The sequence below is a fragment of the Moraxella catarrhalis genome, assembly GCF_001656295.1.
GTDB lineage: Bacteria > Pseudomonadota > Gammaproteobacteria > Pseudomonadales > Moraxellaceae > Moraxella > Moraxella veridica.
Genome location: NZ_LXHE01000026.1, coordinates 1 through 56,423, shown reverse-complemented (window position 1 = coordinate 56,423; position 56,423 = coordinate 1). Strand labels below are relative to the sequence as shown.

The 56,423-nt window shown below is 43.1% G+C and carries 46 protein-coding genes and 2 pseudogenes; 30 read left to right on the top strand and 18 right to left on the bottom strand.

The genetic code is table 11. The features are described 5' to 3' along the window. Positions 1-116: 116 nt before the first annotated feature. From AO382_RS10260 to AO382_RS10245, 5 genes are all read right to left on the bottom strand, one after another. The gene (locus AO382_RS10260; RefSeq protein WP_309544258.1) at positions 117-557 is read right to left on the bottom strand and encodes a site-specific DNA-methyltransferase; all 441 of its coding nucleotides are present in this window, start codon (positions 555-557) and stop codon (positions 117-119) included. A 2-nt stretch (positions 558-559) separates the two neighbouring features. Next, positions 560-730: a DpnD/PcfM family protein gene (locus tag AO382_RS10570; protein ID WP_003660722.1), complete on the bottom strand. Its 171-nt coding sequence runs from the start codon at positions 728-730 to the stop codon at positions 560-562. Next, a complete protein-coding gene (locus AO382_RS10255) occupies positions 717-1,496 on the bottom strand; it encodes a DpnI domain-containing protein (protein WP_003660724.1) in 780 nt (259 codons plus the stop codon). Before AO382_RS10255 ends, AO382_RS10570 begins: the two co-directional genes overlap by 14 nt. Positions 1,497-1,657: 161 nt before the next feature. Then, entirely contained in the window at positions 1,658-1,876 is a 219-nt protein-coding gene (locus tag AO382_RS10250; RefSeq protein ID WP_064620924.1) for a DNA adenine methylase, read from the bottom strand. Positions 1,877-1,947: 71 nt separating this feature from the next. Continuing rightward, a complete protein-coding gene (locus tag AO382_RS10245) occupies positions 1,948-4,785 on the bottom strand; it encodes a valine--tRNA ligase (RefSeq protein WP_064620921.1) in 2,838 nt (945 codons plus the stop codon). A gap of 418 nt (positions 4,786-5,203) precedes the next feature. On the opposite strand from AO382_RS10245, the gene AO382_RS10235 reads away from it, so the two are divergent. The 4 genes from AO382_RS10235 to AO382_RS10220 all read left to right on the top strand — a co-directional run bounded on the left by AO382_RS10235 (position 5,204) and on the right by AO382_RS10220 (position 9,683). Further along, positions 5,204-5,818 (top strand): IS607 family transposase, encoded by a 615-nt coding sequence (locus AO382_RS10235; RefSeq protein ID WP_064620915.1) that lies wholly within the window; start codon positions 5,204-5,206, stop codon positions 5,816-5,818. After that, complete coding sequence (locus tag AO382_RS10230; RefSeq protein WP_258865199.1) at positions 5,815-6,267, top strand: helix-turn-helix domain-containing protein; 453 nt, start codon at positions 5,815-5,817, stop codon at positions 6,265-6,267. Before AO382_RS10235 ends, AO382_RS10230 begins: the two co-directional genes overlap by 4 nt. A 183-nt stretch (positions 6,268-6,450) precedes the next feature. Next, positions 6,451-7,665 carry an RNA-guided endonuclease TnpB family protein gene (locus AO382_RS10225; RefSeq protein ID WP_064620912.1) on the top strand — a complete coding sequence of 405 codons (1,215 nt, stop codon included), beginning with the start codon at positions 6,451-6,453 and terminating at the stop codon, positions 7,663-7,665. Positions 7,666-8,225: 560 nt separating this feature from the next. Further along, positions 8,226-9,683: a DASS family sodium-coupled anion symporter gene (locus AO382_RS10220; protein WP_201030235.1), complete on the top strand. Its 1,458-nt coding sequence runs from the start codon at positions 8,226-8,228 to the stop codon at positions 9,681-9,683. Between the two features lie 83 nt (positions 9,684-9,766). Here the strand turns inward: AO382_RS10220 and AO382_RS10215 are convergent, their stop codons facing one another. Both AO382_RS10215 and AO382_RS10210 read right to left on the bottom strand, forming a co-directional pair. Next, positions 9,767-10,615 (bottom strand): hypothetical protein, encoded by an 849-nt coding sequence (locus AO382_RS10215; RefSeq protein ID WP_064620908.1) that lies wholly within the window; start codon positions 10,613-10,615, stop codon positions 9,767-9,769. A 15-nt stretch (positions 10,616-10,630) separates the two neighbouring features. Then, the gene (locus AO382_RS10210) at positions 10,631-12,478 is read right to left on the bottom strand and encodes a DUF4105 domain-containing protein (protein ID WP_064620905.1); all 1,848 of its coding nucleotides are present in this window, start codon (positions 12,476-12,478) and stop codon (positions 10,631-10,633) included. A gap of 134 nt (positions 12,479-12,612) precedes the next feature. Between AO382_RS10210 and ampD the strand changes: the two genes are divergently transcribed. The 6 genes from ampD (at position 12,613) to AO382_RS10180 (ending at position 17,540) form a co-directional block, all read left to right on the top strand. Further along, a complete protein-coding gene (ampD, locus tag AO382_RS10205; protein WP_064620929.1) occupies positions 12,613-13,200 on the top strand; it encodes a 1,6-anhydro-N-acetylmuramyl-L-alanine amidase AmpD in 588 nt (195 codons plus the stop codon). A 176-nt stretch (positions 13,201-13,376) separates the two neighbouring features. Beyond that, entirely contained in the window at positions 13,377-14,927 is a 1,551-nt protein-coding gene (gene murJ, locus AO382_RS10200; protein WP_064620902.1) for a murein biosynthesis integral membrane protein MurJ, read from the top strand. A gap of 176 nt (positions 14,928-15,103) precedes the next feature. Further along, positions 15,104-15,619, top strand: coding sequence for a hypothetical protein (locus AO382_RS10195; protein WP_064620899.1), 516 nt, complete (start codon positions 15,104-15,106; stop codon positions 15,617-15,619). Between the two features lie 289 nt (positions 15,620-15,908). After that, positions 15,909-16,232 (top strand): ferredoxin FdxA, encoded by a 324-nt coding sequence (gene fdxA, locus AO382_RS10190; RefSeq protein ID WP_064611408.1) that lies wholly within the window; start codon positions 15,909-15,911, stop codon positions 16,230-16,232. 177 nt (positions 16,233-16,409) lie between these two features. Further along, the gene (locus AO382_RS10185; RefSeq protein WP_064620896.1) at positions 16,410-16,862 is read left to right on the top strand and encodes a CopD family protein; all 453 of its coding nucleotides are present in this window, start codon (positions 16,410-16,412) and stop codon (positions 16,860-16,862) included. Positions 16,863-17,015: 153 nt separating this feature from the next. Further along, a complete protein-coding gene (locus AO382_RS10180) occupies positions 17,016-17,540 on the top strand; it encodes a protein disulfide oxidoreductase (protein ID WP_064620893.1) in 525 nt (174 codons plus the stop codon). 70 nt (positions 17,541-17,610) lie between these two features. On the opposite strand, the pseudogene AO382_RS10175 reads toward AO382_RS10180, so the two are convergent. From AO382_RS10175 to AO382_RS10160, 4 genes and pseudogenes are all read right to left on the bottom strand, one after another. Beyond that, positions 17,611-18,926: pseudogene (locus AO382_RS10175) on the bottom strand (MFS transporter). Between the two features lie 63 nt (positions 18,927-18,989). Next, positions 18,990-19,811 carry a thioesterase family protein gene (locus AO382_RS10170; RefSeq protein WP_064620890.1) on the bottom strand — a complete coding sequence of 274 codons (822 nt, stop codon included), beginning with the start codon at positions 19,809-19,811 and terminating at the stop codon, positions 18,990-18,992. A 78-nt stretch (positions 19,812-19,889) separates the two neighbouring features. Then, entirely contained in the window at positions 19,890-21,590 is a 1,701-nt protein-coding gene (locus AO382_RS10165; protein ID WP_064620887.1) for an AMP-binding protein, read from the bottom strand. 76 nt (positions 21,591-21,666) lie between these two features. Further along, on the bottom strand, positions 21,667-22,317 hold the full coding sequence (locus tag AO382_RS10160) for a TetR/AcrR family transcriptional regulator (protein WP_064620884.1): 651 nt from the start codon (positions 22,315-22,317) through the stop codon (positions 21,667-21,669). A 294-nt stretch (positions 22,318-22,611) separates the two neighbouring features. Here AO382_RS10160 and AO382_RS10155 point away from each other — a divergent pair, with 294 nt between their 5' ends. The 5 genes from AO382_RS10155 to AO382_RS10135 all read left to right on the top strand — a co-directional run bounded on the left by AO382_RS10155 (position 22,612) and on the right by AO382_RS10135 (position 29,280). Then, positions 22,612-23,784, top strand: a complete 1,173-nt coding sequence (locus AO382_RS10155; RefSeq protein WP_064620927.1) for an isovaleryl-CoA dehydrogenase — start codon at positions 22,612-22,614, stop codon at positions 23,782-23,784. A 150-nt stretch (positions 23,785-23,934) separates the two neighbouring features. After that, positions 23,935-25,536, top strand: coding sequence for a carboxyl transferase domain-containing protein (locus tag AO382_RS10150; protein WP_064620881.1), 1,602 nt, complete (start codon positions 23,935-23,937; stop codon positions 25,534-25,536). Positions 25,537-25,563: 27 nt separating this feature from the next. Continuing rightward, entirely contained in the window at positions 25,564-26,352 is a 789-nt protein-coding gene (locus tag AO382_RS10145) for an enoyl-CoA hydratase/isomerase family protein (RefSeq protein WP_064620878.1), read from the top strand. Positions 26,353-26,387: 35 nt separating this feature from the next. Continuing rightward, positions 26,388-28,364: an acetyl/propionyl/methylcrotonyl-CoA carboxylase subunit alpha gene (locus tag AO382_RS10140; RefSeq protein ID WP_064620875.1), complete on the top strand. Its 1,977-nt coding sequence runs from the start codon at positions 26,388-26,390 to the stop codon at positions 28,362-28,364. Between the two features lie 13 nt (positions 28,365-28,377). Beyond that, entirely contained in the window at positions 28,378-29,280 is a 903-nt protein-coding gene (locus AO382_RS10135) for a hydroxymethylglutaryl-CoA lyase (RefSeq protein WP_064620872.1), read from the top strand. A 51-nt stretch (positions 29,281-29,331) separates the two neighbouring features. Here the strand turns inward: AO382_RS10135 and AO382_RS10130 are convergent, their stop codons facing one another. Both AO382_RS10130 and AO382_RS10125 read right to left on the bottom strand, forming a co-directional pair. After that, positions 29,332-30,834 (bottom strand): alanine/glycine:cation symporter family protein, encoded by a 1,503-nt coding sequence (locus AO382_RS10130; RefSeq protein WP_064620867.1) that lies wholly within the window; start codon positions 30,832-30,834, stop codon positions 29,332-29,334. A gap of 130 nt (positions 30,835-30,964) precedes the next feature. Beyond that, positions 30,965-32,266: a solute carrier family 23 protein gene (locus tag AO382_RS10125; RefSeq protein ID WP_064620864.1), complete on the bottom strand. Its 1,302-nt coding sequence runs from the start codon at positions 32,264-32,266 to the stop codon at positions 30,965-30,967. 659 nt (positions 32,267-32,925) lie between these two features. Here AO382_RS10125 and AO382_RS10120 point away from each other — a divergent pair. From AO382_RS10120 to AO382_RS10080, 9 genes and pseudogenes are all read left to right on the top strand, one after another. Beyond that, positions 32,926-33,933, top strand: a complete 1,008-nt coding sequence (locus tag AO382_RS10120) for an aKG-HExxH-type peptide beta-hydroxylase (RefSeq protein ID WP_064607639.1) — start codon at positions 32,926-32,928, stop codon at positions 33,931-33,933. After that, complete coding sequence (locus AO382_RS10115) at positions 33,917-34,318, top strand: carboxymuconolactone decarboxylase family protein (protein ID WP_003660749.1); 402 nt, start codon at positions 33,917-33,919, stop codon at positions 34,316-34,318. Before AO382_RS10120 ends, AO382_RS10115 begins: the two co-directional genes overlap by 17 nt. Next, positions 34,308-35,537 (top strand): MFS transporter, encoded by a 1,230-nt coding sequence (locus AO382_RS10110; RefSeq protein ID WP_003672149.1) that lies wholly within the window; start codon positions 34,308-34,310, stop codon positions 35,535-35,537. The genes AO382_RS10115 and AO382_RS10110 overlap by 11 nt, the downstream gene beginning before the upstream one ends. A gap of 90 nt (positions 35,538-35,627) precedes the next feature. Next, on the top strand, positions 35,628-38,930 hold the full coding sequence (gene ileS, locus AO382_RS10105; RefSeq protein WP_064620861.1) for an isoleucine--tRNA ligase, N-acetyltransferase domain-containing: 3,303 nt from the start codon (positions 35,628-35,630) through the stop codon (positions 38,928-38,930). Beyond that, complete coding sequence (gene lspA / locus AO382_RS10100; protein ID WP_064620858.1) at positions 38,923-39,444, top strand: signal peptidase II; 522 nt, start codon at positions 38,923-38,925, stop codon at positions 39,442-39,444. Before ileS ends, lspA begins: the two co-directional genes overlap by 8 nt. Before the next feature lie 210 nt (positions 39,445-39,654). Further along, a pseudogene (locus tag AO382_RS10095) lies at positions 39,655-40,148 on the top strand (FKBP-type peptidyl-prolyl cis-trans isomerase). Between the two features lie 68 nt (positions 40,149-40,216). Then, on the top strand, positions 40,217-41,452 hold the full coding sequence (metX, locus tag AO382_RS10090) for a homoserine O-succinyltransferase MetX (RefSeq protein ID WP_064620855.1): 1,236 nt from the start codon (positions 40,217-40,219) through the stop codon (positions 41,450-41,452). A 55-nt stretch (positions 41,453-41,507) separates the two neighbouring features. Beyond that, positions 41,508-42,125 (top strand): methionine biosynthesis protein MetW, encoded by a 618-nt coding sequence (gene metW / locus AO382_RS10085; protein ID WP_064620852.1) that lies wholly within the window; start codon positions 41,508-41,510, stop codon positions 42,123-42,125. Between the two features lie 260 nt (positions 42,126-42,385). Then, positions 42,386-42,955 carry a tetratricopeptide repeat protein gene (locus AO382_RS10080; RefSeq protein ID WP_064620849.1) on the top strand — a complete coding sequence of 190 codons (570 nt, stop codon included), beginning with the start codon at positions 42,386-42,388 and terminating at the stop codon, positions 42,953-42,955. Between the two features lie 134 nt (positions 42,956-43,089). On the opposite strand, the gene AO382_RS10075 is transcribed toward AO382_RS10080, so the two are convergent. Then, positions 43,090-45,324, bottom strand: coding sequence for a TonB-dependent siderophore receptor (locus AO382_RS10075; protein WP_064620845.1), 2,235 nt, complete (start codon positions 45,322-45,324; stop codon positions 43,090-43,092). A 396-nt stretch (positions 45,325-45,720) separates the two neighbouring features. Further along, positions 45,721-47,193 carry an IMP dehydrogenase gene (gene guaB / locus AO382_RS10070; protein ID WP_064620842.1) on the bottom strand — a complete coding sequence of 491 codons (1,473 nt, stop codon included), beginning with the start codon at positions 47,191-47,193 and terminating at the stop codon, positions 45,721-45,723. A 465-nt stretch (positions 47,194-47,658) separates the two neighbouring features. Here guaB and AO382_RS10065 point away from each other — a divergent pair, with 465 nt between their 5' ends. The 5 genes from AO382_RS10065 (at position 47,659) to AO382_RS10045 (ending at position 52,351) form a co-directional block, all read left to right on the top strand. Continuing rightward, complete coding sequence (locus AO382_RS10065; protein WP_064620839.1) at positions 47,659-48,480, top strand: DsbC family protein; 822 nt, start codon at positions 47,659-47,661, stop codon at positions 48,478-48,480. A 413-nt stretch (positions 48,481-48,893) separates the two neighbouring features. After that, positions 48,894-50,195, top strand: coding sequence for a homoserine dehydrogenase (locus AO382_RS10060; protein ID WP_064620836.1), 1,302 nt, complete (start codon positions 48,894-48,896; stop codon positions 50,193-50,195). Between the two features lie 160 nt (positions 50,196-50,355). Then, positions 50,356-51,042: a ribosome biogenesis GTP-binding protein YihA/YsxC gene (gene yihA / locus AO382_RS10055; protein WP_081261415.1), complete on the top strand. Its 687-nt coding sequence runs from the start codon at positions 50,356-50,358 to the stop codon at positions 51,040-51,042. Further along, positions 51,039-51,884, top strand: coding sequence for a 16S rRNA (cytidine(1402)-2'-O)-methyltransferase (gene rsmI / locus AO382_RS10050; RefSeq protein WP_064620834.1), 846 nt, complete (start codon positions 51,039-51,041; stop codon positions 51,882-51,884). The genes yihA and rsmI overlap by 4 nt, the downstream gene beginning before the upstream one ends. Positions 51,885-51,904: 20 nt before the next feature. After that, positions 51,905-52,351: a GatB/YqeY domain-containing protein gene (locus AO382_RS10045; protein WP_064620831.1), complete on the top strand. Its 447-nt coding sequence runs from the start codon at positions 51,905-51,907 to the stop codon at positions 52,349-52,351. Between the two features lie 40 nt (positions 52,352-52,391). Here AO382_RS10045 and AO382_RS10040 read toward each other — a convergent pair whose 3' ends face one another. From AO382_RS10040 to yegQ, 3 genes are read right to left on the bottom strand one after another with little or no spacing between them, the layout of a single operon-like run. Then, on the bottom strand, positions 52,392-52,649 hold the full coding sequence (locus AO382_RS10040) for a YfhL family 4Fe-4S dicluster ferredoxin (RefSeq protein ID WP_064620828.1): 258 nt from the start codon (positions 52,647-52,649) through the stop codon (positions 52,392-52,394). A 4-nt stretch (positions 52,650-52,653) separates the two neighbouring features. Further along, a complete protein-coding gene (locus AO382_RS10035) occupies positions 52,654-53,394 on the bottom strand; it encodes an NYN domain-containing protein (RefSeq protein ID WP_064620825.1) in 741 nt (246 codons plus the stop codon). A gap of 9 nt (positions 53,395-53,403) precedes the next feature. Further along, positions 53,404-54,825 carry a tRNA 5-hydroxyuridine modification protein YegQ gene (yegQ, locus tag AO382_RS10030; RefSeq protein WP_064620822.1) on the bottom strand — a complete coding sequence of 474 codons (1,422 nt, stop codon included), beginning with the start codon at positions 54,823-54,825 and terminating at the stop codon, positions 53,404-53,406. 202 nt (positions 54,826-55,027) lie between these two features. Here yegQ and AO382_RS10025 point away from each other — a divergent pair, with 202 nt between their 5' ends. Then, positions 55,028-56,422, top strand: coding sequence for an FAD-binding oxidoreductase (locus AO382_RS10025; protein ID WP_064620819.1), 1,395 nt, complete (start codon positions 55,028-55,030; stop codon positions 56,420-56,422). The last annotated feature ends 1 nt before the right edge of the window (position 56,423 follow it).

Below are 56,423 nucleotides of genomic sequence, written 5' to 3'. Positions count from 1 at the left end.
GGGGATTGTTGGGGGTTAATCCGCCAAATTATTGACATACATAATGCAAAAAATACTTGTATTAACGTACACTACAATTCTCCTTGATTGCCATTTCTATGGCTTTTCTTCTATGGTTAAATCACACTGATTTGTTCACGAATTTTTTGTTTAAATTCGTATTTTGATTCAAGTGTCATTGTTTGATAACGCCTTTTTGATAGTTTCAAAAATTCCAATTCTTGTTCAATGCCGACATATTTCCTATCAAGCAATATTGACGCAATACCTGTTGTACCAGAACCTGAGAATGGATCTAAAATCAAATCGCCTTTTTGGGTAGATGATAATATAATACGAGATAAAAGCCCAAGTGGTTTTTGAGTAGGGTGTTTGCCCTGTGTCTTTTCCCAGCTACCCACCGCAGGCAATCGCCATATGTCTTTTTGTTGTTTGTCGCCATTTAGTTTTTTCATCAAATCATAGTTAAAATAATGTGGTATCTTAGAATGTTTTCTTGCCCAAATTATCCATTCACTTGAATAAGTAAAATAACGGCAAGAGAAATACGAAGTAATTTTTAATCAGAAACATCATCAAATTCCACCAAAACAAAATCACCCCAATCCAGTACAATATCTTCATTTTGATAGGATTCTTGTACGATACGAATGGCTTCATCAATGTTACTTGCTTGAATCTCAATAATTTTTGATAAAGTCTCTTGAAGTTGTATTTTATAGGTTTGCATATTTTACCTTTTTATATCGACCACGGGCAACGAATTCAATCAATCCTTTATCTCTTAAAATTTGCAACTGCTGTCTAATTTTATCTTTAATAAAGTTATTGTTTGGGTATTTTATTTTTAATATCTCTTCAAAATCATAAATATCTTTTAGGTTAAAAGTATCTTTTGAAATACTATCTATACACATCATTATGTCCAATATCCAACCTCTTGACTCTATATTCTTAGTGCGAATAAATAAGGTATTATTAAAATGTTCTTGCACCAAATTTTGATTAATTATTTGAGAATTTTTGACCAAAAAAATTTTACCAAAATCAACAACATTGGATATATCAATATTGCATCCAACCCAGCCTGCACGCCTTGCATTGGGCGATAAAGGCTTTCTTTTGATAATAATACTTGGAGTAAAAAATTGTTTTGGTATAATCAAAAAATCATTAACTCGCCACTGTTTATCATAAGTTAAGAAGAAAAAGTTTGGGCTGTTATTAGCGTTGATACGCTCTATCATCGTTGCATAAGCACCGTCTGTTATCACATTGGGCAAACGACCATTTTTACTTTTTAACTCAAATTCTTCGAGGCAATTTTGACAGTAAAAATCAGCAACAGGTCGATTGTTTTCAAATTCAGATAATGGCAGATTTCCGCATTTGGGACAATATGAGTTATTCAACACCCAATTTTCAGTTAAAACTCTTGCAATTTGAGCCTTACTACTGTATTCATTTGCTAAGTTTTTATCAAAATATAAATTCATCGTCTTTTACATGCCCTATACTCTCTTTATCTTTTTATAGCATCTACCCATATCCAATCTAATTGAATGTCATTTAACAAACATCACAATCCACTAAATTAAAATGACAGCCAAATAAAAATAATAAACCCAATACTTTGTTTATCTTTTAAAGATTAGAGCTAATGTGGGTAAACATTGATTAAATCAGCATTGTAATCATTGATAATGAGTTGTTTAAGGCATGGCAAATCGGACAATGCCCACAAGGACACTGCCCCACCACCAACAAAAGGTTCTACCAAACAAAAATCTTGTGAATGGGCATAATCAGGCAAGCGTTTTTTAATTTCACCAAGCAAAGAATTCTTACCGCCCGCCCATTTTATAAAAGGTTTCATTTATTTCTTCATCATTAATTGGTATATTAGGCAAATAGATTATAAAAATAATCTATTTGCTGTTATTAGAATTACAGGCTTTGCAACGCCCCCACCTGCTTATCCACCTCTTTAATCTGCCCTTCTAGCTCCGCTAGTTTAGCTCGCTCGGCTTCTACCACTGCCGCAGGCGCTTTGGCGATAAAGTTGTCATTGGACAGTTTTTTGTTAATGGCATCTGCTTGGGTTTGCAGTTTATCACGCACTTTATTTAGGCGGTTTAGTTCAGCGGTCGGGTCAATCAAGCCTTTCATAGGGACAAGCACTTTCATTTGTCCAACCATGCCAGATGATGATAATGGCACCTCTTCGCCAGTTTTGACAATCGTTAGGCTGTCTACTTTGGCAAGGGTTTTAAATTGATTGTCAATGCGTGCAAGGCTTGCTTTTTGTTCATCGCTTGCCCCTTGAATTAGCACAGGCAGACGCACGGCATTGCCCAGTTTCATCTCGCCACGAATGTTTCGCACCGCACCGATAAGGCTTTGTAGCCATGCCATGTCGCTTTCGGCTTGTTCGTTGATTTTGCTGTCATCGCACTTGGGGTAGGTGCTTAGCATGATACTCTCGCCACCCTTACCCAGTAGTGGCGTGATGGTCTGCCACAGCTCTTCGGTGATAAAAGGCATGATAGGATGAGCAAGGCGTAGAGCGACTTCTAGCACAGACAGTAGCACACGGCGGATTTCTGACTTTTGTTCACCACTGACAGTAGGGTCGTTTAAGACAGGCTTGGTCAGCTCCAAATACCAGTCGCAATACTCATTCCAAATAAAGTCATAAATCGCCTGTGCCGCCAAATCCAAGCGATAGGTCTCAAACGCCAGTGCCACTGCTTTTTCACACTTTTGTAAGCGGCTGACAATCCACTGCTCAGGCAAGCCCCATAAGTCTGGGCGAGGTTCTGTGCCAATCGCTTGCTCTTGGCAATTCATGAGCACAAAGCGGGTGGCGTTATAGATTTTATTACAAAAATTGCGATAGCCTTCCACACGTTTTAAATCAAAGTTGATGTCTCGCCCTGTGCTGGCTAGGCTGGCAAAAGCAAATCTCAGGGCATCTGTGCCAAAGGCAGCGATACCGTCAGCAAACTCTTTGCGAGTGGCTTTTTCAATTTTGGGGGCGTCTTTGGGGTTCATGAGTCCCGTGGTGCGTTTGGCGACCAGACTTTCTAAATCAATGCCGTCAATCAAATCCAGTGGGTCAAGCACATTACCCTTAGATTTGCTCATTTTTTGCCCTTCGCCGTCACGCACAAGCCCATGCACATAAACAGTTTTAAAGGGCACTTGTGGCTTGCCGTCTTTGTCTTTGACAAAATGCAGCGTCATCATAATCATTCGAGCTACCCAAAAGAAAATGATGTCAAAGCCAGTAACCAAGACGCTTGTTGGGTGGAATTTTTGTAAGATGTCATTGTCAAAATCTTTGTCGGTACCTGTCCAGCCAAGCGTACTAAATGTCCATAACGCCGAGCTAAACCACGTATCTAGCACATCATCATCTTGGCGTAAGGGGGTATCGCCCAAGTTGTATTTGGCACGCACTTCGGCTTCATCACGCCCCACGTAGATGCCACCTTTATCATCATACCACGCAGGAATGCGATGACCCCACCACAGCTGACGGCTGATACACCAGTCTTGAATATCACGCATCCATGCCATGTACATATTGGTGTACTGTTCTGGCACAAATTTGATGTCGCCGTTTTGCACCGCTTCAATCGCTGGTTTGGCAAGGGTTTCAATCGCCACATACCATTGGTCGGTCAAAAGTGGTTCAATGACTGTACCAGAGCGGTCGCCATAGGGGCGTTTTAATTCGTGGGGTTCTACTTTTTCTAAAAAGCCGTGCGTTTCTAGGTCGGCAATGATTTTTTTACGAGCGTCAAAGCGGTCAAGCCCTTGATAAGCAGGCGGACAATTTTCGTTCATCGTGCCGTCAAGGTTCATTAGGTTAATAATCTCAATGTTTTGGCGTTCGCCGACTTCGTAGTCATTAAAATCGTGGGCAGGGGTAATTTTTACGCACCCTGTACCAAATTCAGGGTCAGGATAAGGGTCAGCCAGCACAGGAATGACACGGTCGGTCAATGGCACGTGAACCATTTTACCCAAAATGTGCGTATATCGGCTATCATCAGGGTGTACTGCCAAACAGCCGTCTGCCAAAATGGTCTCTGGGCGAGTGGTGGCAATGTGCATATACTTGCCGTCAAGGCTTGCTCCATTGGCGTCCGTTTGCCCAGCGGCAAAAGGATAGCGAACGTGATACATAAAGCCTTTTTCATCACGATTTTCCACTTCCAAATCACTAATGGCGGTTTTTAATTTACAGTCCCAATTGACAAGGCGTTTGCCACGATAAATCAAGCCCTCATCATAAAGCCGCACAAACACTTCTTTGACCGCTTGCGACAGACCGTCGTCCATGGTAAAGCGTTCACGAGACCAGTCCACGGATGACCCCAAACGGCGAATTTGGCGAGTAATGTTGTTACCTGACTGCTCTTTCCACGCCCAAATCTTGTCAATGAACTTCTTGCGCCCCAAATCATGACGGCTGATACCTTGTAACCCAAGCTGACGCTCCACCACCATTTGTGTGGCGATGCCAGCGTGATCGGTGCCAGGCTGCCAAAGCGTGTTGTAGCCTTTCATGCGATGATAGCGAGTTAAGGCGTCCATGACGGCATTGTTAAAGCCATGTCCCATGTGCAAAGAGCCTGTGACATTTGGCGGCGGCAAAACGATAGAAAAGGATTTTTCATTATCAAAGGCGGGCTTAAAATAGCCATGATTTTCCCAAGTCTCGTACCATTTTTGTTCTAAGGCGGAGGGGTCGTAAGTAGTAGGTAAGTTGGTCATAAAGTGCCTTTATAGATTTGATTTAATAAAAAAGATAAACTCCTAATTTTACCTTAAAATAGGGGATTATGAAAGGAGTTATCAATAAAGTTGCTAGAATTGACTTCTGTTGGCTATCTGCTTACACAGCAGCTCTTAAACGATAGCCAACAAGTCATGCTAATCCATTCAAATGGCTGCCTAGCCGAGCTCTTGCAGGCTTATGGACTTAGACTGGTATGTCAAGGATTATCTAAACAGAAAATAAAAAAATCCCAACGTCAATATCGCCGCTATAAGCCATTTGAACGCCACACTAAACAGCCAAGCCCCACCCACAGCCAGCCAACTGTTTTCGCCACGTCTGATGATTTAACACCTTGGTCAGGGCTTTGAACTGTTTCTTGAAATCTAACTAAATCTATCTTATAACATCCAAATGAATAGATTAATTAGTATCAACGAAGCTTCCAAACAACTTGGCGTGTCCATCTCAACATTACGCAGATGGGACGAAAGTGGTGTGCTTGTTGCCCAAAGAACACCTAAAGGACACAGACGTTACGATATTAGTAAAATCAACCCAAACCTACTGCATGGCATAGGCAACAAAGACCGAAAAACCATTGCCTATGCACGAGTATCAAGCCACGACCAAAAGGACGATTTAGAGCGTCAAATCCAAGTTTTAGAACTCTACTGTGCCAAACAAGGCTGGACTTATGAGATCGTGGGTGATTTAGGTTCTGGCATGAACTACCATAAAAAAGGACTTAAACAACTGCTTGACGGCATATTAAACAATAAAATTGGCAGATTGGTTTTAACCCATAAAGACCGCCTATTACGCTTTGGTGCAGAACTTGTCTTTGCTATCTGTGAAGCAAGAAACGTTGAAGTTATCATCATCAACCAAGGCGAAAACCCATCCTTTGAAGAAGAGCTTGCTCAAGATGTGCTAGAAATCATTACGGTATTTTCAGCAAGACTATATGGCTCACAAAGTAAAAAAAATAAAAAACTGCTTGAAGCCGTTAAGGCAGCATTGGAATGACGGTTATTCGTGGACACATCATCCGACTTGACCCAACCAATAAACAAGCCACACATTTTAGCAAGGCCTGCGGTGTCGCACGTCTAGCCTATAATTGGGCGTTGGCAGAATGGAAAAAGCAATATGAACAAGACAAAAACTACCGTGATGAATGTCAAGCAAACGGCATAACCATTGACGAAAACCGACTTAACAAACCATCACAAGGTAAACTAAGAAAACAACTTAACGCCATAAAACGTGAAAAATACCCATTCATGCTAGAAGTTACCAAATGCTCCCCACAACTTGCTATTATGCAACTAGGCGATGCCTTTAAACGCTTTTTTAAAGGCGAAAGCAAATACCCCCAATTTCGCAAAAAAGGCGTAAATGACCGTTTTAGCCTATCCAACGACCAATTTAAACTTAAAAGTAAAAATAACAAACCACACATTCAAATCCCCTGATCGGCAAGTTTTTTTCATACTCACTAGCGTTTCACGTCTTCCATACTTCCAAACTTTCATCCCCCCCTCACAAGGATACCCCTTGCTTTAGCTGGGGGGGGGAATTGTGGTCATTCTGTTTTTTAATTGTTTACTCACTAATTATTTGCTATAATACACTTAGTGAAATAAAGGTGATATTGTATGCAAACTTCTGTCGTTACCGCCAAAATCAAGCTGTTGCCATCTGATGAACAGATGGTCGCATTGGCACAGGTGCGTACATTATACACCAAAGCTTGTAATTGGTTATCTGCTAAAGTTTATGAAACAAAGGAACTTGGTCAGCTTGCCTTGCATAATGCTTATTATCAACAAATGCGTACCAAGCTTGGCATTAAAGCCCAAATGACACAATCGGTTATTAAGACCGTTATCGCCCGCTACAAATCCGCCAAATCAAACAATCATCCTTGGTCATTGATTGAGTTTCGTGCCGAAGAATGTGATTTGGTATATAACCGGGATTACTCGTACAACCGCAAGAAAAGAACCTTTAGCATCGGCACAGTTGCAGGTAGAACCCATATTAAGCATACCACAGGTAAAAATGAGTTCTTGGACAACCTAAAAGACAAGGACAATCCATCAGGTTATGTCATGGGTACAGCCAAACTTTGGCTTGACCGTAAAGGTCAGTGGTTTATCTTGGTGCCAATGACTAAGGAGCTACCTGAGTTTGACATCACCCAAGATGCCACCAATGTCATTGGTGTGGATTTAGGATTAAACTTTATTGCCACCACCTATGACAGCAAAGGCAACACCAAATTCCATTCAGGACGGGTTGTTAAACACCGCCGAGCAGAATGTAAAGCTACTCGTAAAGAGTTGCAGCGTAAACAAACCCCATCTGCCCGTAGCCGTCTAAAAAGCTACGGCAGTCGAGAAAACCGTTATGTGACTAATGTTAACCATCAAATCACTAAGGCACTCGTAACAAGCCACCCAAAAGGCACAGTATTTGTTTTAGAAGACCTAACTGGCATCCGACAGGTGACTGAAAAGGTGAAACTAGAACACCGTTATGTACAGGTATCTTGGGCTTTTTATCAATTCAGGCAAATGCTTGAATATAAAGCCAAACAGCATGGCCACTCTGTGCTTATCGTTGATGCCGCCTATACATCACAAACCTGTCCTAAGTGTGGCAATGTACATAAATCCAACCGTCACAAGAAAGAACACCGCTTTGAGTGTCGTGCTTGTCATTATAGGTCCAATGATGACCGTGTTGGTGCTATGAACTTACACCGCAAGGGTATTGAGAAAATCAGCGAACTCTCAATCCTAAGCAGTACTCAACAGGCATGTCCTATTGAGCAGGGGCAAGGTCAACTGTCCCAAAGCCTTATCTAAGGCGGATATTACCACACTGATTGCCCCTTGCTAAAGAAACAGCAATACCAAGCAATCAGCATAAAGGTAGGAGCTTGCCAAAGTGCAGCCATGTGGCATAAAAGCGTTCGGACTATTGGTGAGTGATAAGCTTAATTAAGCAAGCCTGCGCCTTTAGGCGTGGGTTGTTGACATACGATCAAATTTTTGCCAAACAAGCTTAAAATCCTTGCCGCTTCTATGTTGATTCAATATTTACTGGGTTATAATTGGTTGATAAATTGTCTATGCTCATGGGATAACCCTCTGATGATTTATAATAAAAAATGACATTTAATCAACTATTTTACCGTAAATTCGCCAGTTTGTGGGGATTTTCATGGGAGAATTTATCAGATGGATGGTATTTATTTACCCAATGGTTTAACTGATATCATTTTAATTTATGACTTTTTATTAAACTATTATTATCGTATAATAAAATTAAAATAATTTTAAATTACTCAAAAATAATTAAAACACCTGTACTGTGGTTTTATATTCACTTCTACAAATAAATAGGTATAAAAATGTCTGTGAAAATCGGCTTTAAACCCATGCCATTAATCATCGCCATTGCCCTTTCGGTGACGATTCTTTTAATTCCGACGCCTGAGGGTGTGACTGACCAAGCTTGGAATTTGCTTGCGTTATTTGTTGGCGTGATTGCTGCAATTATTGGTAAAGCAATGCCCATTGGTGCCTTATCAATCTTGGCAATCACTTTGGTCGCTGTTACAGGTATTACAGTGGCTGATGGCGGCAGTGCTAATGATGCCATGAAAGATGCATTATCAAGCTTTGCCAATCCACTGATTTGGCTGATTGGGGTATCTATCATGATTTCTCGTGGTTTGCTTAAGACGGGCTTGGGTGCGCGTATTGGTTATGTATTCATTGCCATCTTTGGTAAAAAAACCTTGGGTATTGGCTATAGCTTGGCTTTTAGTGAGCTCATCTTAGCGCCTGTGACGCCCAGTAATACCGCTCGTGGTGGTGCAATCATGCATCCGATTATGCGAGCAATTGCCGACAGTTTTGACTCATCACCAAGTAAAAACACTCAAGATACGATCGGTAAATACCTTGCTTTGGTTAATTATCACAGTAACCCCATCAGCTCAGCAATGTTCATCACCGCAACAGCACCGAACCCATTGGTGGTGAATCTCATCGCCGAAACTTTGGGCAGTGAGTTTCGCTTAAGCTGGAGCCAATGGGCTTGGGCAATGTTAATTCCAGGTTTGGTGGCATTTGCCTTGATGCCTTTGGTGCTGTACTTTGTCTCTCCACCCAAAATTAAAAATACACCCAATGCGGTAACATTTGCCAAAGAAAAACTGTCTGACATGGGTGCAATGAGCCGAGATGAAATCATCATGTTGGCGATTTTTGCCGTTTTATTACTATGTTGGGCAGGCGTGCCAAATTTATTATTTAATTTCCCCATTAATGCGACCGCTACCGCCTTTATTGGTTTAAGCTTGCTACTCTTGACAGGCGTGCTGACTTGGGAGGATGTGACTGCCGAAAAAGGTGCTTGGGATACGATCGTTTGGTTTGCAGCTTTGATTATGATGGCGACATTTTTAAATAAGCTTGGATTGATTACATGGTTTTCATCCAGCCTTGAAACACACATCGCAAGTTTGGGTTTGGGTGGCTTATCGGCAGGTCTTTTATTGCTTATCACATATATGTATTCACACTATATGTTTGCCAGTACGACAGCATACATCACCGCAATGTTTGGTGCATTTTTATCGGCAGGTGTCGCCTTGGGTGCGCCACCAATGCTATTTGCCTTGCTGATGGCGGCGGCATCAAGCATCATGATGACTTTGACGCACTATGCCACAGGCACCTCTCCTGTGATTTTTGGATCAGGTTATACCACTTTGCCAGAATGGTGGAAAGCTGGCTTTGTGATGAGTGTGGTTAATATCATCGTGTTTACCCTGATCGGCGGTCTGTGGTGGAAAGTGTTAGGTTATTGGTAAATCCAAATAAAAAGCGGATATTAATCCGCTTTTTTATGGGAAATGAATGGCGTTTTAGATACCAAAATGGTATAAATAATCGACTAAGATCTGATCAAGTGTGCAATCACAGCATCGTATCCTATCTGATAATTAGGATAGCTTAGCCAGTTGGTATTAATATTTGCAATAATCCGTTTGCCACTTGGCGGATCAAAGATAGGTGTGACAGATGGGTAATTCATACTTTTTGCGATATGTTCAAGCACCTCAAAACTTGTCACAGGTGTATTATCTGTCGCAAGGTACAACGACTTGGGGCAATCACTCACCAAAATTTGATACAAGCAGTTTACCAAATCGCTATCCATGATGCGGTTGGTATAATGATGGCGTGGAATGCCAACCAAATGGGCTTGGCGTGCCTGCTCAATGAGTCTTATGCTATTTTTATGATAAATGCCACCAGCACGCACAATAATGGCACGCTTGCCAAAGGTTTGCCAAAGCAAATCTTCGGCATCTTTTAATATCTGAGCGGTATCAGTGATAGGCAGTGCAGGCGTGGTCTCATCAATCCACTCGCCTTGGTTTTGACCATAAACCGATGTTGATGACACAAATAACACCTGCTTAAGCTTTTGCTGCCACCCACATGACTGATTTGCCAAATCTACAATATGCTGACACACTGCCAAATAGCTTTTTTGATAATCCAAAGCCGACGCTCGCCCCATGTTTGATGGCGTGATAATGATGGCAAGATGCGTGGTATCTTTGACATCATCCAAGGTCAAAGTCTTGGCGTCTTTTTGTAAAAAATGAATATCTTCAGCCAAAGTGCCATATTCATGCAAGCGTCTAGCCACGGTTTTGACAGTATGAGATTTTGCCAATCTGATTGCCAAAGGCTTGCCGATATTGCCTTGACCAATCACTAAATAATTTGCCATTTTAAAATGCCTTTGTTAAAAATACCTTTGTACCGACAACATCGCTTGAGTTATATAATCACTGTTTAGTTTTTCACGCTGAGCAGTCAGACGCACGGCATGATAAGGTGCAATATCTGCTTGTATTCCAACACTCAAGGCAGGCTGTAGATAGCCTGAGCGCATGCCTGGTGCGTCATCAGAATGATAATAATAAGGCAATGATACCTCCACCAAGCCGCGCAGCCGGTCTGTGGCATAATGTACACAGCCCAAATCAGCGCCAAGCCCAATGCGATAGCCTTGATTGATCCGCCCTGCTTGGACACCCCCTCCTGCCAATGCATAGCAGGTGGTGTCAGCGATCTCGCCGCTGCCTGGACGCGGCTGACCAAAATTCCAAGCTTTGCCTTTTTTAATTTGTACATCAAATACCAAGTGATCGTTATTAGCCTCATTTGACGCATCAATGACCTGCGTCAAGCCCACGCGAAGTGCTGATGCTTGACCCACGCCTTTTTTGGCAGTGGCGTTATTTTTGGCGGTATTTGCCGGATTAAGGCTTCGGGTTGAAAAGATGGTAAAATCTTTGATCTTAACCTTTTGATCATCAGCGATTACCTCAAGTGACATCGCCTGCAAATCAAGCAAAGGACGCACTCCGTGTGGATTATCCAGCCAGTCTTGATACGCAGTGTTTAATTGAATGCCATAAACCGCGCGATCATCCAGCCGAGTATCCATCCCAGCACCGACACCGATACGATGCACTGGCATTGAGTGGACAGGATTATTACGGCTAGGGACGATATGATCAATATCAAAATCTTCGCCATTATTAAGCTTAGCTTGCCTAATGGTTGAGTTTGAGGGGATAAATTTTTGGTCTGTCACCATGCCTGCCTGACTTAAAATCGCTGCAATGCGTGAGGGAATGACAACATTACCGATATCAGCTTGTACATGCCCTTTAGGACGAACCACATCAATCAATCTGACAATTTCGGTCGCACAATTATCATGCGTAAAAAAATACGGACGCTTCATCTCTTTAACCTCCCAAATATGACGGACAATCTGCGTCACTTCTTTGGGTGTTAAATTCAGACTAAATTGCCACAAATCTCGTTCGTCTTTGACCAAATAATCATCTGCCTTTTTTTGATAAGGCATAATTTCCATCACACCCAGATAACCTCCGATGATGGATTTGGCTGTTGAGACGAGGACGCCATCAGCTTTGTTGGGCTGTACAGTGTAATTAATCGCCGTGGCGGCTTTATCTTCATCTTGTCCATCATCGACACGCATCAGTACATGGGCAAAAGCAGAAGCAATGTTATTGGGGTGCTCTTCAGCAAAAATCAGCGACAAACGCTTAGCATTGAGTGTACCTGCAAAGGCATGAAAATCGCTGCACTGCCTATCATCAATACCGCTATCAATATCTTGAGCTGCCAAAACTTGGGTTAAAAAGTGCGTCCGTGCAACAAAGCGGCATATCGCATCACTATCACCTCTTTGCATGGCGGATAATGTGGCGATAAGTTCAGCATGGGCATCATGACGCCCATTTTGTGCCAAAAAAAATTTAGGATTATCAATACTGCTGTTATCATGCTCAACAGGCGTATCTTGAAATAATAACAGCCGCCGCCAGCCCACCGATTGACTGATACTTTGTAAGGCTTTATCACTTAGTCCATAAGGATTCATCATCTGATCGGCTTTTGTATCAACAAAGCCATCTTGTCTGCTAACAGCGTTTGGCTTGATTTGAGCGGCATCAGTGATGGTATTGGCAGCATAAGATGGCAAACTCATCACAAATGGCAGTATAAAGATGCCCGAAGATATGGCACTCAATTTGGTGGTATGCTTCATACTATCTTCCAAAATCTCAATAATACGGCTTATTGTAGCACAGCTTAATCCCAGCAATTGACTGTTTTTGAACTGTTTTTGACATGATTAATTATGCTAAAATAATTTTATCATCAGTCAAATCGGTCTATCTTATGTGTTCAGCTTTTGTGATACAACATGGAATTTTACAGGGTGCGACATTCATCCAATCTGAAAATTTTAATGCTCGTCCTGCTGACAAAACAGGTCTCATAACAGGCATTGTTATTCACAATATCAGTCTACCCCCTTCACAGTTTGGGCAAGTCAATGCCGACGGCGTGCATCATGTCAAGGCTTTTTTTCAAAATCAGCTCAACCCCAATGATCACGCATACTTTCAAGACATTCATACACTCAAAGTCTCTGCACATTTATTCATCGAACGCAATGGCAGCGTCACACAGTTTGTCAATTTTAATGATCGTGCGTGGCATGCGGGACAATCTACCTATTTGGGTCGTCAAAACTGCAACGACTTTACCATTGGCATTGAACTTGAAGGGGCTGATGATATACCCTTTGAAGCTGCCCAGTATCAAGTTCTTGGTCAAATCATTGTTGCTATTTATGATGCTTATCCTGCCACACGCCGCCATTTAATGGGGCATAGCGACATTGCTCCCCACCGAAAAACTGATCCAGGTAAGTATTTTGACTGGCAAACGCTGCGTGCTTTGGTCGCTCAAATGATGATTTAAGCGGCTTGTCAATTCAGCCAAGGCTCTTTGAATTCATTAAATCAATCAAGTCATGATCGCTTGACATCTTAGCTTACAAAATTTTTATCGCTTTTATGGACAAAGTATCCAAGAAAACTGAGCAAATTAGTTAAAAACCAAGTAGAATAACACATTTTTGATAAGTTTATATTAAGATGGCAAAATCTCGGCTCTTTCGCTCCACCGTCATTGTCAGTTCCATGACCATGCTTTCTCGTATTTTAGGTTTAATCAGAGACATGGTTTTGATGAGTGTTTTTGGTGCTGGTGGGTTGATGGATGCCTTTTTGGTTGCCTTTAAAATCCCCAATTTTTTACGCCGTCTGTTTGCCGAAGGGGCATTTTCCCAAGCCTTTGTTCCTGTGTTAACAGAGTACAAAGAAGCACGCACCTTAACTGAGGTGCAACTGCTGATTGCTCGTGTCTCTGGCGTATTATCCTTGGTGCTGCTTGTCTTGACGGTGGCGGTCATCTTTTTAGCACCTCAAGTGGTGTATTTATTCGCACCAGGTTTTGCCGATGATCCCCAAAAGTTTGGTACTGCCACTGAGCTGCTACGCTTGACTTTTCCTTATTTATTATTCATCTCCATGACCGCATTTTTTGGTAGCATTCTACAAAGTTATGGCAGATTTGCAGCACCCGCCTTTGCCCCTGTATTACTAAATCTTTGTATGATTGGCGGTGCATTAATATTAGCACCGATGCTTGATAAGCCAATCATGGCATTGGGTTATGCCGTCGCAATTTCAGGCATTTTGCAGCTACTCATACAGTTGCCGCAGCTTTGGCAACAAAAACTACTTATCCCACCCAGTATCAGCTTTAAAGATGAAGGCGTTAGGCGTATTTTAAAGCTAATGCTGCCTGCTATTTTTGGGGTATCCGTCACCCAGATTAACTTATTATTAAGCACCGTATTTGCCTCATTAATGATTGCAGGTTCAGTATCATGGATGTATGCCGCCGAACGCTTAAGTGAATTGCCATTAGGACTCATTGGTGTGGCAATTGGTACGGTAATTTTACCAAGCCTATCATCAAGTCGTGCCAAGTCAGATGATGAAAGTTTTCGCCAAACGCTAGATTGGGCAGCTCGCTTAATTCTTGTCATTGGTATACCAGCCAGCCTTGCGATATTTGTTTTATCAGATATCTTAATGGATGCTTTGTTTGTGCGTGGTCAATTCACCCACCAAGATGCCTTGATGAGTGGTATTGCTCTAAAGTCTTTATCAGGTGGAATCTTAGGATTTATGCTCATTAAAATTTTTGCCCCTGCATTTTTTGCAAATCAGGACACCAAAACACCTGTTAAAATTGGCATCATTTCAGTATTTGCTAATATGATTTTTAGCGTCGTATTTATTGGGCTATTTTATTTAATGAAACTGCCTTTACATGGTGGATTAGCCTTGGCAACCACAGCAGCAAGTTTTGTTAACGCAGGTCTACTTTATGCCGTTTTACATCGCCGTGGTATCTATCGTTTTGGCACTCACTGGAAAAAGATGATACGACAATTTGTGATTGCCAATCTTGCCATGGTGATTAGCTTATCTGTCATTTTGCCCTTATATCCAATTGATGCTAATCACTGGCTAAAAATTGCCATCTTGCTGGGCATATGCGGTTTTGGGGCAATCATTTATGGTATCGCACTACTCATCACTGGCTTTCGCCCAAGCCAGCTCAAGCATGGCTGACCTATAATGATACATGATACCCTACCGTACCATTGACATAAGCAATACAAAGCATACAAAAAAAATTACTTGTAACTTTTTAGAATTATCGTAAAATGTAACTATTAAGATGACACATATATAAAATAGCCATTACAGCTACCGCATTCACATTCAATTACTCAAGGAAAATAACCATGTCAACGCCTGTTAGTCAGCCTGTCGCTTCTCAAATTGACCCTACCTTAGATTTAGAAAAAATCCGTTCTGAGTGCCAATCTTTGGCCAAATCTCGAGCCAAAGTCTCAGCAGGTGCTGCCGTCATTCCCTTGCCATTTTTAGATGTTGCCGTTGATGTGGCAATGCTAACTAAGCTATTACCTGAAATCACCGAACGCTTTGGTCTAAAAGATAAAGCCAATTTAGATACCTCAACCGAAGAAGCACGCAAGCAGAATATCAAAGATCGCATTGTCTCTGTTGGTGGCTTGATTGCTGCTCGTGGCGTCGTTAATAAGACCATTCAAGGCTTTGGCGGACGCTTTATTGGTAAGCAAGTCAGTAAGTTTATCCCGTTGGGCGGCTCGATGGTTGCAGCGACTTTGGGCTATATGATTTTTAAGAAAATTGCTTTTGATCATATCGAAGAATGCTATAAAATTGCCAAGCAATCTCAACGCCAAGAGGCAAGCTCACAGGATTTTAACGCTTAATTGATATATCCAAGATATTCATTTTAGTTTATCTAAATGATTATGATTCGTATCATCAAAGCTCTAAGCGATATTTATTTGCAATCGCTTAGAGCTTTTGCTTATTTTGGAAATCTTTTTTCACTTTTGGCATAATAAATACCAGACTTTTATTTGAGAAAATCTGATAAACAGGCTAAAATAGTCTTGATTTGGACAGCTGTCCATTTTGTGCTTTTTTTGTCATTCTTTAATTTTTTATTCCTACGGGCAGCAATTCACCGCCCCAGCCAATCGCTAAGGTAAGAACATGACTTTTGTTGTAACTGATAACTGCATCCTCTGTAAATATACCGACTGTGTTGAAGTTTGTCCTGTTGATTGCTTTTATGAAGGTCCTAATTTTTTGGTCATCAACCCTGATGAATGTATTGATTGTGCTTTGTGTGAACCTGAATGCCCTGCCAATGCCATTTTCTCTGAAGATGAAGTTCCAAGCGGTCAAGAAGAATTTTTAAAAATTAATGAAGAGTTATCCGCTGTTTGGCCAAACATCACTGAGAAAAAAGACGCCCTACCTGACTACGAAAAATGGGATGGCGTTAAGGGTAAGATTCAGTATTTAGAACGCTAAATCTACAATACCATCATTTAAAAATAATTCATAAAAAAGATGGCTTGTAAAAAAATATGACTGGTATCTCGTGTTAATACCGCACTTTATCATCATAAAATTTATGCTCATAAGACGCACAGTATCAGTATTTGTACTCATAAGCAATGATTTAATCAAATTTTATCAAGGCGATTTATGAACTTTTGGTTATTATTTTGGCATATTTTGGGTGCCTGTATTTGGGTTGGTGGTCATTTATATCTGTGTCTGTGCATATTACCCAAGGCTGTGCGTCATCAGGACAGCCAACCCATCTTAAACTTTGAAAATAGTTTTGAAAAATTGGGCATGACTGCTTTGGTTGTGCAGGTCTTGACAGGCTTTTATATGGCACACAAATATTTGCCCAGCTTTAGTATGCTCACTGATTATCATAACCAAATTTCAGTACTGATTAGCATGAAAATCACATGGCTAATATTCACCATACTGACGGCTTTGTCCGCTCAACTTATCGTCATTCCAAGATTAAAAAAAGACTTGGGTAATGCTAAGTTACGCCATATATTTGCTGGACATATTATCTTGGTAACCGTATTGGGGGTGGCATTTATGACAACTGGGGTATTATTTCGGACAGGGTTTTAATATCAGCCGATGATTGTTAAGAATAGAGCTGATGGTGCTGCAGATAACTCGTTATCATACCAAATTCTCATTTTAGTCGCTTGTTAAATCAGTTAGCACAATCGTTAATCAATGCTTTAAAATAAGTCAGGCTTATCACGATAAAATATTATGATGAATATGCGTTTACCAACCTTGCCCATGATATTAAAATCATCATTAGCGATATTTAAATATCTGGTATTATTTCTCATCATTTATCTGTTGATTAACTGGTTGCGTCAGCCTATCATGCCCGTTAAACCCAATTTACAATTAAAAGATTATCAAGGCACTGCCATTGATATTGCTGCCATCAGCCAAGAATCACCTGTCTTGATATATTTTTGGGGAAGCTGGTGTCATGTGTGTACCATCACCTCACCTAAAGTCAATCAACTACACCAAGATGGTTATTCTGTCGTCAGTATCGCTGTCAAATCAGGAGATGACGCACAACTTGGTCAATATTTACAAAGACATCAATATCATTTTACGACTATTAATGATACCGATGGACAAATATTCGCCAACTGGCAAGGACAAGTGACGCCATCGTTTGTTATTTTATATCAAGGAAAGCCTGTACAGCGATTTACAGGCATCGCACCGCTTTGGTCGCTGAAGCTAAGAATGCTTTGGGATCGTGTTCAACAATAAAATCTCCAAAAGAAGTAAAAAACAAAAACACCCCAAAATCGGTCTTTGGAGTGTTTTTTGAATGATCTGATTAAGCGCGTTTTAGGACTGCCATCGCCAAGGTAGCGATCAAAGCAGGAATACCGATTGCCAATAGCATACCTGTGGGAATCGGACCGACAATGGCACCGATGCGGCTCACCGCTGAGGCACACCCAATCCCTGTCGTGCGAATATTAAGCGGATAAAACTGCGCCAAGTAGCTATATAACAAAATGGAAGTGCCAATCGTCGTCGCGCCTGCCACAGCCACCAGCGAGTATAGAATGATCGGAGGTGAGTTGGTCGCCAGCGCAGAGATAGAAAGCGTAGCCAAGGCACACATGGTCACGATGACAGGTTTTAAGTGGAATTTATCAGCCAAAATACCACCGCCAATCGCGCCGATCATCGCGCCGACATTTAAAGCAAACAAGAACAAAATACTTGCGCCCAATGAATAACCTGCCGATAGCATCAGTTTTGGTAGCCAGCTTGACAAAGTATAAGTCATGAGCAAGCACATAAAAAATGCAATCCAAAACATGAATGTCCCAAACGCACGACCTTCAGTGAATAGCATTTTGAATGATGACTGACTGCCCGACCCTTTGGTGACAGGCGCAGCTTCATTTAGAACAAGCTGAGTGTTATCCGTAATCGGTACATTGGGCGCCAGCTTTTTCACGATATGGCGTGCTCTGCCCATTTGGTTATCTTTTACCAAGTAAGTTAGTGACTCTGGTAAATATCTCCAAATGATCGGAAAGCCCACCAGCGGAATACCTGCCAGATAGAACATGATCTCCCAGCCATAGTCCTTGACCAAAAAAGAGCCTAATAATGCCGAGATGATACCGCCAACAGCATAGCCACTAAACATGATCGAAACCATGGTGGCACGCGATTTTTTGGGAGCATACTCTGAGGTCAAGGCGACTAAGTTTGGCATCACACCGCCAATGCCCAAGCCTGCCAAAAATCTTAAAATCGCAAACTCAGTTGGCGACGGTGCAAATGCACCCAAAAAGTAAATCCACTAAAAAATGCCGTACAGATCATGATGACTTTTTACGTCCGATGCGGTCAGCTAAAGTACCAAAGAACATCGCACCAAACATCATTCCTGCCAATGCTGAACTTGCCAGCATACCTGCTTCAGTGGGAGTGAGCGACCACTGCTCCATCAATAATGGCAACGCCACCCCATAGATCACCAAATCATAGCCATCAAAAAATAATGACCAATAAACACCAAAACAGCACTTGCCAATGAAATGGCTTAAACGTTGCGTTATCAATTACGTCATTGACATTAACCGTGTCTGCGTGATCGACCTCTTGCGCCTGATAACTGATATTCGTCATACACATCTCTCCTTGTCCATGTGACGATTTTCCATAAATAAATGCGTCAGGCAATTTGGCGATTTATTTTACCAATTGCCGAACCGTTAATATTTGTTCGCTGTGACCAAACACCCCTTTTTCGTCATGCAATACACTACTGGTAAGACCCACGCCATCTTCACTGATCTGCTGCGTGCTCTGAAGCCCAAGCCATCTCCCCTCAGGGGCTCTGAGCAAATGAATCTGCAAATCCACATTGGGAAATGCCCACTCAATGCTATCAGGCTGATAAATCTTGGGCGCAATGCCGTTGGCGGTGTCAACCAGACCCATCAGGTGGGCAAAATCTGAAGTTGGCAGTACTTGACCTTGATCACTCACCAGCTCCACATCAGTATTAATCCACACGATCCCTTGACCACTGCGATTATTGGGATCGGCTTTGGTATAGATCGTATTGATATATCCCCCGCCCCAGCGGCGCATACCGTCCCAATCAGGCAGCTCATCAGGCTTTAAGATATCAGCATCTTCAAGCCCTGCAACCGCCTTGGTATCATGAGTCTGTAAGCGCCATGCTCGAGCAACGATACAGACTTTGTCTGGTGTATGCAAGGTCGATTCGATCAATTCAATGGTACGACCAGAGCGAACGACTTTGGTGGTGATGGTAAATTCACCAAAATGGATGATGCCAAAAATATCAAGGCTGATACGCACAATGCGCATGTCCTGCCTAGGCATGAACGCTTCAAGCTCGGTCGTCAAAAGCCCTGTAGCAGGCGCCATATGCTGCTCATTTGGGTTCCAAGCGCCTTGGGCATGGATATGGCAATCATAATGCACCACCACTTTATCATCGGTGATTTGGCGGGATTTTAGGGTGTAATAACTTTCGGTCACAATATCTTCCTATTGAGTGATAAAATACTCAGCCATCAAAGCAGCGCCTTGATATGGCTGAGTTTGACTTAATATGAATTATTCGTAATCAGAATCTGTGCACAGATTCAACACTTCACACATCTGCTCTCTGAGTTTGAATTTTTGGATTTTGCCAGAGGCAGTCATCGGAAACTCAGTGACAAATTGCACATAACGCGGAATTTTGTTGTGCGAAATTTTATCTTTACAAAATGCGCGAATCGTGTCGCTGTCGCAGGTGGCGTGTTCATTTAGGATAATACAAGCGCACAGCTCTTCGCCATATTTAGGGTCTGGCACGCCCACCACCTGCACTTCGCCAACCGCAGAATGCTTGTATAAAAAGTCTTCAATCTCTTTGGGGAATAAATTTTCACCGCCGCGGATCACGATGTCTTTGATGCGACCTTTGATTTGTACATAGCCATCGTCATCGACTTTACCGATATCGCCTGTATGCATCCAGCCATGATTATCAATGACTTCGCGCGTTTTTTCGGATTCATCCCAGTAGCCTACCATCACTGAATAGCCGCGCACACAAATCTCGCCCAACGCACCCACAGGGACGATACTGCCATTTTCATCAACAATCTTAATCTCAACATGCGGATGGATGTGACCCACAGTACTGACGCGCTTATCAATCGGATCGTCCACTCGGCTTTGTAGGCTGACAGGCGATGTCTCGGTCATGCCATAGCAAATGGTAATCTCGCTCATGTACATACGCTCCATGACGCGGGTCATGATTTCTTTTGGGCACGGTGAGCCTGCCATGATGCCTGTACGCAAGGTCGATAAATCAAACTGATCAAAATTTTCTTGCTCAAGCATATTAATAAAGATGGTCGGTACGCCATACGCCGCTGTACAGCCTTCATTTTCAATAGCTTTTAAGGTGTCTTGAGGGTTGAAGACCGAGCTTGGATATACCATGGTCGCCCCATGCGAAACCGCCGCCAAATTCCCCATCACCATACCAAAGCAGTGAAACAGTGGTACGGCGATACAGATTTTATCATCTTCGGTCATGCGGATGCCTTCGCCCACAAAATAGCCATTATTCAGGATATTATGATGGGTGAGCATGGTACCTTTGGGATTACCTGTAGTGCCTGAGGTGAACTGAATGTTGATGACTTCGTCAAACTGCAGTGAGTTGGTCAGCATATGCAGCTCATTGATCTGTTCACGCGTCGGCGTATCTAGCAAATCATAAAATGAATAGCAGCTTGGTAGAGGATTTTCTGACAGCTTAATGATTGTCTTAAGCTTAGGTAGGCGTGCACATTCCAAAGACTTATTGGTCTGCTCATAGATTTCAGGTGCAATCTCGCCAAGCAGTTTTTCATAATCTGTGGTCTTAAAGGCATCTGCGATGATCAAACCTTCACAGCCGACCTTGTTAAGCACATATTCGATCAGCTCGGTAGATTTGTAAGAAGGGTTTAAATTCACCAAAATAATGCCGGTTTTAAAGGCGGCGAACTGTGCCACCGTCCACTCCCAGCAGTTCGGCGACCAGATGCCCAAACGCTCGCCTTTTTTAAGCCCAAGCTCAAGCAATTGACACGCCAGCGCATCAACTTTTTCTTGCAGCTCATGATAAGACAGGCGCTTGTTTTGATGGCAGCTGACCAGCGCTTCTTTGTAAGCATAGCGCTGGCAAGCCTCATCAAAAACCGCACCGATGGTCTGACCGATCAGCGGCTGGCTACTGGTGCCTGACAAATAGCTGGATTTAAATCTTTGCATGAATCACACTCCTTTGACTCTATTCACCGATTTTGATCGGCTCAGCACTTCCTTGATACTGCTAAAAAAGTCGGTTTTAGGTGACCAAAACCTTCGCTGAACTCAAACAAAAATCAGCAACTTCTTGGCTAAAATACGCTCGATACCCTTCTGGATTTTGAGTAATATTAGGGGTATCAAGCGAGCTATTTTGATTGGCGTTTAATGGCTCAATCACTGAATACGTCATCGCGCCAACAATACACAGCGCCCCAATTTTAATGTCATTGACCATAAACACGCCTGCGCACTTGCCTTCGTGTAAAATGCGCTCAATCGGTTTTGCGATATTGGCTTTAACAACCATGCGAGCTTGGATAAATTCGGCATCATCCACAGGCTCAAGCATCAACGAATACGCCATGTGCGGATCATTGAGCGCACGCTTGACAAACACGCGCACTGCATTATGTAGCTTATCTGCCACCGCTAAATCGCTGTCGGCGATGTCATTTAAAATCTGAACCTCTATGCTGGCAACTTCATTAAGCACATTAATCATCAGCTGGCTTTTGTTCTTAAAATAGCGATAAAGCAAACCATTGGAGACGCCAGCAGTCTCTGCAATGGTCGTAATTTGGGCATTTTTAAAGCCACCTTCGCCGATCAGTTGTTTGGCCGCCCCAAAAATGGCTTTTTTATTTTGCTCGATGCGGTGCTGCATCAGCTCAGATCTTTTGTAGGTCATGATTCATTGTACCACTTTAAAATGACTTGTAAACCATTTTTTGAATTTTTATTCACTTTTTTCAAAAAAGGGTGTATGATACTCACAAGCCACCCAAAAATGGGTCGCTTGGATGGGTATATTATCGCATAAATCGCAAGTTATGTATGCCAAACATACTAATATAATGCGCCATCTTTATGCACCGCCCAAAATTTATCACTGATGGGGCATGTATCAGATCATCAAGCCAATGAAATTGAATTGATTGTATGTGCCAAGCATGATCTACAAACGTTTGAAAAAGGAATTACGATGAGCTACAAAACCTTAGATTTTGGATTGGATGATACTTTGGTCGCACTTCAAGATGCGGTGCGTGCATTTTGTCAAAAAGAGATCGCCCCCCTTGCCGAAGAAATTGACAAAGAAAACCACTTCCCTGCCCACCTTTGGAAAAAACTTGGCGACATGGGCTTGCTTGGCATGACTGTTTCTGAAGAATACGGCGGCGTGAATATGGGTTACTTGGCACATATGATCGTCATGCAAGAGATCTCTCGTGCTTCGGCGGCGGTCGGTCTGTCTTATGGCGCGCACTCTAATTTATGCGTTAACCAAATTTTCCGTAATGGTAATGATGAGCAGCGTCAAAAATATCTACCAAAACTGATCAGCGGCGACTATGTGGGTGCGCTTGCCATGAGCGAACCAAATGCCGGCTCAGATGTGGTGAGCATGAAGCTAAAAGCCGAAGACAAAGGCGATCATTATGTGCTTAATGGCTCAAAAATGTGGATCACCAACGGTGGTGATGCTGATGTCTTGGTAGTCTACGCCAAAACTGATATCAATGCAGGTCCTAAGGGTATCACCGCATTTTTGATCGAAAAAGACATGGCAGGATTTAGCCACGGCACGCACTTAGATAAGCTTGGTATGCGCGGCTCAAACACTTATCCGATTTTCTTTGATAATGTTCAAGTGCCCAAAGAAAATGTCTTAGGCGGCGTCGGTAATGGTGTCAAAGTACTGATGAGCGGCTTGGACTATGAGCGCGCTGTGCTATCGGCAGGTCCATTGGGCATCATGGATGCGTGTATGGATGTGGTGATTCCTTATATCCACGAGCGCAAGCAGTTTGGGCAATCTATCGGCGAGTTTCAGCTGATCCAAGGTAAGATTGCCGATATGTACTCAACCCATCTTGCCTGTAAGGCTTTGGTGTATGCTGTCGGTCAAGCGTGCGATAAGCTTGATCATGACCGCAGCTTGCGTAAAGATGCTGCCAGCGCCATTTTATATGCTGCCGAAAAAGCCACTTGGATGGCAGGTGAAGCCATTCAAATTTTGGGCGGCAATGGCTACATCAACGAATTCCCGACAGGTCGTCTATGGCGCGATGCCAAGCTGTACGAAATCGGCGCAGGCACATCTGAGATTCGCCGTATGCTGATCGGTCGTGAGCTATTTAGCGAAACGGCATAAGGTCTACTTAAGCTGGTTTTGCTTATTTCAAAATGACTTAAGCAAAACCACTTTTATTAGCCTTTAAAAGACATATTGAAAAGACATATTTTAAAATAGCCAACCATCATTTAATGTTGTCGAAAGCATTGCTATATAAAAGGGAGATTTATGAACATCATCAGCAATCAACTCAACACGCGCAGCGAATCTTATCAGCAAAATTTTGCTCAGATGCAGGCGCTGGTGGATGATTTAAAGCAAGTTTCAGGCAAAGTCAGTTTGGGCGGTTCAGAATCAGCACGCCAAAAACATCTTGAGCGCGGTAAATTATTGGCTCGGACGCGCATTGACAGACTCATCGATACAGGCACCGCTTTTTTAGAAATTGGTCAATTGGCTGCCTTGGGTGTCTATGAAGATGACATCCCATCAGCAAGCATGGTCGCAGGCGTGGGCTTGGTCAACGGCATCGCTTGTATGATCGTGGCAAATGACGCAACGGTCAAAGGTGGCACCTATTATCCTTTGACCATCAAAAAACATCTGCGCGCCCAAGAAATCGCGCGCGAAAATCATCTGCCCTGTATTTATATGGTGGATTCTGGGGGCGCTTTTTTACCCTTACAAGATCAAGTTTTCCCTGATAAAGAGCACTTTGGACGCATTTTTTATAATCAAGCCACCATGTCAGCCATGGGCATTCCCCAAATTGCGGTCGTCATGGGCAGCTGTACAGCGGGCGGCGCTTATGTACCCGCCATGAGTGATGAGACGATCATCGTGCGCAACCAAGGGACGATCTTTTTAGGTGGTCCACCGCTGGTCAAGGCAGCCACAGGTGAAGTGGTCTCAAGCGAAGACTTAGGCGGCGGTGATGTGCATACGCGCTTGTCAGGGGTGGCAGACTATTTGGCGGATAATGACGAGCACGCCATCAGCATCGCCAGAGACATCGTCGCCAATCTGGGTAAAGATAAGCAAAAACTGCCCACCGACTTTGCCGAACCTTTATATGATGCCAAAGAGCTGTACGGCGTGATCCCAACAGACAGCCGACAGCCTTTTGACATCAAGCAAATCATCGCTCGCTTGGTGGATGGCTCTGAATTTCATGAGTTTAAAGCACGATTTGGCACGACACTCATCACAGGCTTTGCCAAAATCTATGGCATGAATGTTGGCATCATTGCTAATAATGGGATTTTATTTTCAGAATCTGCCCAAAAAGGCGCGCATTTTATTGAGCTTTGTTGCCAACGAAACATTCCTTTGATTTTCCTTCAAAATATCACAGGCTTTATGGTCGGACGCCAATATGAAAATGAAGGCATCGCCAAGCATGGCGCCAAGCTGGTGATGGCAGTCGCCAATGCCAAAGTGCCCAAAATCACGCTCGTGGTCGGCGGCTCGTTTGGGGCAGGCAACTATGGCATGTGCGGACGCGCTTATTCGCCGCGCTTTATGTGGACTTGGCCAAATTCGCGGATTTCGGTCATGGGCGGTGAGCAGGCTGCCAGTGTACTCTCCACGATTCGCCGCGAACAAATAGAAGCCAAAGGCGGCAGCTGGTCTTTGGAAGAAGAAGAGACTTTCAAAGAACCCATCCGCACACAATATGAGCGCCAAGGTCATCCTTATTATGCCTCAGCCAGACTTTGGGACGATGGCGTCATTGATCCTGCTGATTCTCGCCGCGTGCTTGCTTTATCACTCATGGCAGCTATGAATGCACCGACCGAAGAGACGAAGTTTGGCGTCTTTAGAATGTGATTTTGGAATAATATAAAAGGATTTATCATGTCATACGATTATTTACACATTGAAAAATCAAATCAAGTTGCGACCGTTTGGCTTAATCGTCCCGAGGTGCATAATGCTTTTAATGAAGGGGTAATCAGCGAGCTACAACGCGCGTTTGAGGATTTGGGCGCGGATGATGAGGTGCGTGTGGTGATGCTGGCTGGTCGCGGCAAGAGCTTTTCGGCAGGCGCAGATCTCAACTGGATGAAAAAAGCAGGCGAGGCTGATTTGGATGAAAATATCGCGGACGCTGAACGCTTGGCAAAAATGCTACAAACCTTAGCTACCCTGCCTAAACCCACCATCGCACGCGTGCATGGCGCAGCACTCGGCGGCGGCATGGGCCTTGCCAGCACCTGTGATATCTGCATCGCAAGTACTGAAGCTAAGTTTGCCACCAGCGAGGTTCGCTTAGGTCTTGCACCTTCCACCATCAGTCCCTATGTCATTCGTACCATCGGCGAAAGACAGGCGCGCCGATACTTTTTGACCGCCGAGCGTATCGACGCCCAAACCGCTTATCACATCGGACTTGCGCATGAAGTTTGTGAAGCTGACGAGCTTGATGCCACTGTTGATAAGATCATCCAAGCCATTTTGCAGGGCGCGCCAAACGCTCAAGCCGACTCCAAGACACTGATTGATATGGTTGCCAAAAAGGCAGTGGATGAGGCGCTACTCACTGAGACCGCCAAACACATTGCCACCATCCGCCAAGGCAGCGAAGCCAAAGAAGGTCTGCAAGCTTTTTTAAATAAACGCTCGCCTGCTTGGATTGCCAAATAAATCATGCCGCATCAATTTTTAGAAGGATTTTAATTATGTTTACCAAAATACTGATCGCTAACCGTGGGGAAATTGGCTGCCGTGTGATCGCTACCGCAAAAAAACTGGGCATCTCAACTGTGGCGGTCTATTCAGATGCCGATAAAAATGCCCAGCACGTCAAACAAGCTGACGAAGCTGTGTATATCGGTGCCAGCCCACCTACCCAAAGCTATCTTCAGATTGATAAGATCATCAACGCCGCAAAAGCCACAGGCGCACAGGCGATTCACCCTGGCTATGGTTTTTTGTCCGAAAATAATCAATTTGCCCAAGCGTGTGCTGATAACGGCATTGTGTTCATCGGTCCACCAGTGTCTGCCATCTTGGATATGGGGCTAAAAGCAACTTCAAAAGCCTTGATGGAAAAAGCGGGCGTACCGCTGACGCCAGGCTATCATGGTACCAATCAAGATGCTGACTTCCTAAAACAGCAAGCAGATACCATCGGCTATCCACTGCTTATCAAAGCCAGTGCAGGTGGCGGTGGTAAAGGTATGCGTCTGGTCGAAAAATCAGAAGACTTTGTTGAGCTGCTTGACTCATGCCGCGCCGAAGCTAAGTCAAGCTTTGGCAATACCGATGTATTGATTGAGCGCTATGTCATCAATCCGCGTCATGTCGAAGTTCAGGTTTTTGGTGATGCGCATGGCAATTATGTGCATCTGTATGAGCGCGACTGCTCAGTGCAGCGTCGCCACCAAAAAGTCATCGAAGAAGCCCCTGCCCCCAATATCTCAGAAGATAAGCTTGCCATCATGCGACAAGCTGCCATCGATGCGGCGCGCGCGGTCAATTATGTTGGTGCAGGTACGGTGGAGTTTATTGTTGAGCAAGACGGCACTGCCTATTTTATGGAGATGAATACTCGCCTGCAAGTTGAGCATCCTGTGACAGAGATGGTGACTGGTGTGGATTTGGTTGAGTGGCAATTGCGAGTCGCGTCAGGAGAGCCTTTACCAAAATCTCAAGATCAAATCACCTGCCAAGGTCATGCGATGGAAGCGCGTATTTATGCTGAGATTCCTGAAGATGGCTACCTACCTGCCATTGGCAAAATCACCCATTTATCACCCCCTGCCCTAAACGCGCGTGTTCGTGTGGACAGCGGTGTCATCGAAGGCGATGAGATTAGCACATTTTATGATCCAATGATTGCCAAGCTGATCACTTATGGCGATGACCGCACTCAGTGCTTGGTGCAGATGCATCATGCCTTGAATAACTTTCATGTCGGCGGTTTGGGGAATAATATCGCGTTTCTTGATCGTATTGTGCGCTCAGAAGCGTTTAGCAGCGCAACGCTTGATACAGGATTGATCGCCAAAAACGAAAGCGAACTGCTCACGCGTGATGAGGTGCGTAGCGAAGAAGTGGCAATGGCAGCCGTCATCAGCTTTTTGTTGCAGCTTGATCAAAGCAAAAGCCCATGGCATGACCGCCCACTTTGGCGCTCAAATATCGTCATGACGCAAACTGTAGATTTTGAACATGCCGATCAGTCATTAGTGATTGAAATGAGACAGGCATGCGATGATTATGAAGTGCATGTTAATGGCGAAACCATCCATCTAGACGCCACGCTGCTATCAAATACATGCGCTGAAATCATCATCGATGGCAAGCGTCAAATAGTACCCTTTTATCATGACACCGCGCACCATAAGGGCAACTTGACCTTATTTCGTCGCGCCAATGCCTTTGTGTTTGCGCCAAAAGCCGTCAATTATGGTGCAGATGATGATGCCGATGCGGCAGGCGGCCTAAAGGCAATGATGCCAGGCATGGTGACTGCTGTCATGGTTGAAAAGGGTCAAAGCGTCAAAAAAGATGAAACCCTACTCACACTTGAAGCCATGAAAATCACCTACACCATCAAAGCACCTGCCGATGGCATCGTCCAAGAAGTATTCTTTGGGGTAGGTGATCAACTGGCAGCAGGTGATGAATTGGTCGCCTTCGAAAAAGCATGATAGGAGTATGATGATGGATAATTTTGTAAGAATTGTCGAGGTTGGCGCACGAGATGGACTTCAAAATGAGTCAGTCGTGCTTGACATGCAAGACAAGATCACTTTGATTGAAAATCTAATCAGAACTGGTCTAAAAGATATTGAAGTGGGTTCTTGTGTTTCGCCAAAGTGGGTGCCACAAATGGCGGGCAGCACCGAGATTTATGAAAAAATCTCAAAACCTGACGGGATTAATTTTAGCCTGCTGACGCCTAATTTACGCGGCTATGAAGCCGCCCGCGCTGTAGGTTGCCAAGAGGTAGCGATTTTTACAGGAGCCAGCGAAACTTTCACCCAAAAAAACATCAACTGCTCAATCGCCGAGAGCCTTGAGCGCTTTAAAGACATCATGAGCCGCGCCAAATCTGACGGCGTGCGGGTGCGCGGCTATGTATCATGCATGGTCGACTGCCCTTATGAAGGCGCGATCGACCCAAGCGCTGTCGCCGAGGTGACAGGTCGGCTACTGGATATGGGCTGCTATGAAGTCTCACTGGGCGAGACGATTGGCACAGCCACGCCAGACCGCGTCGAGGCGGTCTGGGATGCCTGCCTTGAGCGCTTTGACGCCGGTCAGTTGGCTGGGCATTTTCATAACACGTATGGGATGGCGATCGCCAATGTTTATGCGTCGCTTAAAATGGGCATTCGCACCTTTGACTCATCGATTGCTGGATTGGGCGGCTGCCCTTATGCCAAAGGCGCTTCTGGTAATGTTTCGACAGAAGATTTGCATTATCTACTCACCAACATGGGCTATGACACAGGCATTGACGAAGAGGCGCTCATGCAGGCAGGCAAAGCAATCATGGAGCGGCTTGGCAGACCGACGCGCTCAAATGCTGCCATTGCTTATTGGAAAAAACGAGAAGCTTAATAATAAAAATCCAGTTTATCTAAACTGGATTTTTATTATTAAGCGGTTAAATTACCAAATATCTGATTTTACTTTTTGCTTGAGTTCAGGGTAGTTATCCAGCTTAAATACAGGATGTGCCACGCCTGATTTTAGCTGTGATTGATAGTCACGAATCAGCACAAACACATATCGCGAAAGCAGCGTAATGGCGATCAAGTTAATAAACGCCATCGTCCCCATGGTCAAATCGCCCATATCCCAAACGACATCGACTTTCACCACCGCACCAAAATACACAAACCCCAGTACCGCCATGCGAAACAGCGTCAAAACTGTGGTATTGTTTTTCAAAAATTGCATATTTGACTCGGCATAAGCATAGTTACCGATGATCGTTGAAAAAGCAAAAATAAATAAAATCGTCGCCAAGAAATACTGACCCCAGCTACCCACATGACTTTCAAGTGCTGCCTGCGTCAGCTGAATGCCAGATAAATTGGCTGCATTTTCAGGCATTTGTGCCAGCAAAATAATAAACGCTGTGCATGAACAGACAATCAAAGTATCCACAAATACCCCAAACATCTGGATCATGCCCTGATCCAAAGGGTGTCTTACACTAGCAGCGGCAGCGGCATTGGGTGCAGAGCCTTGACCTGCTTCATTTGAATACAAACCGCGCTTGATGCCCTGCATCATGGCGACAGACACCATCGAACCAAACAGTCCACCACCTGCCGCCTCAAAGGCAAATGCCTGCTCAAAAATCAGCGCAATCACCGATGGCAGCGCACCGATATTCATGACAATGATCACCAAGGCTACCAGTAGATAGATCAGCGCCATGATCGGCACGACCACTTCTGCAATCTTGGCGACGCGGCGAATACCGCCAAAAATGATCGGTGCTGTCAAAACCACCAACAGCGCGCCAACCATATGCTTATAAATTTGCCACTGACTTTGGCAAGTCGGATCTTCAGCGGCACAGCCTGAAGCTGACTGCATGGCGAGCGTAATGGTGTTTGATTGAATCGACTGATACACAAAACCAAAGCACACAATCAGCGCCAACGCAAATAAAAGCCCCAGCCACTTTTGACCAAGTCCCTGCTCGATATAATACGCCGGCCCACCGCGAAACTGACCAGTGCTACCATCACGCACCTTAAATAACTGCGCCAAGCTTGACTCCGCCAATGCCGAACACATACCGATCAAAGCAATCAGCCACATCCAAAACACTGCCCCTGCGCCGCCGATGCTGATGGCGATCGCAACACCTGCGACATTACCCACGCCTACACGGCTTGCAAGCCCTGTCACGAATGCTTGAAAGCCTGAAATGCCCGCGTCATCGTCATGATTGGCGCGGCTGCCCAGCATAGATTTGATACTACGACCAAACAGTCGAAACTGCGCCACGCCCGAAAACAGCGTAAAAAATAAACCAATGCCAATCAACATCCAAATAAGCACATCCCAAAGCGGCGCGCTCACAGTCGTCACAACACAATGCAGTCCATCAACAAATCCAGGCTGAGCCAAACAAGATATAGAATTATCGTACATATTTTTTCAATCCAAAAAAAGGATGGCGAAATCACCATCCTTTGTTTTATTACCACTCTTTGAAATTACCCTACTTGGCAAATTGTATAGATTATATGACAAATTTTCTCATAAATCACGAAAATTTTACTTAATGTATATTATCTAGCTCTCTTAGACTCAAAAACCAGTGCAAAATGATTGCAGCAAAAGTCGCAGTCCCAATCCCACCCAAATTAAATTCGCCAATCATCAAGCCAAAATCACCCGTACCCAAAATCACCGTGATGGCAGCGACCATCAGGTTTTTGTTATTGGCAAAATTCACTTTGTTATCAATCCAAATCTTTGCGCCAGCAATGGTGATCAAACCAAAGACCACAATGGATGCTCCAGTCAAAACAGGACCAGGGATGGTCTGAATCATGGCACCAAATTTTGGCGAGAAACCCAAAACCATTGCAAAGACCCCTGCAATCACAAAAATCAGCGTCGAGTACACGCGCGTTACCGCCATCACACCGATATTTTCGCCATACGTGGTCATACCCGTGCCGCCCACGCCTGCTGATAATGCCGTCGCCACACCATCAGCGACAAATGCCTTGCCAAGATGCGGCGTCAGATTTTCGCCTGTCATTGCGCCCACAGCCTTGATGTGCCCAAGGTTTTCAGCCACCAAGATGAATGCCACAGGTGCGATGATCAGCATGGCGTTGACATCAAAAGTTGGGCTACTAAAATTTGGCATCCCAAACCAAGCCGCATCTGCGATTAGGGCAAAATTAATCGGCTCACCCAAGCCCAAAACATTGGCAGCGATTGCATAAATTACATACGCCATCACAAGTCCAATCAATAAAAGCAGGCGCTGCAAAAACCCGCGCGCAAAAACAGCAATCATGCCCATACATAAGACGGTAATCAGCGCCATCCATAGCTCAAAGGGCTTGCCTTGTACACCGCTCACGGTAACGGGCGCTAGGTTTAGACCGATGATCATCACCACCGCACCTGTCACCACGGGCGGCATGAGTTTTTCGATCCACTGCGTGCCTGTCGCCATGACCACAAAACCGATGGCAGCATATAAAATACCGCAAGCGATGATACCACCCAATGCCACCGACAGATTTGGGTTTGCGCCGCTGCCAGTTGCGTGTGCTGTGGCTGCTGCAACTACGCCAATAAACGCAAAGCTTGAGCCCAAATAACTGGGGACTCTACCACCTGTCATAATAAAAAATAAGATGGTACAAATCCCGCTCATCATAATCGCAAGATTGGCATCAAAGCCCATCAATAAAGGCGCAAGGACCGTCGCCCCAAACATCGCCAAGACATGCTGCAAGCCCAACATGATGCTCTGCCCAACTGGCAGATATTCATTCGTTGCCACAGGCTGTGTGTTAATATCACCTGTATAAGGTTGCCATTTTGGAAACCAGCTCATACGCACTCCAAATCACTCAAAAATAATGTTAATATTGTACTATACTTAGCATGATAAAAAGTATCAAAACTTTTTCAGCCTCTTAAAAATGAAGCCGATTGTAAATATCACATTTATGCTGCTTTTTGAGATGATAAGGAATTATATTTATATTTTGTATTTGATAATATTCCATCCGCCCCCACCAAATACTTTGTAACTTTCTTAATTTTGTCTTATAATAGGCAGTTTACTAAATTTAGCCAAAAGCGAGATACGCCATGACTGAGTCCATTGACTACAAAAACACCCTAAACCTTGCTGATACCGCTTTTTTTGGGTTGAATATTGAAAAAAATATATTAAAAACAATGGTTTAATAAAAAAATTATGCTAATTTATAAAAAATTCTTGACATCTTGTTTTTTTTTAACTTAGAATCAAAGAACCATAGGCTGATGAGGTATTTTAGGTTATGGTGTTTATCTTTTTCATTTATATAAGGAATATGTTATGTTAAAGCAATTAGACCTAAGCAAAGTTGTTGGGCTTAAAAACCAATCAAACTGCAAAACAATTATGACAATTGGTGTTAAAGATAAGAAGTAATGCCAATCAAAAAGACACTGGGTTAAAATCTGGTGTCTTTTTTTTTATTGATTAAGTATTAAGGACGATGAATGAATTTTAATGATATTTATAATCCAAACCAATCTTTGGCAATTGTATTGCGTGGTGCAAATAATAAAAAGATTGTAGATTCTTTTTATTATTTGTTGGATGTTTGCGATGAAATCTTAGATAAAGATTTCAAGAAAAATATAGCCAAAAATATAGAGTTTGCAGAATCTCACTCCATATTGGGAGGTATCTTATTCCACTTTATTAATCACCTTGTTAAATCAATTACAAAAAATAATATTTATGAAATAAATGATGTGTTTATTTCTTTTAATAAATTTATCTCGTTTTATGATAGAGAAAAAATAATTTTCTCTGGTGTGGGAGATGTGGGCAACCTGTACTTAAATCAGTTTAATAAAATTAATGATGATGCTTATGAATTTTCCTGCAAACCAATTAATGTTAATTTAATTGATGAGTATAAGTTAAAAATTAATAATCTTATGAATTTTATTAAGGATATTGATTTTGAAACTTATATGGAAATTGACAATATAGTGGATGATATATATGTATTTGGTGTAGACTTTAAAGATAGTCAAGAAATGGTTTATTCTGGAAGTGACTTTGATAAACTAGGCTGTATTTTTTTCAATGAAGATATTTTTGTTGATAAAGATGATTTGTTTATCTTAGATAAGATTATACACGAATCTGCTCATCAAATATTGTTATCTGTAATGATACATGATGAAGTTGTGCTTAACTCAGATGATGAGCGTTATCCATCACCCCTTAGAACTGGCTTAAGAACAATGAATGGTATATATCACGCAGCTTTTGTTTTGTATAGAATAGCACGATTTTTTAATCAAATTATCAAAAAACAAAATACTCAATATTCTTACGATGATCTGATTTCTCATATCAATAAAAATAAGGAACAATTTTTAGCTTGCTATGATGTTATTTCCAAAAATGGAAAATTAACGAATTTGGGAAGTGCCATAATTGAGAACTGTTACAAAGAATTAAAGGATATGCCTAATGAAATTAACAGATAAGTTATCCAAAGAAACCATCGAATTGATGCAAAGATTTAATGACGATGCAGTAAGAAGGCTAAACGATGATTTATACCCAATAGCACCAGATTTAGTTGAAATGCTTATTGATTCAATTTATGGAAATATTTATCAAAGAGGTGTTTTGAGCATTAAAGAACGGCATATAGCAACATTATCAGCACTTATTGCTATGGGTAGTTCAGAAAGGCAATTGTCATTTCAGGGGCTAGCTGCTTATAAGCTTGGTATTACAAAAGAAGAAATTCAAGAAATATTGATACAAAACGCAATATTCAGTGGGTTTACAAGAGCAATGAATGCTGCTGTTGTGCTTGATGAAGTGTACAAGAAATATCTACAAGGAAAAGACAATGAAGCATAGGGATTTTTATGTTTATCAAGTTGCAGAAATAGTACTGAATACAAGTATTAGAACCGTTGGTTTTTTGTTTGCTTGGTTAATGCTTACCGTATTTAAAAACCCCCAGCATTTGGGGGTTTTTATTGGAACTTCTTGGGCGTGTCAGGTGTTGGCATTGTTGTTGTTTTCTTGGGTGTGCAGTCAACCAAAATTTACCATTCATAGTAAAAAGATATTACTGTGTTTTTGTGTTATTTGCTTATTATCTTTTTTGCCATTATTATTTATTCATAATTATTTTATTTTTGGTATAATTTTTGTTATTAGTTCTATTTTTACCATTCTTTTAAATCCGTTAGGGACAAGCCTTACCAATGACTTGTATGGTGGTAACAATAAATCAAATGGTTTTAAGGTGCGTGGATTTGTCAATTCCATCAATACCATCTTGTCTCCCGCTATTTCTGGGTTTATCATTCATTATTTTGGTGCACATCAAATTATATGTGCTTGTATTATTTTATCTTTTATAAGTGGCATTTTGTTTTATGGTATAAAAAATATAAAATTGCAGGAAAACTTAGAAAAACAATCAAAAAATACCTTTAAAATATTACTTAAAAATCCCATTGAAAGATTGATGGTTTTGGTATCATTGCTGGCTAATTTTATCATCACCCCAATGATTGCTTATATCATTCCCTATAATATAGCAAATAAATTTAAATTACCTGCATTTTATATCGGTATTAGTGAGGGTTGTTTTGGTATTGGAATGATATTGGGTAGTGTTTACTTTCTAAAATTATTCAATAAAAAAATTGGCAGTCATAAAAGTGTGGTGTGTAGCATTGTATTGGTTGCGATTGGGATTTTATTGTCTTTGTTGGACGGATTTTATCTGTTTTGCATGGCATTAATAATGATGGGTGTTGGGGTGGTAATGTTTAATATTAACAGTACCCATATTCGCTGTACAGCAACCCCAAAGGATATTCGTGCCAGTTTTGAATTTATCTTTTTGGCGTGTTGTATTGTGTTTATTCCCATTGGTGTTTTTTTGACGACTTGGGTGTTAAATAATGGATTTTTGATTTATTTTTATGGTGTGATTGTTTGTTTTTTATTAATGTTGTCTGTTATGATTGATAAAAATTTAGATGTTGTTCATATCTATAAGGTAGATAATGATAAACTGGAGGGTTATTACAAAACTTACTACCCTAAAATTTATCAATAATCATTTGGGTAGTTGAGGTAAATTTTGTCTTTATAAATGTTGTGAGCTAGGCTATAATAACCCATCTTCCTTTATTTTTACGAGCCAGTTATGACCGACCAAATCACCGACTACAAGAACACCCTAAATCTTGCCGATACCACTTTTGCCATGCGCGGTGATCTTGCCAAGCGCGAGCCGATTTGGTTGGAACAATGGGAAAAAGATGATGTCTATGGACAGATTCGCAAGGCGCGCCAAGGTCGTAAGACCTATACACTGCACGATGGACCTCCTTATGCCAACGGGCAAATTCACTTGGGTCATGTGGTTAATAAAGTCCTAAAAGACATCATCGTGAAATATAAAACCTTGGATGGCTACGATGCACCTTATGTGCCTGGTTGGGACTGTCATGGTCTGCCCATTGAGCAAAAAGTCGAAGGCATTCTTGGTAAAGTTGGTCAACAAAAAGACGGTCAAGTGATCAGCGCAAGACAGTTTCGTGGTGCGTGCCGTGAGTATGCCAAGAGCCAAATCGCTCTACAAATGGCTGACTTTAAGCGCTTGGGCGTGCTTGGCGATTGGCAAAATCCTTATCTGACCATGAATTTTCAGCAAGAAGCCGATACCGTGCGCGCTCTTGCCAAGATTTATGAAAACGGTCACATTGTGCGCGGTCTAAAACCTGTCAATTGGTGCCTAGACTGCGGTTCGGCTTTGGCAGAAGCTGAAGTTGAATATGAAGATAAAACCTCTGACGCCATTTATGTGGGCTTTGATATTGTCAATCGTGACGCACTGCCTGCCACCGCTGACATTCAAGGCACGCTTCAAGCCGTCATTTGGACAACAACCCCATGGACACTGCCTGCCAACCAAGCAATCTCAGCACATAGCGACTTTGATTATGCCATCATCAAGGGCAAAAAAAACCCCATCTTTGCACTGCCAAGCCAAATTGACAGTAAAAATTTTACCCTAAGAACCCTAACCAAAGCCGACAAGCAGGCACTACAAGCGTGTGCGTCCGACCCTGCCATTTGGCAATTTATGCCAACCAAACGACACCTGCCAGAGGTGTTTGAACCATTTTTTGAACAAGCAGTGAAAGATAAAGCCTATGCCATTATTGATAAGCACACTGGCAATATCATTGGCACAACCCGTTTTTGTCATGACAATGCCAAAGATGATGTCATTGGTATTGGTTTTACCTTCCTCACACCCGAATTTTGGGGCAAAGGGGCAAATGATGAGATTAAACACACCTTATTAAATCACGCCTTTAAATACAGAAATACCGTGCGTTTTCAAATACATGAAGGCAATGACCGCTCCAAAAAAGCGGTAGAAAAATTAGGGGCAACTTATCAAAAAGATGTAGAAAATGACCTTGGTAAAATGTGGGTCTATACCATCACAAACCCAAGCACCATCAATCACACCGCCCATTTTATCTTGGCAAATGATTTGGTGGCAGATTTTAGTAAAAATGTGGCACTTGATGATGTTGAGACAATCGCAACCATCAAAGGGGCAGATTTGACCGTCCTAAACGCTCAACACCCTCTTATCAGCGAACGCCAAGTACCCATCATCACAGGCGAGCATGTTACCGCTGACAGTGGTACAGGGTTGGTGCATACCGCTCCTGCTCATGGTGTCGATGACTATAATATCGGTCTAAAATATCACCTAAATGTCGATAATCCTGTGGCAGGCAACGGTGTCTACTTGCCTGAAGCCAAAGTATTTGTGGGCGAGCACATTTATAAAGCTCAGCCCAAAATCATCGACAAACTGGTACAGACAGGACACTTGCTTGCCCATAATAAAATTCGCCACAGCTATCCACACTGCTGGCGCCATAAGACCCCGATCATCTTTCGAGCGACGCCGCAATGGTTTATCAGTATGCAGGCGCGCGGTTTGCGTGAGCAAGCACTCAAAGACATTCCAGAAGTGACTTGGACACCAGCTTGGGGTCAAAATCGTATCGAATCTATGATGAATGGTCGCCCTGATTGGTGTATCAGTCGTCAGCGCACCTGGGGTGTGCCGATTCCATTTTTTATTCATAAAGATTCAGGTGAGCTACATCCACGCACCAGTGAGCTGATGGAACAAGCCGCCAAGCTGATCGAAGACGGCGGCGTTGAAGCATGGTTCGATACCGACGCTGAAGCCTTCATCGGTGAAGATATTGATACTTATAATAAGTGTAATGACACCTTGGATGTGTGGTTTGACTCTGGGGCGACCAACTTCGCTGTCCTAAATCGCCGTGACGAGCTATCTAATCCTGCCGATTTGTATTTAGAAGGCTCTGATCAGCATCGCGGCTGGTTTCAGTCGTCTTTATTGGTTGGTGAGTCCATTTATGGGCGCCCACCTTATAAACAAGTACTGACGCATGGCTTCACGGTTGATGCCAAAGGGCATAAGCTTTCTAAGTCCAAAGGTAATACCAAAGGTTTTGAGCCATCGGACATTGCCAATAAAATGGGCGTGGATATCTTGCGTCTGTGGGTAGGCTCATCCGATTATCGTTATGAGATGGCGGTATCAAAAGAAGGTTTTGATCGTACCACTGATATGTATCGCCGCATTCGTAACACCATCCGATTCTTGCTTGCCAATACGGACGACTTTGATCCTGAAACTGACATGGTTTCAGCCGATGAGCTCATCAGTTTGGATAAATATATCTTGCATCGCACCAAGTCCATCCAAGATGAGATCGTCCGCTCATATACCAACATGGACTTTCACCAAGTCTGCCAAGCGGTGATGGGTTTTTGTTCTCAAGATTTGGGCGGTTTTTATCTTGATATCATCAAAGATCGTACTTACACCACCAAGGCAGATGGCTTACCGCGTCGGTCGGCTCAGACAGCACTGTATCACATTGCGCACGCTCTGCTTCGCTGGATTTCGCCAATTTTATCTTTCACCGCTCAAGAAGCTTGGCAAGTGCTCAAAGGCACACAAGGCTACATTTTTACCGCCGAATGGTACGAGCTGCCAAGCTTTAGCATGGGTGACATCAGTAGCGAAGATTGGGATCAAGTCGCCTTGGTCAAAGATTTGGTCAATAAATCCATTGAAGATGCGCGCGGCGAGAAAATCGTCAGCAGTAACTTGACCGCCAAAGTCGCCATCACAGCACCACAAGACATCGCCGATATTCTAAATAAATTTGGTGATGAGCTGCGCTTTGTATTCATCACCTCTGATGCAACCGTGAAATCTGGTGATACGCTATCTACAACCATCACACCTGCTGATGGCACCAAGTGCGTACGCTGTTGGCATGTGCGCACCGATGTCGGCACACACGCTGACCATCCAGAGATCTGCGGTCGCTGTGTGCAGAATTTAGATGATGGGGAGATGCGTTTGTATGCCTAATTCACAACCGATTTTGGTTTCAAATGGTAGCAAGGCGATGGGATATTATCTCATCGCCATCGTGGTCTTGGTGATTGATCAGCTCACCAAATATTATTTTAAAACCGCCTTAAATCTTGGTGAGAGCATCGCTGTCATTCCACCTGTGCTGAACTGGACTTTGGCGTACAATTACGGCGCAGCTTTTAGCTTTTTGGCGGATCAAGCTGGTTGGCAAAAATGGTTTTTTGCGATTTTAGGCTTGGTAGTTTCAGGCTACATCATTGTCTATCTACGAAAAGCACCAAGAATCGCAAGCACGCTCAGCTTAGGCTTGGCGCTTGTGCTTGGCGGTGCGATTGGTAATGTGATTGACCGTATTTTGCATAGCCATGTGATTGATTTTATTCATGTGCATTATGCTGATGTGTGGCATTATCCAATTTTTAATATCGCAGATATGGGCATCTGTATCGGCATGGCGATGGTGGTGTATGACATGTTATTTTTAGAAAATAAAAGAAAGGTTAGCTAGCATCTGTATCTTTTTTGTCTGATTCATCGCCCTGCCAAAGCCAAAAGTAGATTTTGGCTTTGGTGCTTTTAAAGGTGGTTTGGTTTAAGGCAATTTAGATCATAACGCTTTTGGCATTGCCATAAAACAGATCCAGTTTTGCTCGTGCTTGTCAAACGATACTGTGCTAAAATATTTCAACCTTTGAATCAAAAATCCCAATAAAAACTTATGAATACACCCATTTTACCTAACGAAGAAATCCGCATCACCCAAGGCAGCCGCGTTTCTTTGCATTTTGAGGTCAGTTTGATGAGCGGCGAGGTGATCGACTCTACTTTTCATCGTGATGAACCCGTGACACTCACCATTGGCGACGAAAGCCTACTTGTAGGATTTGAAAAAGTCTTGATGAACCTAAAAGCAGGTGACACCCGCACAGCAGCGCTGCCAGCAGAAGATGCGTTTGGGCAGTGGAATCCCCTGAGAATGTTCAAACCTTTACGCGCGCACAATTTGCCCTATCCGAACCCAACCCTGTCGTCGGCATGATGATGGAATTTGCTGACAAGGGTCAAAATTCTTTGGTTGGTGTCATCAGCTCAGTGACTGATGATGAGGTTTTGGTTGATTTTAACCATCCTTTGGCAGGTCAAGAAGTACTCTTTAAAGTGCAAATTTTTAAGATCACGCCCCAAGGTCAGACCGCCTTTGAATTAAAATAATACCGTCAGCTTGATATGACACCTCCATCATGCTTCATCAGAGCCATTAATAAAGTTTAGGAAAATTTGTGCATCAAAATGACCAAATCGCACCACATCTTGATCCAAGCTCAGTCGGTATTGTTGAGCCGCAGACGCTGTTTTTTGACGAACCTTTGACTTTGGAATGCCAAAGAGTGTTGCCTGCCTTTGAGCTTGTGATCGAAACTTATGGCACGCTCAATGCCGATAAATCTAATGCCATTTTAATTTGTCACGCGCTTTCAGGCAGTCATCACGCGGCAGGCTATCATGCTGCTGCTGATGCCAAACCAGGCTGGTGGGATAATTTGATCGGAAATGGCAAAGCGATTGATACCTCTAAGTTTTTTGTCGTCTGCTTAAATAATATCGGCTCATGTCATGGCTCAACAGGACCCACCACGATCAATCCCCAAACTGGCAAAATCTACGGCGCTGACTTTCCTTTGATCACCATCAAAGACTGGGTCAAAACCCAAGTTATGCTCTCTGATCGATTGGGTATTCAAAAATGGCACGCAGTCGTCGGCGGCTCTATGGGCGGCATGCAAGCCCTGCAGTGGTCAGTGGATTATCCTGATCGCTTAAGCCGCGCGGTGATCATCGCCAGTACACCCAAATTATCCGCACAAAACATCGCCTTTAATGAAGTGGCGCGCCAATCAATCTTATCGGATCCTGATTTTCATGATGGGTGGTATTTAGAGCACGGTACGTATCCGCGACGCGGTCTGATTTTAGCTCGTATGGTTGGGCACATCACCTACATCACCGAAGATGCCATGAAAGCCAAATTTGGACGCGACTTAAAATCTGGCAAATTTATGTATGGCTATGATGTGGAATTTCAAGTTGAGAGCTATTTACGCTATCAAGGTGAACGCTTCAGCCAAAATTTTGATGCCAATACCTATCTTTTAATGACCAAAGCATTAGATTATTTTGATCCGACACGCGGCTATGCACCTGACGGTCTGTCTGATGAAGATGCCCTGAAACTGACCTTGGCGCGTACCCAGTGCCAATTTTTGGTGGTGTCTTTTACGACCGATTGGCGCTTTAGCCCCGAAAGATCGATCGAATTGGTCGATGCTTTGATTGCCAATCAAAAACCAGTCAGTTTTGTCAATGTGGACGCCCCGCATGGTCATGATTCTTTTTTATTTGATATTCCTCGCTATAGCGATGCACTCAAAGGCTTTTTATCTGCGCCAGTCATCGAAGCCAATCCTGTATCAGAGCCCATGACCCCCACACAAATCTCTAAATTAGCAAGGCAATAAACATGGCTGCATGTCATCTTATCGTCATTGCGCCATCATATAATAAGGATCATGCATGAATAATATTGATCATCAGTTGGCAGAAAAGTGGATTTTACCCAAATCTCGTGTGCTAGACTTAGGCTGTGGTGATGGCACCTTGCTTAAACATCTCCAAAAAAATCTTGGTGTGACTGGTTATGGGCTTGAGATTGATGAATTCAAAATCAATCAAGCCATTGCCAAGGGCTTAAATATCATTGAGCAAGATCTCAATGAAGGCTTGGCGCGTTTTGCTGATAATAGCTTTGATACGGTCGTCATGGCTCGTGCACTTCAAGCGGTCAAATCACCCGATCAGCTACTGATTGATATGCTGCGAGTTGCCAAAGAAGGCATTGTCACTTTTCCAAATTTTGCATATTGGCAAAACCGTATGTATTTGGGTATCAAAGGCATGATGCCCATATCAGACACGCTACCCCATGAATGGTATAATACCCCCAATATTCATCTATGTACTTTTAAGGATTTTGAACAATTGTGCGATAAAAATAACATTCGCATTCTAGACACAGTTGCCATCAGCGATAAACCCAATCCCAAGCTGCCTTCGGCGTTATTAAATCGCATGGTCAAGCGCGTGCCAAACTTGCTTGCTGATGTTGCTGTTTATCGCATTGCCAAAAACTAAAAACCTTAAAAAAGTTATTTAAGATTCACCCAATTTTTAAAAATAGTGGTAAAATGTAACTTGCAGTTACCGTTTGTTTACTGATTGTTCGTTATAATCACGGTATAATAAATTGTTTAGCTGCGTGATAAGATGCGTGTGGCATATTATCACGCCATCCTTTTATTATAGCCGCCTACCTGCAACAGCCTTTGAGATACGATTGAGCTTTTGCAGGTCTACTTTTAACTCCTTTTTATTTTTTGCCATAGGACAGCGTCATGAAATTGTTTAAAATCGCCCTATTAGCCAGCGTACTAGGCACCACCACCTTAACATATTCTCTGACCTCTTTGGCTAATAATCGCTTTGAAACAATCGATATCACAACCTTGACTAATCAAGCTGCCAGCGGTGATTATCATGCCCAGTTTTTTCTTGCCAAACGCTTACAAAAAGGCGAAGGTGTTACCAAAGACGCCTCAAAAGCTGCCTATTGGTACACCCGCGCTGCCGAAAAAAACATCGCTCCAGCCCAGCTCAATCTTGGCATCATGTATCTGCGCGGTGAAGGCGTCAAGGCAGACATGGCAACGGGTCGAGCTTGGCTTGAGAAAGCAGCTAATTTGGGCGATAATCGCGCCAGCTATGCCCTGGCGATGATTGATGAGCAGCAACAACGCTTGGTTGATGCTTATAAATGGTATGATTTATCCGCTCGTGAGGGTATGCTTGATGATAATGTACGCAATCGTGCTAAGGTTAAAGTCAGCCAGCTTGCTCTTAATTTATCCTCCAGTGAAATCGAATCTGCCAAACGCAGTGCCAATGCGTGGTTCTTAAATCAGTAATAACTTGATTTTATCATCATAGCCAATCAATATGATACGATTGGCTTTTTTTATCGTTTTTATCCACTCATAGCAATAAAAAGAACACCCAAGCAGTGCTTGAGTGTTCAGTCATACCGATAAATCAGTAAGTATTAGTAAGTAAAGTTCACGCCAACACGGAAATCACGACCTGCCCCAGGCAGTGCTATCACAGAAGCACGCTCACTATGTGGGCGATAGTTTTTATCAAAGACATTGTTCACTGAGAAATTCACATTCATCTTATCATTGCCATAAGGCTTCCAGTTGGCATAGATGTCGCTGACACTGTAACCTGGGCGATATTCAGGTTCCGTTTTGTGTGATAACACAGCACGGTCAGTACCTTGAACGCTCTTATTGTTGATGCCAACTTCCAGATTATCCATCACCTTATAGCCAAGTGATGCTGTCCATGTGCGACCAACAGGTAGGGCAAACTCTGGGTTGCCACTTAACTGTACACCCACCAACTCAGGACGGCTTTCAGAAACCCCAATACGACCAGTCAGCGGTCCTTGAGCATAACCCACACCAAGCTCATAACCTTTGTTTGTCATATGTCCAACATTTTTAATGGAATTAATTTTAACGCCATGACGAGAATTAGCAAAGTTACCTAAGGCATTTTCGGTTTTTTGATAAAAAATACTGCCATCAGCAAATACTGTACCATTATTGTAGTTGAAGCCAATCTCAGCATTTTTAGCAAGCTCAGCCTTGGTATCATCATCAATGCTCACGATGCCACGATGACCTTGAGCCAATAAGGTATCATACATGCGTGGACTGCGTGTTGCCATATTCAGCACACCATTGACGCTCAAATCAGGGTTAACTTGGTAAATCACACCCAAGCTTGGGTTGATGTTACCATCTTTGCGTTTTTTACCATCCATGGCGGTGAATTCAAAATGATCATAACGCAAGCCACCTGTCAGCGTCCAAGGGCCATAATCTTTGATGGCTTCGGCATAGACGCCAATATCAGTTTTTTCTTGATTGATGATATCAACTGGTAAGTCAAATGTTTTGGGAGATCGACCAACGGTATCGCCTTTTCGTTTTTTCTCAGCAGGAATCAGCTCTTGATGGCGATAGTTAAGTCCGTATTTGACAACCAAATCGGTCATTGGATAAGTATCGATATTAAAGTTTGCCCCATGGGTGATGTATTTGCTGGTAACAGGCTTTTCAAAACCACCCAAATAGCCATTGTTCTTATTGGCAGAATCATGACGTAGATTGTCTTGCTTATAGATATTGGCAGTAACGTTACCCAAGGGCAGTTTGCCTTGGTATTCTAAGTTGATGTTCTTTTGAATGGTTTCACGATAAGCTGGGCGGTTTCTGTCCAAATTAGGCACCTGTCTGCCATTGGCATCGACCACATGATAACCGACCACCTTATTATCTTTATCATTTATTTTTTTACCAAGCTTATAGCCCTGACCTGGATAATCTTTATTTAATTCTGCCAAAAGATCTGCTTCGGTACGGATTTTACCTTTTTTTTCTATGTCTATTGTCAAATCAGAATTGGCGAAGTCAAACTCTTCACGCACACCACGGATGCCTTTATGAGTTTGGTTTAAATGGCTGACCACAAATCGATGATCGCCAGCGGTTAGCCCTGCCTTAGCAAGGAAGCTGGATTTATCTAAGGCACTACTTGTGACCACGTCATTGCCCAACAGATTGGTGTACCCTTTACCGCCTTTATAGTCGCTTTCATCTACTTTATTATAAGAGACAAGGGCATCTACCTGACCAAATCCTGTCTGTGCTTTACCAAAGGCACTGCCATGATAAGAATGACCTTTGTTGGTTGATAAGCCTGCACCAACTTTAAAGCCATAATCTTTGTCGCTGTTTCTTAAAAGCTCATCAGCATCTAAGGTTTTGGTAACAATCGCACCATTGGTTGCCCCAATGCCTGCACTGGCAAAGCCTGCCCCTTTTTGTACCGAAACGACTTTGACCATCTGGGGGTCTAGCATAAAGCGACCTTGGTGATACAAAAACTGACTGTCAGTATAGGCATTATCAATTTTGGTATCAATCGAGTTTTGACCCATGCCACGGATACTGATAAATTGAGAAGTACCATTACCACCACCGAAATCAATGGCGGGCTCACCTTGTAACAGACCACGCAAATCTGTGGCAGTTCTTTCGTCTTTTTCTCGTAAGGTAACAACATTGGTTTTAATTTTTGCACCTTGGCGATCACTGACCACTGTATCGCCTGCCAAGACAACCTTAGGTTGGCTGACAGCTGCAAAAGCAGTGGTTGTAAAAGCGGCACTCACCGCCAATGTCAGCGGTAATAATTGAAACTTATTCATAATGACTCCGATTATGAGGCTTGAAATCAAATTTGTTTTTGTCAAATTATCCCTTGCTCATCTACTTACTAAAATCAACGAAAATATCGCCAAAAATGATAAATAAGAAAAAATAGCAAGGTACAAGTAAGAATTTTATCAAAAAAAATTTTTCTTGTAAATGATAATTGATATTATTGATTAAAATAAATCAGAATTATTGTTATTTATTTTCATAATTTCATCTAACATATTGATTTTGAAAACTTTAAAATTCATATTCTGTTATTTTTAACCATGATCTAAAATTAAAAGCGTTTTAAAATATATGACAACAAATCATGTGTCAGTTTATTTTTTATGCTCTAAAAAGCACCCACCCTATCTGATGAGTGCTTTTATTTGGTATTAATAGCGTTAATTTTGGCGATAATTGGGTGCTTCTTTGGTAATCTGTACATCGTGTACATGCGATTCCTTCATACCTGCGGAAGTCACTTTGACAAAGCTGGTATTCTTACGCATCTGTTCGATGGTCTGGCAACCTGTATAACCCATGGATGATCTTAGACCACCTGCCAATTGACCGATGATGCCTGCCACAGGACCTTTATAAGGCACGCGGCCTTCGATACCTTCTGGTACCAGTTTTTCAACGCCATCTTTGGCATCTTGAAAATAGCGATCTGATGAGCCATTTTGACCGCTCATCGCACCTAGGCTACCCATGCCACGATAAGCTTTATAATAACGACCTTGGAACAGCTCAACCTCGCCAGGCGCTTCTTCGGTACCTGCCAATAAGCTACCCACCATGATGCACGACGCACCTGCTGCGATGGCTTTGGCAATATCACCCGAAAAACGAATACCGCCATCGGCAATCAAAGGAATGCGATCTTTTAACGCACTTGCCACACTATCAATGGCACTGACTTGTGGGACGCCAATGCCTGCAACAATACGCGTTGTACAAATAGAACCAGGACCGATACCCACTTTGACAGCGTCTGCACCTGCATCTAGCAGTGCCAAAGCAGCATCACCTGTTGCGATATTACCCCCAATGACTTGGATATTAGGGTAGTTTTTCTTAATCCATGCTACGCGGTCGATCACGCCTTTTGAATGACCATGCGCGGTATCTACGATGATCATATCGACTTGTGCGTCAATCAATGCCTCTACGCGAGCTTCGGTATCGGCACCAGTACCAACTGCCGCACCAACCAATAGACGACCTTTGCTATCTTTGGCAGCATTAGGGTTATTTTCTGCTTTAGAAAAATCATTCACTGTAATCAACCCTTTAAGCTGATAATCATCATCAATCACCACAACTTTTTCGATACGATGGCGATGTAGCAGCTCTTTGATACGCTCTTGGGTTTCGCCTTCTTTAACAGTCACAAGCTTGTCTTTTGGCGTCATGACATTGGTCACAGGCTGAGATAAATTGGTCTCAAAACGCAAATCACGATGAGTGACAATACCCACAACCTTATTAGTGCCTGCTTCAACGACTGGTACGCCACTGATTTTATGCTCACGCGTCAAGGCAAGCAAATCGCCAACAGTTGCATCGGCGGTAACAGTAATCGGATCTGCCACCGTCCCAGCTTCAAACTTCTTAACATGACGAACACGGCGCGCCTGATGGGCGATGTCCATGTTCTTATGAATGATCCCCATACCGCCAAGCTGGGCCATAGCGATCGCCATTTTTGATTCGGTCACGGTATCCATGGCAGCAGAAATGATGGGCAAATTGATGGTAATATCTTTGGTTAAGCGAGTAGTTAGGGAAGTTTGTTTTGGGAGAACTTCAGAATAGGCGGGCAAAAGCAAGACATCATCAAATGTCAAAGCATCATAGGCAATGCGTAGCATAGGTTATTTCCTGTATGAGATGGATTGGTCTTCAAGGATAAAGTACCAAAAGCAGGTTTGAAATAACGCCGTATTGTATCAAATAATTATGACAATTTGCAAGTCAGCTGATGCGATTATTTAAAATAAAATAAGTTAAGTTATTATCAATTTATTATAAATGTAATATGAATAATAATCCAATGCGATAAAACCAAAACAAACCACAGTAAAAATTAACGCTGTCATTTAAACAAATATCTTGAAATATCTTGGTGGCAATGACCATTTTTTGGTATAATTTTTTGAGATTATCTATTTTAGTTAAGCCAATGACTTTTGGGATATGATGATTAAGATGTCAAGACTTCATAACTTCATGCAACAGCCATCTTAATCATCAAAGGCAAGTCGCTCAATGACTGATAAATCATTGATATCACACTCTCAAACCACCATTTTTATCACTTTTAGGCTGTTAAAACCATGCGTCAAATTTTTATGCACCGATTTATGCACCGATTATTACCGCCAACACTGATGGCAAGCTTTTTATTATTAAATGCCTGTAGCTCTGGCAATTCTCATGCCAAAGATACTTCTAATGCCAGCCAGCCAACAACCCAAACCCAAACTTCTTCTCAAAGCGATACCACGCTTATCAAGACGCTCCAAGATAATTTGACCCAAGCGGGGGTTGATATCACTGTGACAAATGCCCTGCCAACAACCATGCCTGATATATATTGGGTCAGCTTTGAAAATGCCCCTGCAATGTTCACAGATAAATCGGGTGAATATTTAATTCAAGGGCAAATTGTCAAATTAAGTGGTGATTATCCGACAGATATTACCGCTGACATTCAGTCATCTTTGGCCAAAGAAACCTTGGCCAAAGCCAATACTGATGATATGATTATTTACCCTGCAACCAGTCAGCATAAAGCATCTATTTATGTTTTTAGCGACCCAACTTGCCACTACTGCCGAATGCTACACAAGGATATCGAGCAGCTCAATGCTGGCGGTATTGAGGTGCGTTATTTGGCATGGCCACGCTCAGAACGAGACATACCACTCACCGAGGCAATTTGGTGTAGCCAAGACCGAAAAGCAGCCTTAACAGCAGCTAAGCTTGGTCAAACTGTCCATGCCAAGCATTGTAAAAACCCCGTTCAAGAACATTTGGCATTAGGGCGTAGTTTGGGCGTATCAGGCACGCCTGCTGTTTTTGCCGAATCTGGCAGGCAGATTGGTGGCTATATGCCTGCCAAAGATCTCATCCATACTGCCATTGAACAACGATAACTATCCTGATTGATCAAAAAGCTGGAGCGTGCCTACCCTTGATGATATTTTATTAAGTTTTGATAAAAATAAAATTTAATATTATTTATGATGAAAAACGACTAAATTTTATTTTTGTTGTCAATACCACAGGTAAGCACACCCTAATACCTAAGGGTAAAAATTAAATCACCAAAAAACCTAGCACAAAACACGAACTTATGATAACTTAGGCAACTTATTAAATTAAACACTTAAATTAGACGCTTAAATGGGTTGGTGATTTGACCTTCATTTGGCAAGATTGTCTTCTTTATCCAAATCAAACCAAGCGGCACTTGGATTGATCATTTAACCATTTTTAATTTTTTGAATTTTGGCTATGGATTGATTAGCCAAACACTTAAGCAAACATTCCGATCACGGAGCATCTTGTGAATAACACCATTAATCTTGCCGTACTGGGTCTAGGCACTGTCGGCACTGGCGTATTAAATCTCATCAAAGATAACATCAATGAGCTGACTCGCCGCAGCGGTCATCAGCTTGTCGTCACGCACGCAGGCACTCGCCGCCATCGTAATGACATTGATCCAAGCATCCATCAAACTGCAGATCTGATGGCGATTGCAGAAGCTGAAGATGTGGATATCGTCATCGAAGTGATTGGTGGCACAGATGTGGCTTATGAAGTCATCACTCACGCCATCCGCCACAAAAAACATGTTGTAACCGCCAACAAGGCTTTACTTGCCAAACATGGTAATGAGATTTTTAAATTGGCCGAAGAGCATGGCGTACAAGTACGCTATGAAGCGGCTGTTGCAGGCGGCATTCCGATCATTAAGATCGTTCGTGAAGCATTAGCAGCCAATAAAATTGATTGGCTGACAGGCATCATCAATGGTACAGGCAACTTTATCATGACCGAGATGCAGCAAAAAAATCGTAAATTTGATGAAGTACTTGTTGAAGCTCAAGCACTGGGCTATGCTGAAGCTGATCCGACTTTTGATGTCGAAGGGATTGATGCGGCACATAAATTATCTTTGCTTGCGTCGATTGCCTTTGGTATTCCTGTGCAGTTTGATAAGGTCTATTGTGAAGGGATTACCAAAATCAGCCTACAAGATGTGATTTATGCCAAAGAGCTTGGTTATACCATCAAGCACTTAGGCTTTGCCATTCGCCGCGAGCATGGGATTGAGCTTCGCGTGCACCCTGCCTTGATTCCATCTCAAGCGCTATTAGCCAATGTCAATGGCGTCAAAAATGCGGTGATGATTGACGCCCATCCTTTGGGTCAGTCTTTATACTACGGCGATGGCGCTGGTGCTGGTGCGACAGCATCGGCAGTGGTGGCTGATGTGATGGACTTGATTTATGTGATTGATGCGGCTACCCCAAGCGATGTGCCGCACCTAGCATTTATCCCTGAGGAGCTGTCCGACATTGGTATTTTACCAAGTGATGAGATGACCTCTGGCTTTTACTTACGCTTGACCGTCAAAGATGAAGTGGGCGTTTTGGCGAATACGACGCGTATTTTGAGTGATAATGGCATTAATATTGATGCCATCTTGCAGCGCGACGCCCATAAGTCGGGACTGGTGCCGATCATCATTTTAACATTGCCCGTCCTTGAAAAGCAAATGAACACCGCCATCAGCCAGATTGAGGCGCTTGGTGCGGTGGTTGAGCCTGTCGTGCGTATTCGCTTAGAAAGCTTAGAATGATTAAAAATGGTAAAACAAAAAAAGGATGGCAAACGCCGTCCTTTTTTGTTGCCAAAAAGATCAATCTGCACTGATATAATCAATCAAACAAAAGCTGTCATATCGCTATTTTTGGTCTTTCATGATACACTTAGCTCATTATTTATGATGATGAAACGATATGAACAGCCAAGAGATATTAAAACAAATTCACCAAACCAAATTCTTGCTTTCGGCGCCGACTTTTAAGCTGTGCCCTGAAGACACAGGCTTTGAAGTGGCGTTCGCTGGTCGCTCAAATGCTGGCAAATCTTCAGCCATCAATACCATTACTCATCAAAAACAGCTTGCCCGATCATCAAAGACGCCCGGGCGCACTCAGATGATTAACTTTTTTACCGTCGGCGATGAGCAAGCGCGTATTGTGGATTTGCCAGGCTATGGCTATGCTGCTGTGCCCGAGAGCATGAAAATCAAATGGCAAAAAGAGCTTGAAGAATATCTGGTATCTCGCCAATCCTTAGTAGGACTGGTTTTGATGACTGACATTCGTCATCCGCTTAAATATTTTGATGAGCAAATGCTGCACTGGGCAAAAGATGGCGGACTGCCTGTGCATGTTCTGCTTACAAAGGCAGATAAGCTCAAGCGCGGCGCACAAAAAGCGGCGCTACTATCCACCAAAAAACAGCTAGAAGCACTAGATCTGCCCTTTAGCATTCAGCTGTTTTCTGCGCTTAAAAAAGAAGGCATCGATGATCTTGCCAATGTGCTTGGTGAGTGGCTGCACTTGACCGATCGAAGTCAGCAAGATCATGATGTTATCCTGAATGCCCAAGATCAGAAGCAGCCCGAGGTCGGTTCATGATGGGCAAATTATACCTCGTCAGCACACCGATCGGTAATTTGTCAGACATGACAGAGCGTGCGATCACCACACTAAAATCTGTGGATATCATCGCCTGTGAAGACACTCGCACCTCCGCCAAGCTGCTTAAACATTTTAATATCACAACACCAACAAGCGCCTATCATGAGCATAATGCCGACGCCCAAACACAGCGGCTCATCGAGAAACTCAGCACTGGTCAATCCATCGCCCTGATCAGCGATGCAGGTACGCCGCTCATCTCCGACCCTGGATATCGCTTGGTCAAGGCAGCTCACGAACATGGCATCGATGTGGTTCCCATTTTAGGCGCGTGTGCAGTGATCGCCGCCTTGTCGGCAGCAGGACTGCCTTCAGACCGATTTACTTTTGCAGGATTTTTGCCTGCCAAGTCGCATGGTCGCCTAAAAGCATTGGAATCTTGGTGTGATCGCACAGAGACATTGATATTTTATGAAGCACCGCATCGCATCGTCGAGAGCCTAAGCGACATGGTGTCAGTCTTTGGGGCAAACCGTGAAGCGACCCTTTGCCGCGAGCTGACCAAGACCTTTGAAACCATCAAAAAGCTGCCCCTTGGCGAGCTGCTGCAATTTGTTCAAAATGACAGCAATCAACAAAAAGGTGAGATTGTTTTGGTGGTGGCAGGCTGTGATGATGCAGCACACCAAAGCACAGACTACGATCAGTGGCTACTTGCCATCGCCAAAGAATTGCCACCAAAAAAGGCTGCCGGCGTGGTCGCTGATGTGCTTAATCTCAAAAAATCAGATATTTATGACAGATTACTCACCCTTCAAAATCAACAAAAATCCGTTTAAATGACCAAAAGGAGCACCAGATGAATTTAAAAGACTCTCTATCAGAAGCCATCAAATCCGCTATGAAAGCTCGAGAGATGGACGTGGTTAAAATTATGCGCAACGTCCAAGCGGCAATCAAAAAAGTAGAAATTGACAGCCAAACAACTTTGGATGATAAAGCGGTGCTTGAGCTATTACAAAAGCAAATCAAACAGCGCCAAGAATCGCTTGATATTTATGAAGCGAATGGTCGAGATGATTTGGCTGCCAAAGAGAAATTTGAGATTGAAGTGATTGGGCAATTTCTTCCAGCACAGCTTGATGAAGCGGCGCTAAATGATATTATCGCTGCGACCATTACTGAGCTTGAAGCTGATAGCATGAAAGATATGGGACGCGTGATGAATGCAGTCAAAGAAAAAACCGTCGGTCAAGCTGACCCTGCCATCATTTCAGGATTGGTTAAAAAGGCGTTGTCTGCCTAATCATCATCCACCCCAATCAAAAGCGCGCCAACAGGTGCGCTTACTTATTCCAAATCTTTTTATATTTTTGGAGAAGATCATCTTCTGATTCGATACGGTCAGGGTCTTTGATGATACAATCAATCGGACAGACCTTATCACAAGTAGGCTCGTCATAAAAGCCGATGCACTCGGTGCATAAATCAGGGTTGATGACATAAGTCTTTTGACCTTTTTGGTCATAGCTGATGGCATCATTGGGACACTCTGGTTCACAGATGTCGCAGTTGATACAGTCGGTGGTGATTTTTAGTGCCATAGTTTTAGGTATTAGCTGAATTTTTAGGCGATTTTTTGTTTTTTTTGTTTTTAATGATGTAATGACTGTCGTTTAGTTGAACTTCAAACAAATCAATGGCTTTCACCAAATCGCTCAATTGTTTATAGCCATAATTTTTACTATCGAACGATGATTGATTTTTGATGATACTGCCCACTGACGATAATGAAGCCCAGCCCTTCTCATTTTGAGCTTCTGAAATGGCGTGACGCAGTAAATTCATCAGCTTGGCATCTTGTTTCAGCTCATTACTTGACTTTTTGGACATGCCTGTATGATTTTGATTAGTATTTTCGCCATCCAAATATAAAAATCTTGAACATGCCTGCACAAGTGATTTTGGCGTTTTTTGTTCGCCAAACCCAATGACCACCTTACCCTCATGGCGCAGTCGCATCACCAGTGGCGTAAAATCGCTATCTGACGATACAAGGCAAAACACATCGACTTTATTTTCGTGCAAGATATCCATGACGTCAATCGTCATAGCCATATCGGTGGCATTTTTGGATTTGGTGTACGCAAACTGCTGAACTGGCTTTAAAGCATTATCCATCAAGATATCCTCCCAGCCTTGCAGACCGTGATTTTTCCAATCTCCATAAATTTTACGGATATTGATTGTGCCAAATTTTGCCAATTCACTTAAAATAAATTCAATCTTTTTGGCAGGGGCGTTGTCAGCATCGATAAACAAAGCCACGTTCTTATTTGCAAAATCCATAAATCCTCATCAAGTATAAATCGCCTCACTCACGCTTTTCATCACTAGGGCAAATTTTAGCACGTCTTTATCCATATCCTTAAAGGGATTGGCAATTTGACACACCCAACCAGAGCCTAACGCACCATCAATCACCGCGTCTTTTTTGTCCCACATCTCAGTTAGCGTGTAGCTAACATTCCCCTGCGGGGTCATGATTTCAATGGTATCGCCCACCATCAGTTTGTTTTTGACGGTCAAAGTCAAACGCTCATCGCTGATGTCCGCCACTTCAGCGACAAACTGCTGATTGTCGGTCTTAGATGAGCCGTAGTCATAGTTTTGATAATCAGAATGCACATGACGGCGTAAAAAGCCTTCGGTATAACCACGATTGGCAAGCCCATCAAGCGCAGTGATGAGACTGGTATCAAATGGCTTGCCTGCCAAAGCATCATCAATGGCACGGCGATAGACCTGAGCGGTGCGTGCCACATAATAATGCGACTTGGTACGCCCTTCAATCTTTAACGAATGCACGCCCATAGCCACCAAATCAGGCACCAGCTCCACCGCACGCAAATCCTTGGAGTTCATGATATACGTGCCGTGCTCGTCTTCATACATCGCCATGAGCTCACCTGGACGGCCTTGTTCTTCTATCAAGACCACGTCATCGGACGGCTGCTCTACATAGTCATCACCCATCACCACATCGCCGTTAAGGTTCACGCTACCAATGGCATTGGCATCTTGGGCTTGATTCGGCACAAACACTTCGGGTGTGGCAGGCACGATGTCGCCAGTTTCGTTTTCTGTCGCTTTATAAGTGTTATACGACCAACGGCAGGCATTAGTGCAAGTACCTTGGTTGGCATCACGCTTATTGATATAGCCAGACAAAAGACAACGCCCCGAATACGCCATGCACAACGCACCATGCACAAACACTTCAATCTCCATGTCAGGCACTTCTTTGATGATTTGCTCAATCTCTTTTAAGGACAGCTCACGGCTGACAATCACCCTAGTCACGCCCATTTGTTGCCAAAATTTGACGGTCGCCCAGTTTACCGCATTGGCTTGTACCGACAGATGAATATCCTGCTCGGGAAAGGCTTCACGCACCATCATAATCATGCCAGCGTCCGACATGATGAGCGCATCAGGCTTCATCTCAATAATGGGGCGAATATCTTCAATAAAGGTTTTAAGCTTGGCGTTATGGGCTTGGATATTGACCACCACATAAAACTTTTTGCCAAGTGAATGGGCGTATTCAATGCCCTTCGCCAAATTTTCTTCATCAAAATCGTTATTACGCACCCGCAATGAGTAACGCGCCTGCCCTGCGTACACCGCATCCGCCCCATAAGCAAAGGCGTATTGCATGTTTTTAAAGGTGCCAGCAGGGCATAAAAGTTCAGATTTTTTGGTGATTAGGGAATTCATAAAGCTGCTCTGTTTTTATAGTCAAAATTGCTCCATATTATAGCAAATTTTTCGACATTGATGGTGATTATCCTGCTTAAATGAGCGATGATACTGGTTTTAATGTTGCACAAAAATCACACCATCTTGTCAAAAACCATTAAAAAATTCTCAATAATCTGCTATCATAAGGCAATTATTTTTTGAAAATTTTGAGACCACTATGAACCCACATCACGCATTTTTACAGGCGCTATCAGACGTCCTGCCTGCTTTGAGCATCAAAACCGATACCGAATCTACGCAGCACTGGGGACGCGATTGGACAGTACACTTTAGCACCGATTGCCAGGCGGTGCTATTTCCAAAGAGTACCGAAGAGGTGGCAACCATTGTCCGATTGGCTAATGAGCATGGCACGCCCCTGGTCCCTAGCGGTGGTCGCACAGGTCTGTCGGCTGCGGCGGTGGCATCAAAAGGTGAAGTGGTGGTTAGTTTTGATAAGATGAATCACATTGGGCAGTTTTATGATGCCGATCGTATGGTAGAAGTCGAAGCAGGTGTCGTGACCAAGGCTTTGCAAGAGTTTGCCGCAAGTAAAGATCTGTACTATGCGGTGGATTTTGCGTCATCTGGCTCAAGTCAAATTGGCGGCAATATTGGCACCAATGCTGGCGGCATCAAAGTCATTCGCTATGGCATGACGCGCAATCAAATTTTGGGCTTGACCGTCGTCACTGGCAAGGGTGATATTTTAGAATTAAACGGCGGTATGCTTAAAAACGCCACAGGCTATGATCTTCGCCATCTGTTCATCGGTGCCGAAGGGACGCTCGGCTTTGTCACCAAAGCTTTGATCAAGCTTGAAAAACAGCCAGTAAACTTGACCGCCATGGTGCTGGGCGTGCCTGAGTTTAATAGCGTTGTGGCGCTGCTGGATCGTTTTGGGAAGGCGCTGAGCTTAACCGCTTTTGAATTTTTTGATCAAATTGCCGTTGATAAAGTCATCGCAGCAGGTCACACCAAAGCACCTTTTGACAGCCAAGCACCCTTTTATGTATTGCTAGAATTTGAAGCGATGACAGAAGAAGTGCTGGATTTGGCGATGAGCGTATTTGAGCAATGCGCCGAAGATGGCTTGATCATTGATGGCGTGATGAGCCAAAGTGTCGGTCAGCTTCAGGAGCTTTGGAAATTGCGTGAAAGCATTTCTGAAACCATTTCAGTGTTCACCCCTTATAAAAATGATGTGTCAGTACTGATCAGCCATTTGGCAAACTTCATCAGTGATATCGAACAGATCGTCAAAGACAATTATCCAGATTTTGAGATCTGCTGGTTTGGACACATTGGTGATGGGAATCTGCATTTAAATATCCTAAAGCCTGCCAATTTAAGCAAAGATGAGTTCTTTGAAAAATGTCAAACGGTCAATACCTATGTGTTTGATACCGTCAAAAAATACAAAGGTTCCATCTCGGCTGAACATGGTGTGGGCATGACCAAAAAACCTTATCTGACCTACACACGCACCCAGACTGAGATTGACTATATGAAAGCCATCAAAGCCGTCTTTGACCCCAATGGCATCATCAATCCTGGGAAGATTTTTGATTGAG

Excerpts from the sequence above, each read along its gene's own strand:
- rsmI (WP_064620834.1), top strand. The coding sequence starts at position 51,039 with ATGATGGGCAAATTATACCTCGTCAGCACACCGATCGGTAATTTGTCA.
- AO382_RS10075 (WP_064620845.1), bottom strand. The coding sequence starts at position 45,324 with ATGAATAAGTTTCAATTATTACCGCTGACATTGGCGGTGAGTGCCGCT.
- AO382_RS10185 (WP_064620896.1), top strand. The coding sequence starts at position 16,410 with ATGAACTTTTGGTTATTATTTTGGCATATTTTGGGTGCCTGTATTTGG.
- AO382_RS10155 (WP_064620927.1), top strand. The coding sequence starts at position 22,612 with ATGAGCTACAAAACCTTAGATTTTGGATTGGATGATACTTTGGTCGCA.
- AO382_RS10180 (WP_064620893.1), top strand. The coding sequence starts at position 17,016 with ATGAATATGCGTTTACCAACCTTGCCCATGATATTAAAATCATCATTA.
- AO382_RS10230 (WP_258865199.1), top strand. The coding sequence starts at position 5,815 with ATGACGGTTATTCGTGGACACATCATCCGACTTGACCCAACCAATAAA.
- AO382_RS10035 (WP_064620825.1), bottom strand. The coding sequence starts at position 53,394 with ATGGATTTTGCAAATAAGAACGTGGCTTTGTTTATCGATGCTGACAAC.
- fdxA (WP_064611408.1), top strand. The coding sequence starts at position 15,909 with ATGACTTTTGTTGTAACTGATAACTGCATCCTCTGTAAATATACCGAC.
- AO382_RS10570 (WP_003660722.1), bottom strand. The coding sequence starts at position 730 with ATGCAAACCTATAAAATACAACTTCAAGAGACTTTATCAAAAATTATT.
- AO382_RS10130 (WP_064620867.1), bottom strand. The coding sequence starts at position 30,834 with ATGTACGATAATTCTATATCTTGTTTGGCTCAGCCTGGATTTGTTGAT.
- AO382_RS10080 (WP_064620849.1), top strand. The coding sequence starts at position 42,386 with ATGAAATTGTTTAAAATCGCCCTATTAGCCAGCGTACTAGGCACCACC.
- AO382_RS10025 (WP_064620819.1), top strand. The coding sequence starts at position 55,028 with ATGAACCCACATCACGCATTTTTACAGGCGCTATCAGACGTCCTGCCT.
- AO382_RS10225 (WP_064620912.1), top strand. The coding sequence starts at position 6,451 with ATGCAAACTTCTGTCGTTACCGCCAAAATCAAGCTGTTGCCATCTGAT.
- AO382_RS10165 (WP_064620887.1), bottom strand. The coding sequence starts at position 21,590 with ATGCAAAGATTTAAATCCAGCTATTTGTCAGGCACCAGTAGCCAGCCG.
- AO382_RS10120 (WP_064607639.1), top strand. The coding sequence starts at position 32,926 with ATGAATTTTAATGATATTTATAATCCAAACCAATCTTTGGCAATTGTA.
- AO382_RS10210 (WP_064620905.1), bottom strand. The coding sequence starts at position 12,478 with ATGAAGCATACCACCAAATTGAGTGCCATATCTTCGGGCATCTTTATA.
- AO382_RS10115 (WP_003660749.1), top strand. The coding sequence starts at position 33,917 with ATGAAATTAACAGATAAGTTATCCAAAGAAACCATCGAATTGATGCAA.
- AO382_RS10045 (WP_064620831.1), top strand. The coding sequence starts at position 51,905 with ATGAATTTAAAAGACTCTCTATCAGAAGCCATCAAATCCGCTATGAAA.
- AO382_RS10125 (WP_064620864.1), bottom strand. The coding sequence starts at position 32,266 with ATGAGCTGGTTTCCAAAATGGCAACCTTATACAGGTGATATTAACACA.
- ampD (WP_064620929.1), top strand. The coding sequence starts at position 12,613 with ATGTGTTCAGCTTTTGTGATACAACATGGAATTTTACAGGGTGCGACA.
- AO382_RS10255 (WP_003660724.1), bottom strand. The coding sequence starts at position 1,496 with ATGAATTTATATTTTGATAAAAACTTAGCAAATGAATACAGTAGTAAG.
- AO382_RS10245 (WP_064620921.1), bottom strand. The coding sequence starts at position 4,785 with ATGACCAACTTACCTACTACTTACGACCCCTCCGCCTTAGAACAAAAA.
- yegQ (WP_064620822.1), bottom strand. The coding sequence starts at position 54,825 with ATGAATTCCCTAATCACCAAAAAATCTGAACTTTTATGCCCTGCTGGC.
- AO382_RS10140 (WP_064620875.1), top strand. The coding sequence starts at position 26,388 with ATGTTTACCAAAATACTGATCGCTAACCGTGGGGAAATTGGCTGCCGT.
- guaB (WP_064620842.1), bottom strand. The coding sequence starts at position 47,193 with ATGCTACGCATTGCCTATGATGCTTTGACATTTGATGATGTCTTGCTT.
- AO382_RS10160 (WP_064620884.1), bottom strand. The coding sequence starts at position 22,317 with ATGACCTACAAAAGATCTGAGCTGATGCAGCACCGCATCGAGCAAAAT.
- AO382_RS10065 (WP_064620839.1), top strand. The coding sequence starts at position 47,659 with ATGCGTCAAATTTTTATGCACCGATTTATGCACCGATTATTACCGCCA.
- lspA (WP_064620858.1), top strand. The coding sequence starts at position 38,923 with ATGCCTAATTCACAACCGATTTTGGTTTCAAATGGTAGCAAGGCGATG.
- AO382_RS10215 (WP_064620908.1), bottom strand. The coding sequence starts at position 10,615 with ATGGCAAATTATTTAGTGATTGGTCAAGGCAATATCGGCAAGCCTTTG.
- yihA (WP_081261415.1), top strand. The coding sequence starts at position 50,356 with ATGAACAGCCAAGAGATATTAAAACAAATTCACCAAACCAAATTCTTG.
- AO382_RS10235 (WP_064620915.1), top strand. The coding sequence starts at position 5,204 with ATGAATAGATTAATTAGTATCAACGAAGCTTCCAAACAACTTGGCGTG.
- AO382_RS10195 (WP_064620899.1), top strand. The coding sequence starts at position 15,104 with ATGTCAACGCCTGTTAGTCAGCCTGTCGCTTCTCAAATTGACCCTACC.
- AO382_RS10040 (WP_064620828.1), bottom strand. The coding sequence starts at position 52,649 with ATGGCACTAAAAATCACCACCGACTGTATCAACTGCGACATCTGTGAA.
- AO382_RS10145 (WP_064620878.1), top strand. The coding sequence starts at position 25,564 with ATGTCATACGATTATTTACACATTGAAAAATCAAATCAAGTTGCGACC.
- AO382_RS10135 (WP_064620872.1), top strand. The coding sequence starts at position 28,378 with ATGGATAATTTTGTAAGAATTGTCGAGGTTGGCGCACGAGATGGACTT.
- AO382_RS10110 (WP_003672149.1), top strand. The coding sequence starts at position 34,308 with ATGAAGCATAGGGATTTTTATGTTTATCAAGTTGCAGAAATAGTACTG.
- AO382_RS10150 (WP_064620881.1), top strand. The coding sequence starts at position 23,935 with ATGAACATCATCAGCAATCAACTCAACACGCGCAGCGAATCTTATCAG.
- AO382_RS10250 (WP_064620924.1), bottom strand. The coding sequence starts at position 1,876 with ATGAAACCTTTTATAAAATGGGCGGGCGGTAAGAATTCTTTGCTTGGT.
- murJ (WP_064620902.1), top strand. The coding sequence starts at position 13,377 with ATGGCAAAATCTCGGCTCTTTCGCTCCACCGTCATTGTCAGTTCCATG.
- ileS (WP_064620861.1), top strand. The coding sequence starts at position 35,628 with ATGACCGACCAAATCACCGACTACAAGAACACCCTAAATCTTGCCGAT.
- metW (WP_064620852.1), top strand. The coding sequence starts at position 41,508 with ATGAATAATATTGATCATCAGTTGGCAGAAAAGTGGATTTTACCCAAA.